Below are 55986 nucleotides of genomic sequence, written 5' to 3' on the forward strand. Positions count from 1 at the left end.
TTTTTCATGACTTCCCCTTTCGATAGTGGCTGACAGATTCGCCAAATTCGTTTAGACCACGCTGACTTACAAATGTCGCGTCACCGTAGGTCTCGGGACGGGGAAGTCCCTTTCATTCATTCGGACAAGGCCTGAGCAGTGCTGCATTTACCAGCCAGGAGCGTTGGTATTGTTCAGGCCGTGTCCGAATGCCAGACCTGACACCGGCTGGTAGACAGAAATGTAATCCACATCAAGGAATTTCCAGAACGCAAACCTTAGCATTCTGTTGACGGCTGCCTTTCGCAACGTCCAACAGAAAAAGAAAAGGTCTTATCATGCGCTCGCTTCCTCTCCGCCTCGCCGGCACCTGCCTCGCCACCGCTTCCGCCCTCCTCTCGCTGCACGCCCAGGCCGCCGAGCCGGCGCTGCCGGTCATTCATCAGGAACTGCTCGCGCCGCCCGCGCTGCCGCCGCAAATCACGCGCAAGACGCCGGCGCGCGTGGTCGTCAACCTGACCGTCGAGGAAATCGAGCGCGAGATCGCACCTGGCACGCGCTACACCTTCTGGACCTTTGGCGGCACCGTCCCCGGCAAGATGATCCGCGTGCGCGAAGGCGACACGGTCGAACTGAACCTGCAAAACCTGGCCGGTAACAAGCTGCCCCACAATATCGACCTGCACGCGGTTACCGGCCCCGGTGGCGGCGCCGGGCAAACCCTGATCGCACCGGGCAATCAAGCCAGCTTCACCTTCAAGGCGCTGGCCCCCGGCCTGTACGTATACCACTGCGCCACCGCGCCCGTCGGCATGCACGTCGCTAACGGCATGTACGGCATGATCCTGGTCGAACCCAAAGAAGGCATGTCCAAGGTCGACAAGGAATACTACGTCATGCAGGGCGATTTCTACACCACCGGCGCCTACCGCGCTCCCGGCCTGCAGGGCTTCGACATGCAGAAAGCGGTCGACGAGCGGCCAACCTATGTGCTGTTCAACGGCGCCGACGGCGCACTGACCGGCCAGGGCGCGCTGACCGCCAAGGCGGGCGACAAGGTGCGCATGTTCTTCGGCGTGGGCGGACCAAATATCGTTTCGAGCTTCCACGTCATCGGCGCCATTTTCGACAAGGTCTACACCGAAGGCGGTTCCCGCTTCCAGGAAAACGTCCAGACCACGCTGGTGCCGGCGGGCGGCTCGACCATCGTCGAATTCGTGCCGCGCGTCCCGGGCAACCTGACCCTGGTCGACCACTCGCTAACGCGCGCCTTCAACAAGGGCGCGGTCGGCCTGATGGCGGTCAGCGGACCCGAACGGCCCGACATCTACGGCAAGGGCATCAAGACCGCGCTGAAAGGGGCCAAGGCGCCGGCAGTTGCGGCCACCACCCCACCGCTACCCGCCTCCACCAACGCGCAGCGCGTGCGCGGCAAGGCGGTCTACGACAACACCTGCGCATCCTGCCATCTGCCCGACGGCAAAGGCGTCCCGGGCGTGTTCCCGCCGCTCGCCAATTCCGATTTCTTCCAGGAGCGGCCTTACGAGATGGCGCACATCGTGCTGCATGGCCGCAGCGGAGAGCTGGTCGTCAACGGCGAGCATTACAACTCGGTCATGCCGCCGCAGGACCTCGATGACGACGATGTCGCCGCCGTCATCAACTACGTCAGCACCGACATGAACGCCGGCAAACCCGTCATCACGCCGGCCCAGGTCAAGCAGATGCGCCAGGTCAAAACCAATTGACCGCGCGATGAAACGTCAACTGACAATCGCCACCTGCGCGGCGGTGCTGCTGGTGCTGTCCCGCGCCGCCGCGGCCGGCGAGTACGTGGCGCTGCCCGGCGGCGAGCTGCGCTCGGTGATGCCGGCCGACGGCAAGGAGGCGCCGGCCATCGTGGCGGCGTTTTCGATGCGCAGCGCGCCGGTCAGCAACGCCGAATTTCGCCAGTTCGTGCTCGCGCATCCGCAATGGCAGCGCGGCCAGGCGCCGGCGGTGCTGGCTGCGCCCACCTACCTGGCGGCGTGGCGCGGCGCCGCCGACCATGGCGCGCTGGCGCCGGATGCACCGGTCACCAACGTCAGCTGGCACGCGGCGAATGCCTTCTGCGCCAGCGAAGGCGCGCGCCTGCCGCGCTGGCACGAGTGGGAATACGCCGCCGCGGCCGACGCCACCCGTGCCGACGCCCGCGACGATCCCCAATGGCTGGAGCACATCCTGAACTGGTACGCCCATCCGGCCAGCACGCCGCCGTCGCGCATGCGTGCCAATGCGCCGAATTTTTACGGCCTGTACGACATGCATGGCCTGGTGTGGGAATGGGTCGAGGATTACAGCGCGCTGTTCGTCAGTGCCGACAGCCGCACCCAGGACCCGCGCAAACAGCTCGACTACTGCGGCGGCGCGGCGCTCTCGCTGGGCGACCGCCGCAATTACGCGGTGTTGATGCGCATCGCTCTGCTGGCGGCGATGGAAGGCGCGCAGGACGGCGGCTACCTGGGCTTTCGCTGCGCGCGCGACGCAGCCACCGATACATCCAAACTGAAAGACTCACCATGAACACCTTCAATCCCGTGCGCCGCGCGCTCTTGCGCGCGAGCGTCCTTGCCGCCAGCTTCGTCGCGGCCCCGCTGGCGCACGCCGATGCGCTGCCGGCCGATTCGCTGTACCGCCTCTCGGTCCCGCTCAAGGACAGCCAGGGGCGCCAGTTCGACTGGCGCGCGCTGGCCGGCCGCCCGTTGCTGGTAACGATGTTCTACGGCGACTGCAACGCAGCCTGCCCGATCATCATCGAAAACCTGCGCCGCACGGTCGACGCGGTCAAGCCCGCGCCGGGCCGGCTGACGGTGCTGATGGTCAGCCTCGACCCGCTGTACGACACGCCCGGCTCGCTGGCCGACCTGGCCAAATCGCACAAGCTCGATCCCGCCATCTTCCGCCTGGCGGTGGCCGCCAACGAAACCCATACGCGCGCCATGGCCGGCGCCTTGCAGGTCAAGTACCGCGCCGTCACCAACGGCGAAATCAACCACACCACGCGCGTGTGCCTGCTCGACGCCGGCGGCAAACTGCTAGCAAGCAGCACGCAACTGAGTCCCCTGCCCGATCCCGCGTTTGTCGCCCGGATCCGGCTCGCTGTCAAATAGCCGGCGGCGAAAACCAATCTGGATCAAGGATTTTGCAAACGCGCTAAAACTCCGTTGACCACACTATATATAGTCACTAACCTCTCTCCATGCACTACATCTTGTGCCTCATGGAGAGCAAATGATCAATCCACCGCTTCACTTACCCACCCACATCCGCAAGCGCGACGGCGCCGTCAAGCCGTTCGACACGACCCGCATCGAGTCGGCCATGCAGCGCGCCGCTCAGGCCAGCGGCGAGTTCGATGCCGGCACCGCGCACAGCCTGACCCGGAACGCGGTGCTGCCCGCGCTGTCCGCACTGGCCACCGCCACGCCCGGTGTCGAACAAGTCCAGGACGCGGTCGAAACCGCCCTGTTCGAGGCCGGCCACCGCGCGACCCTGCGCGCTTTTGTCGTGTATCGCGAGCAGCACCACGGCCTGCGGCGCGACCGCAAAAGCCTGATCGACGTCGAAGCGTCGATGAACGAGTACCTGGAGCAGCGCGACTGGCGCGTCAACGCCAACGCCAACCAGGGCTATTCGCTGGGCGGACTGATTCTGAATGTATCGGGCAAGGTGATCGCCAATTACTGGCTCGATCACGTTTATCCGCCCGCCGTGGGTAGCGCCCACCGCAACGCCGACCTGCACATCCACGACCTCGACATGCTGGCCGGCTACTGCGCCGGCTGGTCGTTGCGCACACTGCTGCACGAAGGCTTGAACGGCGTGCCGGGCAAGATCGAATCGGCGCCGCCGAAACACATGTCGAGCGCCATCGGCCAGATCGTCAACTTCCTCGGCACGCTGCAGAACGAATGGGCGGGCGCCCAGGCGTTCAGCTCTTTCGACACCTACATGGCGCCATACGTGCGCGTCGACTCGCTCAGCTACGAGAGCGTCAAGCAGTATATCCAGGAGCTGATCTACAACCTGAACGTGCCGTCGCGCTGGGGCACGCAGACGCCGTTCACCAACCTCACCTTCGACTGGGTGTGCCCGGAAGACCTGCGCGAGCAGGTGCCGCACATCGCCGGCGCCGATATGCCGTTCACCTACGGCGACTTGCAGGTCGAGATGGACATGATCAACCGCGCCTACATCGAGATCATGATGACGGGCGACGCCAAGGGACGCGTGTTCACTTTCCCGATCCCGACCTACAACATCACCGAGGACTTTGCGTGGAATAGCCCGAATGCGGAACTGCTGTTCGAAATGACGGCGCGCTACGGCCTGCCCTACTTCCAGAACTTCCTCAACTCGGAACTCAAGCCGAACATGATCCGTTCGATGTGCTGCCGCCTCCAGCTCGACCTGCGCGAACTGCTCAAGCGCGGCAATGGCCTGTTCGGATCGGCCGAACAAACCGGCTCGCTCGGTGTGGTGACGATCAACTGCGCGCGCCTGGGCTACCTGCATGCGGACGACGAGGAAGGCCTGTTCGAGGCACTCGACCGCCTGCTCGACCTGGGCCGCGACAGCCTGGAGATCAAGCGCAAGGTCATCCAGCGCCACATGGACAATGGCCTGTTCCCGTACACGAAGCGCTACCTGGGCACCCTGCGCAATCACTTTTCGACCCTGGGCGTGAACGGCGTCAATGAGATGATCCGCAATTTCACGTGGGGCGAGCACGATATTTCGAGCGACTGGGGCCACGCCTTCGCCCTGCGCCTGCTGGACCACGTGCGCGCGCGCATGCTCGAATTCCAGGACCAGACCGGCCATATGTACAACCTCGAAGCGACGCCCGCCGAAGGCACCACCTACCGTTTCGCGCGCGAAGACCGCAAGCGCCATCCCGACATCCTGCAGGCCGGCACCGACGCCATGCCCTACTACACCAACTCGTCGCAGCTGCCGGTCGGCTTCACCGACGATCCGTTCGAGGCGCTGGAACGGCAGGATCCGCTACAGCGCAAATACACCGGCGGCACCGTGCTGCACCTGTACATGAGCGAACCGCTGTCGACGGCCGACGCCTGCCGCTCGCTGGTCAAGCGCGCCCTTGGCCGCTTCGGCCTGCCCTACATCACCGTCACGCCGACGTTTTCGATCTGCCCCAAGCACGGTTATCTGGGGGGCAGCCATCCGTTTTGTCCCAAATGCGATCTTGACCTGATCGCGCGCAAGCAACGCGAAGTTGCGTAACCAACCAAGGAGTTATCCATGTCAGACCTGAGCCAAGCTGTATTTTTCGCACCCCAAACCATCACCCTCACCGACGCCGAGCGCCAGCCCTGCGAAGTCTGGACCCGCGTGATGGGTTATCACCGCCCCGTGTCGTCCTTCAACACCGGCAAGAAGGGCGAGTTCCACGAGCGCACCTGGTTTACCGAGCGCGCCATTGCGGCGCGCAGCTAGCGTGGGCGCCGGCGCGCTGCGGGTGGGCGGGGTCACCGCCTTTACCGCGACCGATTTTCCCGGCAAGCTGGCGGCCGCGGTGTTCATCCAGGGATGCCCGTGGCGCTGCGGCTACTGCCACAATCCGCACCTGCAACCGCGCCAGCGCGGGCCGCACTCCTGGGCCGACGTGATGGCGCTGCTGGTGCGGCGCGCCGGCTTGCTCGATGGCGTGGTGTTCAGCGGCGGCGAGCCGACCATGGACCCCGCGCTGCCGTTTGCGATGGCGGCGGTACGCCAGATGGGCCTTGCGGTCGGACTGCACACGGCGTGCATCTACCCGCGCCAGCTGAAGGAGGTGCTGCCGCTGGTCGATTGGGTGGGGTTCGATATCAAGGCCCCATTCGAGGCCTACCAGCGCGTGACGGGCGTGGCCGGCAGCGGCGAGCCGGCGCGGGCCTGCCTGCAGATGATCGTCGAGAGCGGCGTGGCGCACGAGTGCAGGACCACGCTGCATCCGGCACTGTTGTCGGAAGCCGAGGTGGAGGGCCTGGCGATGACGCTGGCCGATGCCGGCGTGCGCAATTACGCCATCCAGACCTTCCGCGCGCAGGGCTGCGCGGATGCCGGCCTGAACGCGACGGCGGGTCCTGTCATGAACGCAGCGGCGCTGCAACGCATTGGCGCGCGCTTCGACACCTTCGTAATGCGGCCCGCGTGAAACAGACAGCCAGCAAGTTCCAACTACCTACGAGCCGTCTTCCCCGCGCAGGCGGGGACCCATAGCACGTCTGAGCAGAGGTGGTATGGGTCCCCGCCTGCGCGGGGAAGACGGTGGTTTAGCGCAGCACACCGATATCGGTGCGCAACTGCGCTGCCAGTTCTTCCGCCTGCGCCTTGTCAAAATCCGCATGCATCTTCTTGCGCACTCCAAGTTCACTGAGCAGCACATGCCGGTCCGGCACCACGCCGTGCCGCGCCAGGCACTGGCGCGCGCAGGCCAGCGGACAGCCGTCGATCGCCAGCACAGGGCGGCCCGAGCGCGCCAGCTTGACCAGCGGCGCCACGCCGCCGCCAACGCCGGCGATGCACGACATTTCGGCCGCGCCGCTGCGATCGAGCGACAGCGCCAGGTAATTCGCCATCTGCGCCGCGCTCGAACATCCCGAACACGAATACACCAGCGGCAGCGCCGCCCTGTCGGTACCCATCATCAACCTCCCTTACATGGCAGAGCCCCGGCGCCAGCGCGCCGGCAGCAAACGCTCCGGATCGAACAGCGCAACGTCAATCGCGTCGAGCGTGTTTTTCACCAGCAGCCCCAGTTCGGTGTCGCCCTCCATCGTCAGGCGACGTGCGAAAAACAGCGTGTCCGGATCTTCGCGGCGCTGCGCCAGCAGCAAAAAATCGCGCGCACTGGCGCCGATCGACAGATCCGGTTTCTCCTGCGCCGCAATGGCCACGAAGCGCGATCCGTGCCAGCTCACATCGAAGCGCAGGCCGGCATCGATGACGACGATGCCAATCGAGCGCTTGTCCATCGCCGCGCGCACGTCGCCGGGCAGGTGCGGCCCGAGCACGCGGCTCAAGCCGGCGGCAAACAGCAGCGAACCCGGAAAGCGCGGCAGGCGCCCAAGCACACCGGCCAGCGGCTTGGGCAACAGCGGATACGCGTGCGGCTTCATGCTGCCTCCCGCTTGTCGAACGCCATGCCCGGCTTGCCGTGCCAGTAGCCGTCACAGGCCGCCGCCGGCATCAGCGGCGCCAGAGCGGCCTGCGCCTGCGCCGTCTCCAGCTCGCGCCGGCGCGCGCGGTCGAACAGCGCCACCACGGCGTCGGTATGCTGCGCCTGTGGACTGATGCGCAGCACGTCCACGCCCATCGACGCCATCACCGCCATTTCGCCCAGCAGGTTGTACACCAGGTGCGACTGGATCTGGGTGCCGTTCAGGATCAGGAAGGTATCGGCGTCGCGCGTGCGCAGTTCCAGTCCGTCCGGGTGCGCCATGCAGCTGAACTGGCAATCGTCCTTGCCCAGGTTGCGGTGGCGCGCCGTGAAGCAGCGTGCGGAGAACGCCAGCGGCATGCGGCCATACGCGAACACCTCGGTTTCCAGCCCCGTCGGCCGGCTTTGCTGCATCGTTGCCAGTGCGGCGCGGCCCATCTCCAACGGCATCACCCAGCGCCGCGCGCCCAGTTGCGCCATCAGCGCCACGCTGTCTTCGTTGTACAGGTTCAGGTGCGGACCGGCCACGAACGGCAAGCTGCCGTCCAGGCAGTGCACGGCGCCGATATCGTTCGCTTCGACCGCAAAGCGTCCGTTGCAGGTGAGCTTGCGCAGATTGGTCAGGTCGCTGCCCGATTCCAGCAGGGCCTGGGTCGACAGCACCACCTCCTTGCCGGCGTCGGCCAGCATGGCCGCCAGCGCCAGCCAGTCGGGCAAGCGCAGCTCGTGGCGGCGCGAGCACACCGTTTCGCCAAGGTAGACGATATCGACCGGGCTTGCCGCCACCGCGTCGTAGAACGCCATCATCGTATCGCGCGGCCAGTAGTACAACACCGGTCCGAGGGCCAGTTTCATCATTGTGCCTCCCCTATTTCCATGAGCGGTGGTAGGCGCCCAGCGTGTGCTGCTGCCCCTCTGCCACCTTGTTCAGATCGGCCATCCACGCCTGTTTGGCCGAAAACCGCATCGGACTGGCGCGGTACTGGTCGATCGCTTCGCGCCATACGCGCGTTACCTGCGCCACGTAGGCGGGACTGCGCTGGCGCCCTTCGATCTTGATCGCGCTCACGCCCAGTTCAATCAGCTGCGGCAGCAGTTCCAGGGTATTCAGGCTGGCCGGTTCCTCGATCGCGTAAAACTGTTCGCCGGCGACGTCGAAGCGGCCCTTGCACAGGGTTGGATAGTTGGCCTGCTCGCCGTCGGCGTAGCGATCGATCAGCACCTCGTTCAGGCGCGACTCCAGCCCGGCCGGGGTCTGCTGCCAGCGCACCGCCTTGGCCGGCGAGCACACGCCATGCGTGTTGGGCGACTCGCCCGTTGCATACGACGACAGCGCGCAGCGCCCCTCGACCATTACGCACAGGCTGCCGAAGCCGAAGACTTCGATCTCGACCGGGGTATTGCGCACCACTTGCTCGACCTGCGCCACCGACAGCACCCGCGGCAGTACCGCGCGCGCAATGCCGAAGTGGCGGTGGAAGAAATTGATGGCCTCGTAGTTGGTGGCCGAGCCCTGCACCGACAGGTGCAGCCGCAGCGCCGGATAGCGTTCGGCGGCGTAGCGCATCAGGCCCGGGTCGGCCAGGATGATGGCGTCGATGCCGGCGCCGGCGGCGCGGTCGATGGCGCGCCGCCACAGGGCGCCGGCGGCGGGCTGCGGATAGGTGTTCAGCGCCAGCAGCACCTTGCGCCCGCGCGCGTGGCTGTAGGCGATGCCCTGTTCGATCGCGGCCTCGTCGAAGTTCAGGCCCGCGAAGTTGCGGGCGTTGGTCGCGTCGCGAAAACCGAGGTAGACGCAGTCGGCGCCATTGTCCACGGCCGCCTTGAGGGCCGGCAGGCTACCGGCCGGGCACACCAGTTCGAACGGCGTGGCGCCGTTGGAAGAATTTGACATCGTGTTCATTCGTCGTAAGGTGGGGACTGCACTGTAGCCCGACGGCATGCCGAAAATCTTTGACCTGCATCAAGGATTTTCGGACTGCGATGCGGCGACAATGATGTCATGCAAAAACAGCAGGAGACCACGATGGACACAATCGGAAGCTATCTCGAAGCCGACCATGTGCGCTGCGACGCGCTGTTCGCGGATGCGCGGCGCGCCGTGCGCAAAGGCCTGTGGCGCGAGGCGGGACACGCCTTCGCCACCTTCTGCCACGCGCTCGAACGGCATCTGCTGATGGAGGAGCGAATCGTCTTTCCGGCCTTCGAGAACTCCATCGGCGCCGCCAGCGCCCCCACCGCGTCGATGCGCAGCGAGCACCTGCGCATTCGCGGCGTGGTGCAGCGCTTATCGAACGCGCTGCGCGAACGCGACACCGAAGCCTTCCTCGATCACGCCGATACGCTCGGCATCGTGCTGTACCAGCACAGCGAAAAGGAAGAAGGCGTGCTCTATCCGATGATCGAACGGGTGCTCGCGCCCAGCTGCCACAAGCTGGTGGCGGCCATGCAGGCCTTCGGCGCGCTGGACCAACTGGCCAGCGCGGCATGAACGCCGCCGTCCCGCACACCGCGCAAACCCACCACATCGACGTGCGCGGCCTGGAGCCGCCCGAACCCCTGGAACGCGTGCTCGATGCGCTCGATCGCCTGCCCGACGGCGACCATCTGTGCATGCTGATCGAACGCGAACCGCGCCCGCTGTACCGCATCCTGGCGCAAAACGGCTACGGTCACGCCACCAGCGCGCTGCCCGACTACCTGTACGAAGTGCGCATCTGGCGCCGCATTCCGGCCGCCTGACGCATGCAGCGCACCCTCTCGCTCGAACAGTCGCCGCCGCTCGGCGCGGTGCTGCGCTACTTCTTCGCCACGCCGCTGTTCGCACTGCTGGCCGCCGCGCTGCTGCTGTGGCAAGGCGCGCCGGCGCTGGCCTCGCGCTGGTCGCCAGCCACGCTGGCGCTGACCCATCTGCTCACCCTCGGCACCCTGGGCATGACCATGGCCGGCGCGCTGATCCAGATCCTGCCCGTGGTGGCCGGGGTGTCGCTGCCGCGTGCGCGCATCCTGGCGCCCGGCGTGCATGCGCTGCTGGCCGGCGGCACGGCGGCCTTGTGCTGCGCCTTCCTGTTCACCCAGCCCTGGCTGTTTCAACTCGCGCTGGCCCTGCTGCTGCCCGGCTTCGCGTGGCTGATCGGCGCACTCACGGTCGCCCTGTGGCAGATGCCGCCGCCCGGCGCGATCCCGATGACGGCCACCGTCCGGCTGGCGCTCGGCAGCCTGGTCGTGACGGTGTGCCTGGGCGCGCTGATGGCATGGGCCTTCGCCCGGCCCGGATCGCACGCACCGCTGCCGCTGATGCTGGCCACCGACCTGCATGCGCTGTGGGGTGTGTTCGGGTGGGGCGGACTGCTGCTGGCCGGCGTGTCGTTCCAGGTGGTGCCGATGTTCCAGGTCACGCCGCTGTACGGCAAACCGCTGCCGCAGGTGCTGGGCGTGGCGATCTTTTTGCTGCTGGTGCTGTGGACCGTGAGCGCCACCGCGCTGCGCGCGCGCCTGCCCTGGATCGACACCCTGGCCAGCGCGCTGCTGCTGGCCGCCTACGCCGTCTTCGCGCTGGCCACCCTGCGCCTGCTGGCGCGCCGCAAGCGCCCGCAGGCCGACGCCATGACCCTGTTCTGGCGCCTGGCCATGGCCAGCATGCTCGCCTGCGCGGCGCTGTGGGCGCTGCCGGCCGGCGTGGCGGGCGAAGGCCGCACCCTGGCGATGGGCGTGCTGATGCTGGTGGGTTTTTTGTACTCGACGATTAACGGCATGCTGTACAAGATTGTGCCGTTCCTGGTCTGGCGCGAGCTGCAGGAGCGCGCGGCCGAAGGCCAGCGCGCACCTGCCATCAAGACGCTCATTACCGACCAGGTGGCGCAGCGCCAGTTCTGGCTGCATGCCGCGGCCCTGGCCCTGCTGCTGGCGGCCTGCTGGTGGCCGGCGCTGCTGGCGCGGCCGGCGGCGGTGGCGATGGGCCTGTCGGCCGCATTCCTGCTGGTGAACCTGTCGATGGCGCTCAGGCGCGGCTACAGCGCGATGAGCACCAGGGTGTCGAGCACCGCCCCGGGCGGAAAGCCAATGGTGCGGTAGCGCGGCGGATAGCTGGCGTCGAGCAGCTTCAGGGACCCGGTCTTGTTCATCAGTTCATCCCAGGCCACCGCGATCGGCTCGACCGGCTCCCCGTCGGCGACCACGCGGTTCAGCACCACCATCGAGGTTTTCGGCAGCAAGGTCGCCACGCCCTCGGTCCAGACGCTCATGGTGACCACGCTGCCATCGGCTGCCTGCATCAACTGACAGCTGGCGACGTAGATATCGATGCCTTTGCGTTCATGGAATCTGTCGAGCAGCTGTTTCTGGCCGCCGTAGTCGGACGCCAGCGACTGCAACTGAAGCGCCTTGAGCCTGGCCGCCACCGGCTCTTCGGGGATATGCTGCACGGCGCGGCCCTTGTGGAAGCGGTACATCAGCGCCGATATCTGGCGTCCCTCCTCGTCCACGTAGCGCTGCGCCAGTTCGGTCATGGCCAGCATGCCCGCAAGGTTGACGCCGGACGTGGCGATCATGCGTCCGCGCGTGGGGATCATCATCACCGGGTCGGCGCCCAAATTCAGCTGGTGCACGATATCCGGGAACAGCAGGCGCGAGGTGTCGTACGAGTCGTTCCAGGCACTGACAAAGACGCCCGGCACCACCTCGTCGAACCTGGACACCGTGCGCTCGCGCAGATTGTCCAGCGCGACGGCCAGGCATTCCTCGATACTGACGCCCCAGCCTTTCAACATGGACGCGGTGATCGGCTGGACCGCATGTTCGGTATCGTAGGCGAGCATCAGCACGGCGTCTTCGCTGAACGGCAGCGTGGCCTGCGCATCGTGCCCGACGTCGTTGGTGCACGCTTGCGTCAGGCGCAGCAGGTCCGGCGTCGCGCGGTTACGCAGGATCGGCAGCAAGGCTTGCCTGGCTGCGGCAAACGTGGCCGGCATGGACCGCGGCACAAACGCGGCGGCGTAAGCGGCAATGACCCCGGCGCGCTCGTCGTTGCCGGCCCGGCAGTACTCGTTGTACGCATTGTGCAGATTGAGCACGCGGCTGGTATCGGCCCCGATCGCCAGGCTGAAGGCGTCCGCATCGTAGCGGATGGTTTCGGTAATCCCGAGCCGGCGGGCGGCGTCGGTCATCAGGGTGGCAAATTTTGCCGGCGTCAGCTTCGAGCCGAACAGATCGAGGATTCCCACGGACGGTCTCCCATTATCTAGTTGATATAGGGAAATTGTACCTGCTTGCGGCACCGATCTGGCGGCGGCGGCTTAAGTTACGCTGAATACAGAGCTGTACGGCAACACGACAGATATGAAATGTACTATCTTGGCGTCTGGCGCCGAGCTTCCTTTGCGCCGCTCAACCTCGTGGTACCCATGCTCGATCAAAATTTGCCTGTCGCCGCCCCCGGCGCCCATCCGGACATCCTGTACGGGCCGGCCGAACCCGCCCTGCTGAAACACGAAATTCTGGCCGACCTGCTCGAAGCGAGCGCCCGCCGCATGCCCGGCCAGCTTGCGCTGATCTATCGCGAGCGCAGCCTGAGCTATGCCGAGCTGGACCGGCTGGCCGACCTGGGCGCCTCGCGCCTGATCGGCCTGGGCGTGCGTCCCGGCCAGATTGTCGGCCTGTGGATGATGCGCGGCATCGAGTTGCTGCTTGCGCAGGCCGCCATCGCCAAGGCCGGCGCCGCCTGGCTGCCGGTCGACCAGGATACCCCGGTCGAGCGCCTCGCCGTCTGCGTGGACGACGCCAGCGCCGTCGGCGTGGTCACCAGCGCCGCGCTGGCCGGCCAGCTGGCCGGCAACGCCACCGCCGTCTGGTGCGCCGAGGACTTGCTGGCCCCGCTGGCGGACGGCGAATCGGTGCAGCGCCGCGGCGAGGTCTCGCCCGACCAGCCCGCCTACGTCATCTATACCTCCGGCTCGACCGGCAAGCCGAAAGGCATCTTGATTACCCAGCGCAGCATTTGCCACTTCCTGCGCAGCGAAAACGCGGTGCTCGGCGTGCGCGCGGACGACCGCGTGTACCAGGGCTTTTCGGTCGCCTTCGACATGTCGTTCGAGGAAATCTGGATTTCCTGGCTGGTCGGCGCCACCCTCTGGATCGGCCCCAAGGACATTGCCGGCGACCCGGAAACGCTGCCGCGCATGCTTGCCGCCAACCATGTGACCGTGCTGCACGCCGTGCCGACCCTGCTGGCCCTGTTCGCCGACGATGTGCCCGGCTTGCGCCTGATCAATTTAGGCGGTGAAATGTGCCCCGACGCCGTGGTCGAGCGCTGGTCCGCTCCCGGGCGCCAGATGTTCAATACCTATGGCCCGACCGAGGCCACCGTCTCGTGCAGCCTGGCGCGCCTGGAACGGGGGCGCGCGATCACCATCGGCACGCCCTTGCCCAACTACGGCCTGCTGGTGATCGGCACCGACGGCCCGGGCCTGGCCTTGCAGCCGCGCGGCACCACGGGCGAACTGTGCATTACCGGACCGGGCCTGGCCGCCGGCTACCTTGGGCGGCCCGATCTGACGGATGAAAAATTCCTGGCCAACCCCTGGTCCAGCGGCCCGCACGACGAGCGCCTGTACCGCACCGGCGACCTGGCGCGCATCGACGCCGACGGCGAAGTGCAGTGCCTCGGCCGCACCGACGACCAGGTCAAAATTCGCGGTTTCCGCGTGGAATTGGGCGAAATCGAAGCCGTGCTGGCCCAGCAGGCGGGCGTGGGCACGGTGGCCGTGCTGCTGCGCAAGGACGATGGCATCGACCGGCTGGTCGCCTACCTGGTGCCCGCCGCCGGCGCCAGCGACGAGGCCGTGTCCGGCCCCACGCTGCGGCGCGCCCTGGCCGAACAGTTGCCGGCCTATATGGTCCCGAGCCGCTACCAAGCCTTGCCGCTGATGCCGCGCCTAACCTCCGGCAAGATCGACCGCAAGGCGCTCAAGGCCATGCCGCTGGCCGCGCTGGCCGCCGCCGATGGTTCTGACCAGCCCGAAACCCCGGCCGAAGAAGCCCTGTTCGCGGCCCTGGCCGGCTTGTTCCCGGGACTGCCGATCCGGCGCGACGCCGACTTTTTTGCCGACCTGGGCGGACATTCCCTGCTGGCGGCACGGCTGGCCTCGGCCTTGCGCGCCGATCCGGCGTTTGCCCACGTTACCGTGCGCGATATCTATCAGCAGCGCCAGATCGGCAAGATCGCCATCGCCCTGATGGATGCGCCCGCCGCCGGCGCGCTTGAACCAGACTGGACGGCGCCGTCCGCCACCCGGCGCTGGCTGTGCGCGGCCGGCCAGGCGCTGGCCATTCCGCCGCTGGTCACCCTGCGCATGGCGCAGTGGCTGGCACCGTTCTTTACCTATCACTTTTTCACCGGCGAACCGGGCGACTCGGTTGCGCGCGCCGTAGCCGCCTCGATCGGCGTGTTTTTGTTTGCCACGGCGATGGAATTCGTCATCGCGATTGCCGGCAAATGGCTGATCGCCGGACGCCTCAAGGCCGGGTCCTACCCGCTGTGGGGCTGGACCTACTACCGCTGGTGGCTGGCCGACCGCCTGGTCGAGTCGGCCCCGGTCTACCTGCTGAGCGGCTCCTCGCTGTACGTGTGGTGGCTGCGCGCCCTCGGCGCCAAGATCGGCAGCGAGGTGCTGGTTGGCTCGATCACCCTGCGCGCGCCGGACTTGCTCGACATCGCCGATGGCGTTAGCATCGGCAACGCCGTCAACCTCGAAAACGCCCGGGTCGATCGCGGACGCCTGCTGCTGGGCACCATTTCGCTGGGCGAGAACGCGGCGGTGTCGTCCTACGCCGTCCTGGAAGGCAATACCTCGGTGGGCGCGCTCGGCCACCTTGAAGGCCAGGCCGCACTGGCCGATGGCGCCAGCGTGCCGGCCGCGCGCGTGTGGGGCGGTTCGCCCGCGCGCGACCAGGGCCCGTTCGTCTCCAGCCTGCCGCCCCGGCCCAAAGTCAGTGCTGCGCGCCTGGCGGGCGAAGCCGTGTTTTTCGTGCTCGGCATCTTGCTGGTGACGACGGTGTTCTTCATGCCGGTGTTTCCGAGTTTTGTGCTGATCGACTGGTTGGATGAGATGGAGGTCATGCCCTGGCTGCAAGGCAAGCAGGTCATGACCCAGCTGGTGCGCTACTTCCTGCTGGCGTTTCCGGCCAGCGCCGTGCTGATCGTGCTGACCGCGCTGGTCTCGGCCGCGATCCGCTGGGGCGGCCTGCCGCGCCTGAAACCGGGCCGCTCGGCCGTCCACAGCAATATCTATTGTGCCAAGTGGCTGGTGAGCCATATCCAGGAATCCAGCCTGAACGTGCTGCATGGCATTTACGCGACCGTATTCGCCCCCTTCTGGTACCGCCTGCTGGGCGCCAGGGTCGGGCGCGATGCCGAGATTTCGACCGCGCTCGGCGTGGTGCCCGACATGCTGACCCTGGGCGACGACACCTTTATCGCCGACGCCGTCATGCTCGGCGACGAACACATCGACGGCGGCTGGATGACCATGCAGGCAACGGTGGTATCGCACCGCAGCTTTGTCGGTAATGGCAGCTATATTCCCGACGGCACAATCCTGCCGGAACGGGTACTGGTCGGCGTGCACACCCATGCGCCGGACAACGCGCGCATGGCCAGCGGCGACACCTGGCTCGGTTCGCCGGCGATCCACCTGCCCGCGCGCGAGCAGGTCGGCGGCTATCCGGAATGGCTGACCTACCGGCCATCGGCGCTGCGCCGCATCGGGCGCACGCTGGTGGAAACCTTCCGCATCGTGGCACCGCACGCGCTGGTGATCGCCGTCGGCTACACGGTCGTGCTGGACGTCATGCCGGCCGCGGCCGCAGGGCTGTGGGGCGAGGTGAGCGCCGACCTGGCGCTGGCCGGGCTGGTGTACGGCATCGGCAACTTCGTGTTCGTGCTCACGCTCAAGTGGCTGCTGCTGGGCCGCTACCGCAAGCGCTCGGCGCCGATGTGGACCCCGTTCGTGTGGCTGTCGGAAGGCGTGACCAATCTGTACGAGGGCATCGCCGTGCCCAACTTCATGCGCTATCTGCGCGGCACGCCCTGGCTGCCGGTGGCGCTTCGGCTGCTGGGGTGCAAAATGGGGCGGGGGATCTATCTGGATACCACCGATATCACCGAGTTCGACTGCGTCTCGATCGGCGACTACAGCGAGCTCAACGCCTTGGCTTGCCCGCAGACCCACCTGTTCGAAGACCGCGTGATGAAGATCGACCATATCGAGATCGGCAGCAAGGTCACGATGGGGCCGCGCAGCTCCGTGCTCTACAGCGCCAAAGTCGGCGACAATGCCCGCCTCGGCCCGCTGACCCTGGTGATGAAGGGCGAGCATATTCCGGCAGGCACCAGCTGGGCGGGTTGCCCGGCGGCGCCGACCGTCATTGCCAGTCCAACCTCGATAAAATAGACTGGCGCATTCATCCCTTTCAAATAGAAAGCCATCCATGGCGAACCGCGCACTGCTACTGAATACATCCGTCCTGACCAGCAACCCATTTGCCCTGGCCCGCGACGCCGACAAGCCGGGAAACAGCTACGCTGAGGTTGCCGAAGCTGACTACGCGATTCCCGTGCCCTGGTTTTTCTGTTTCAAGGCGGACGATATCCAGCTGGTCACGGTCGAGTTTGATGAAGACGAAGACGAGGACGAGGAAGCAATCGAAGTCGGATTGCCGTGTACCACCGTTGCCAAAGCCATCGACAACATGGCGCAGGCATTGCCGCACTTCGAGGCGATCGCCGGCGACCAGGCTTTGGGCAGGGCTTACTGGCAAACCGCCATGGATGCTTTGACGGCACTGCCGCTGCCGTATTTGACCATCAATCCGCTTGAAATCATGTTCATGGGCGACCCGCTCGAGTACGCCGACGAGATGGCGCAGGCATTTGCTGGCGATGCGGCGGCAATCGCGCAGATCAAGAACCTTGCTGGCTACACGGATGGCATTGCGCCATACCAGCCCGAGCTTGCGGCCGGTGGAGGCGCGCCAGGCATGGACAATGCCCGCCTCGCCAATGCGGTCGCGCTGCATGGTGGCTTCCATAACAGCATGTAAGGTCGGCCGGGTTTCGCGCAGATCGAACTGACATCAGAAAGCCATCCATGCCCAATCGCTCAGTACTATTGAACACATCGGTCCTGACCAGCAACCCGTTTGCACTGGCCCGCGATCGGCACAAACCGGGAAACAGCTATGCGGAAGTGGCCGAGAGTAACTTCAGCATCCCCATCCCCTGGTTTTTCTGCTTCAAGCCGGAAGATTTTCACCTGGTGACGGTGCAGTACGATGACGACGAGGCCGACGGCGACTACGCCGAGGACGAAGCGCCCTTTGTCATCGCCTTGCCCTGCACGAGCGTGGCCCAGGCGCTGGACAACATGGCGCGGGCATTCTGGCACTTCGAGGCCATTGCCGGCGACAAGGTCATCGGCAAGGCTTATTGGCAAAAAGCGATGGACTCGCTGGCGGCACTGCCGCTGCCCTTCCTGGCCATGAATCCGCTTGAGTTCATGTGGCTGGGCAAGCCGCTGGAGTATGCGGCGTTGATCAAGGAAGCCTTTGGCGGCGGACCAACGGCCATGGCGCAGATCAAACACCTGTCTTGCTACAAGGATGGCGTCGTGCCGTACCCACCCGAGATGCTCACGCGTGAAAAGTGGGGGGACGAGCGCCTCGCCAATGCGGTCGCGCTCGACGGGGGTTTCCGCTGATGGCGGCATGCCAACGCTTGAGAACCTGAATCTTCAGCAACCCAGACGCCGGTGTTTGATATTGGTCAAGGGCCAAAGACAGTTTTGCGACGGCGCCTTCGATGGCACTGGTAGCCTCCTCCGTACCGACGTATGAATCCTGCCTTAATGCATCTCCGACAACAAATTTCCTCACGGCAGTTCAAGTAGAATAGCTTCTTTACCCCACGGCCGGCAGGAATGACTTCTCACGACACCGATATCGCTCTCCTGCCACCGTATGAACGACTGTTCGGTCCGGTTACTCAGGCACGCATCATGCGCCTGTTGCTGATATATCTGATCATGCTCGGCGCAGGTTCGGCCTTGCTGCTCCTGTCGCGCCATGACCAGCTGCACATCCTGGGCCTGGGCCTGATCCTGCCCGGCGGCGGCTTTTTGGCCCATGCCGACATCTGCAGCGCCGCCGGCATCAGCCACCTGCTGGCCGCGGCCGCCGGCATGGCCGCTTTCGGCGTCTCGCTGCTGATCTGGTTCGGCACCGGCAATATCCTGGCGCCGCCCGTCGCCTGGCTCGGCATGGCCGTCGGCGCGGCCACCATGCGCCATGGCGCCGTGCGTGCCGCCACCATCGACTTGGTCTTCACCGGCGTGGGCATCGTTCTCCTGGCGCTGGCCATCGCCATGGCCGCCCGTTTCGCCCTGGCGCGCCGCCAAAGGAAGATCGACAACGCCTACCTCGCCAGTCAAACCGGCCGCTTGAGCCACATCTTCGACGCCGCCCCGGATGCCGGCCGCGCGCCCGAGATGTCGCTCGAGCACCTGCGCCGTCTGCGCTTCGCCCTCGACCGGGCCCTGCAACCGCTCGGCCAGTTCAACGGCTTCGAAAAAATCGACCAGTTCCAGACTGCCGCCACGCGCTACCAGTTGAACTTCCTCGCGTATGGCGTGGCGCTCACGCAGGCGCGCTACACGCCGGCGTTTCGCGGCTACATGCACGAGGCCCAGATCGCACTGCTCGACAAACAGGCGCAGCACCAGGTCTGGTCGTACTGGAAGCTGGAGAACCTGTGGGGTAACCTGCAAGCCGACCCGGACCCGGTCGCGCGCGAGAACATCATGTACACCGGCTTCGTGGCGCTGCAAATGGCGCTGTTCAGTGCCAGCACCGGGCGCCGCGATTTTTCCGAAGCCGGCCGCTTCACGCTCGTCCATCCGTCGGGCCGGCGCTACCCGCACGATGCCGGCTCGCTGATCCGGCGTCTCGAACACGAATACACGACCTCGCCCTACTACCTGATCGCCTGCGAGCCGAACTGGGTCTACCCGCTGTGTAACACCATCGGCGCCAGCGCGATCATGGCCTTCGACGCGCAGCATGGAGAGCAGCGCTGGGCCGGCCGCGCGCACGACTTCCGCCACAACCTGGACGCCGAATTCCTCGATGGCCGCGGGCGCTTCATTCCCTGCAAGTCGGCGCGCACGGGCCTGGCCCTGCCGGCCATCGGCGGCGCGATGCCGCTGGCGATGCCGTGCTTCTTCCTGAACGTGGTCGCTCCCGATCTGGCGCGCCGCCAGTGGCTGCTGCTGCGGCGCCAGTTGTTCACGCCCGATGGCGCCTTCCGCCGCCGCGCCTTCTGGCCTGTCGACACCGGCAATTATGGTTTCTCGCGCGCCAGCGCCTACAGCGCCACCGCGCTGGCTGCGGCCGAATTGGGCGACAGCGCCGTCTACCACGCCTGCATGGAGGCGCTGGAAGCGGAGTGCCCGAGTGTGCTCAAGGATGGCGTGATCCACCGCGTGCGCGCCTCGGTCTGGGCGCACGGCGTCGAGCTGATGGCGCGCGCCGGCACGCGCAATGGCTTCCGCCAGGTGATTAGTGAGCCGCGTGCAGTGGCGGGGCCGCAGCTCGATGCCCTGGCCTACCCCGACATCCTGGTCGCCAGCGCCCACGCGGGCGAGCAGGGCTTGCGCGCGGTGCTGTACGCCGACGGCATCCACACGATCGGCCTCGTCGGCCTGCAGGCGCACGGTGTGTACCTCGCTAACGATGTTACCGTGACAGCCGATGCGAACGGCAAGGCAAGCTTGCGCATGCCGTTCGCCGGACGCACAAACCTGCACGTTCAAGCCCGGGGAGGCAGATAATGGCTTGCTGCGTCCTGCTGGCCGCTGTGCTGGGCGGCGTCGCCGGCATCACATCGTGGCTGACCATATCGGCCCGCCGTCCCGGCGCAGCGCAGGACTGGCGCTTGATCAAACCTACGGATACACCATGAACGAAACCAAGAACGTCGGCACGCCGCAGCGCTTTTCGCTGGCGGCCCGCTCCAAGAGCTTCGGCTACGCCATCGCGGGCATTGTCTTCATGCTCAAGACCCAGCACAACGCCTGGCTGCACCTGGCCGCCAGCGTGATCGTGGTCGGCCTCGGGCTGTACTTCAATGTCAGCAGCGCCGACTGGCGCTGGCTGGTGGCCGCCATGGTGGCGGTGTGGGTGGCCGAAACCATCAACACCGCCGTCGAATACGTGTGCGACGTGGTCTCGCCGGGCTACGCGATCGCCGTCAAGCACGCCAAGGACATCGGCGCCGGCGGCGTGCTCATTGCCGCCGCCGGCGCGGTGCTGATCGGCGCCCTGACCTTCTGGCCATATCTTTAGACCGGGCGCTGGGCGGCATCCCGTTGGGCGGCATCCCGTTGGGCGGCATCCCGTTGGGCGGCATCCCGTCGTTCGCTGTAGCGTTCCACCAGATAATCGCTGCGCTCGCGCAGCAGCAAGGTGAACTTGAACAGCTCTTCCATCACATCGACCACGCGGTCGTAAAACGGCGACGGCTTCATGCGCCCCGCTTCGTCGAACTGCTCGTAGGCCTTGGGCACCGACGACTGGTTCGGTATCGTCACCATGCGCATCCAGCGCCCCAGCAGGCGCAGGGTGTTGACGGTATTGAACGACTGCGAGCCGCCCGACACCTGCATCACCGCCAGGGTGCGTCCCTGGGTCGGGCGCGTGGAGCCGACTTCCAGCGGAATCCAGTCGATCTGGTTTTTCATCACCGAGGTGATCGCGCCATGCCGCTCGGGGCTGCACCACACCTGCCCTTCCGACCAGAGCGACAAGGCGCGCAGCTCCGCCACCTTGGGATGGGTGACCGCTTCGCTGTCGGTCATGGGCAAGCCGTGCGGATCGAAAATCCGGACCTCGGCACCCATGTGCGCCAGGATGCGCGCCGCTTCTTGAGTCAGGAAGCGGCTGAACGAGCGCTCGCGCAGGGAGCCGTACAGCAGCAGGATGCGCGGCGGATGATCGAAGCGCGCGGGCGGCGCCAGTTGCTCCAGCGTCGGCAGGTCGAACTGCGCTTCGGCCAGGTTCGGCAGGCTCATGTCGTTCAGGTCCATTCAGGCGTCCTTCGGCGGCAGGATATCAAGTACCAGGTCGCCCGGACGGCACAGGCGCACGCCGAGCGGCGTGACCACGAACGGGCGGTTGATCAGGGTCGGATGGGCCACCATGGCATCGAGCAGGGCATCGTCGGCGGCATCGGCCAGGCCAAGATCGGCGTATTCCTGTTCCTTGGTGCGCATGGCGGCGCGCACGGACAGGCCGGCGCGGCCAATCAGGCCTGCCAGCACGGCGCGCGTGGGCGGTTCGGCGAGGTAGTCGATGATGTGCGGATCAAAGCCGCTGGCGAGGATGAGTTCAAGGGCGCGCCGCGAGTTGCTGCAGCGCGCGTTGTGATAGATCGTGATGGTCATGGCGGATTCGCGCGCGATGCGGGCTCGTTTTGATGTTTCAATAATAGTCGAAATGACCCATCAAAACAAGCCGTTGTCCTTCCTCAGGCCATGGCGGCGAGCAGGAACACCCCTGTCGCCGCCATGGCGGCACCGGCCATGCGCGTCAACCGGGCACCGCCCGCCGCATATCCCGCCGCCAGCAGCAGCGCGAATCCGGCCACCAGCGCCGCCGGCACGCTCGCGGCCAGCCCCGCTTCGACCTGCATGCCCACCTGCGCGACCGCGCCGAGCGCCATCATCACCACGAAGGCAGGCAACAGCGTGCCCCTGCCCTGCTGGCGGCTCCACAAGCCCACACCCAGCATGGCCAGCAGATGATCGATCCCGGTCAAGGGGTGCGCGAAGCCCGCCGCGAATCCGGCCGCGGCCTCGTGACCGGGATGGGCGGCGGCGGGCAGCGCGAGCAGGCACAGTGCGATGGCGAGTGTCTTTTTCATGCTGTGTTCTCTCTCAGAGCCTATCCCAGTAGATCGGGGAGAGCGGACGGCGACATGCGCGTAGGCGACATGCGCGACGGAGCTCGCATCATGCGGTAGCGGCGAAGGTTCCGTTAAACGGTCCAGCACTGGCAGATGGTGATGCTCGCGTTTCATGGCGATCATCGGCACGATCCCAGCGTCTTCACAGACGGCGATATTGGCGGCGCTGAAATAGCCGGTGTCGGCCAGGACTTGGCTTATCTGCCCCAACTGCTTCTGGCGCTCGGTCAGCACTGCCAGCATGGGTTCAATCTACTGGTTGTCGTTGCCCGCTTGTGTAACGAAGCCGCCCACGATCAGCATGCTGTCTGTATCGAGCGCCGCCTGAGCGTTGTAGCATTGATCGAAACCGCCGCCCACTTTCATGATGCGTGATTCTTCATCGGTCAGGTTAATCTGATCCTTGTCCTGCGGCCCCGCTGGTGGGCGGCTCAGGAACTTTGCCGCCGGGCTGACGACCGGCTTCGCGCTTGGCACGTCGCTTGGACATCTTGGACGCGTACTCGGTTTGTGCTTGTGCGTCGCGTTCCCGCGCACGTTCTTCCAGCTTGCGCCTGGCCTCGTCCAACGCGGCCAGGCGCTCTTGGCGCCGCGCGATTTCCTGTGGCACGTCCATGCCGTCCGGCACTTGTTTGCGGTCCTCGCTTTCCGCCAGCGCCATCAACTGCTTGACCTCCTGCTGCAATTGCGTCTCGATCTTCTTGATGTGACCCCACGACAGCGCGCTGTGACGGCTGGCGTTGGCTTTGACCTTGCTGCCGTCAACAGCAATCTTGCCCAGCTTGAGCATGCCTGTCTCGCGCGCCAGCATCAGCACTTGCACGAACAGCTGCTCGAACTGGGCACCACAGCGGCGGCGGAACGCGGCCAAGGTAGCTTGCAACAGCTCGGTTGGCCAGACTTGGCGCAAGGCAGCGCACCGTTGCAACAGCAGTGAACCAACAGGGTGGCCGGCATGAGCCGGCCGCCACCTCTGCTTATTCGCCCGACACGGCGCTGTAAGCGCGCTTGCGGGTGTTGCCAACCACCGGATCGAGCGGCTGGGTGCCGTACGGCGCGCTGGTGGCTGGCGTGCCCGATACACTGCTGGCGCCTTTTTGCGCCGCGCCGATGATCACGGTACGGCGCTTACCGTCGACTTTGACGCCGAGCGCCACCACCGGCGTCGGTGGCAAGCCGCCACCGACGAACCCGGTACGGCGCGCGCCGCCGCAGGTGCCCTTGACCCCGATCGCGCCGGAACCGTTGAACAGGTTGACCCAGTAGCCGGCCGCTTCGCCCAAGGTGCTCGAGCAGGTGCCTTCGAGCGCCGGCGTGGCCCGGTTAGTGCTGAAGGTCACCATGCCGCCGGCAATCAGCGCGCTGGTGACCACTTGTTCACCCTTGTACGGCAGGCTCATGAACCAGCCCACCATCGACGAGCCGGGCAGCACACCTTCCTTTTTGCAATCGGTGTTGCCGGTGTAGTCGGCCAGCGCGGTGTCGAGGTTGTGCGCCGCAGCGCGCGTGCCCAGCGCCAGGTCGTCGCGCAGCGCCAGGTCGTCGCGGTACACGTAGAAGCGGTTGACGACGCCGCCATACGGATAGTGCGTCTCGAGCGGATGCTCGCGGTCGCCCGAACCGATCGCCACATACGCCTTGGTACCGACAGCCACCACCGCCGGCGCGAACAGGAATTTGCGTCCGGCACCGGCGGTGTAGGCCACCTTGCGGCTGCGCCAGTCGTCTTTCGCCAGCGCGCTCAGGCTGGACGGATCGTTGACGAAATCGATGCGGTACAGGCTGCCGCCGATATCGGCCGCGAAGGCATAATCGGCCATGCCGTCATTATTGATGTCGACCGTGGCAAGGTCGGCCGCCACGCCGCGATCTGTGCTGAACGAGCGCACCACGCTACCGGTGTCGGCATCGAGCAGGTACACCTTGCCGCCCTTGGTAGCGCCGCAGTCGGGCTCGATCTTGTTGGCGTCCTCACACTTGTCGTAGCCGCCGCCGACGATGACCAGCGGACGCGGTCCGGTAGCGTCCTTGTACCCCTTGACCTTGATCACGCGTGGCATCGACCAGCTCTGGCCCATGTCGGTCATGCCGGTGGTGCAGGTGCTGTCGGCGTCCGTCTCGCAGCCGGCTTTCCACTTGAACGCCGGTGCCGTCGGCGAGCTCACGTCCAGGGCATAGATCATGCGGCCGCCACGGCGCATGGTCGGGTAGATCCATACCTTGCTGTCGGTCACATTCTGATACAGGCCAATCGAACCATCGAAGAAGTAATCCTTGGCCGTCGGTGCCGGCGTTGGCGCCACGACCGTCAGGCCGGGGTAGGAGATCTGTGGACTGTTGCTCTTCAGGCGGCCCAGCTTGGTGAAGAATTCTGGCGCCACGAACGACCATTGCTCGACGCCGGTCGAGGCATCGATGGCGTGCAGGGCACCGCCATTGCCACCGTAAAACACGGTGACGCCCTTGTTCGGCAGCGCGGCGGTGCCGTAATTGACCGGCATTGGCCGCGAGTGGATCACGTCGCCGTGGATCGAGGGCCGCGCCGAGCCGGTGGTCTCGAGATTCTTCTTCTCGTTGTTGACATCCTCGCCGCGGATGAAGTTGACCACATCCTCGTCGAGCGTGGAATTGACGGCGGTGAACGGGACCAGGGTGCCGGCCGACAAGGTCAGCATGTTGCGCTTGAGCGTGGCGGAATTGCTGCCCCCGGTGGCAACGTTGCCCTGACGCAGAACCTGCGCCGCGGCCCCTTTTTCCACGAACGGCCCGTCGGGCGCGTCGGAAAACGGACTCACGCCCACCCCCAGGGTCGGACAGGTACTGATCGGCGCCGGATCCAGACCCAGGCCGCTCCAATAGGCGCCGCTGTCCTTGGTCCAGTTACTGTTGGCGCAGGCGGTGACGAAACCGGTGTTCGGATTGAGCGCGGGCACGCCGCTGGCGTCGGCCAGGTCGATGCCGATGCCGTCGGCATTGCCGATCAGCTGGTAGCGTTTCAGGTTACCGAACCAGCGCGGCGCGGCGTCTGGATCGGGACGGAACATGCCGATGAACAGCTGGTTCTCGTTTTGCGAGCGGTTGGTGGCGTTCACCGGCAGGCTGGTCGAGGCGAATGCCGTATTCACCGCCTGGATCTCGGTCATGATGACTTTCAGGGCCGCCTTGATCTCGTTCTCGTTGGTGGCCTTGAAGTACTTGCCGCCGCCGGCTTTCGCCATGCTCAGCAGCAAAGAGGTGGTTTCCGCGTTCGGCTGGGCGTTATGGACGTCAATGGTATAGGTGGTCACGGACGGGCGGATATCCGAATTGTCGACCGGAATGCCATTGTCATGCATGAAGCGGACCCACTCGTCGGCGTTGGCCGGGCCGGTGTCGGTCGTGGTCGTGCCGGTCGGCACGTTGGTGATGAATATGTTCTTGCCCAGGATCTCGTACACGCTCTTGCCGGCTTCGCACACCTTGTCCGGCTTGGTGGTCGCGCCGCCGACCACGCAGCCGTTGGTAAATGTGCTGCACGCACTGGCGAACTCGGTCACGCTGGCCACCGCCAGCGTTTCGTTGGCATAGCAGGTGCTGGTCACGCCCACCGGGCTGGTCTCGGTCACGCTGGTCGAGGTGTGCTTCGGCAGCGGCAGCTGGGTCACAGGCAGCACGTTGCCGTCCTTATCTTGATTGTTGGAAAGCACTTTGAGCGCGTTGGAATTGGCGGTGCTGTCGGCGGTCGGCCCGGACGAGCTTGGGTTGCTGATGAAGATGACGAAGTTCTTGCCGCAGGTATTGGCACTCGTGATGGGCGCCTGGAAGCGGGTATAGGTGGACTTGTGCCCTTCCGCATAGCCGCGCTCGTCGGCAATGTCCAGGGTGGCCGGGCCCGATGTGGCGCCGACCCCGGCTAAATAATTGTAGACGTCGTGCATGAGGGCGCCATACGGCGCGTTCGAACCGATGATTTCGCTCGTCTTGCTGTAGTTCGCTTCGATCGTGTCGAGATGGTTGGTGAACTCCAGTTTATTACTGGCATCCATCGGCAACACGTGCGAGCGCACGAAGCCGCCCTCGTACTTGCCGCCGCCAGTGACAAATTCCATCAGGCCGACGTTGATTTGGTCATTCATGCCGGCGATCGTGCTGCGGATTGCCCTCACTTCCGACAAGCCCTGCTTATCGCCCGAGGGCCAGTGCTGTTTCGCGGTTGACCAGTTGGCAGTGTTGTCGAGCACGATGAGCACACGTGGATTGATCGCCTTGCCGCCGGATCTTCCCGTGAAGATGTCGATATCCTCGGCCAGGGTCATGACAGGTGAAGTGCCCAGGGCGGCGCAGATGGCGAGCCGCATGACGTGGTTGTTTCGGACTGTTTTCATGGCATCCTCTCATCTTAGATCGGGCAATTGTCTTCAACGTCATTCAAGGGCACCCGCACTTTGATTCCTTGAACGAGTTCTACGGTCGACTGGGCCACCGCGTCGGTGGCGACGGCGCGCACTTCCCACACCGTGTTGGCACACAGCGAGTCGCCGCTGGTCGCGTCGGGCGATGAAATCATGCAGTTGCGCTCTTCCTCGTCGTTCAGATCGAGGTCGGAATTTTTCATCACCTGTACTTTTTTGCAGCTCGGCGCCGGGGTGATGGCCACCGTCACATCGGCGACCTCGTCGCCATTCACATCGATACAGCGCTGATTGGCCAGCTCGCATGGATTGTCGAGCGTGTTGGCGCTGTCGCTGGCAAAGCGCTTGTTGCTGATGACCTCTTCGATCACCCCGCGCGCCGCCGCAATCGCCCCGTCGCGTTGCTGCATATTGCCGACCACGATCAGGTTCGATTTGCCGAGATTAAAACTGGTCAGGGCCAGCATGGTCAGCACCACGAGCATGATCAAGGACGTGATCAGGGCCATACCCTGTTGATTGCGCTTAGTCATTTGACTCTCCTACCGGCAAGGTTGGGCATGGCTACAAGGGATTGAAAGACATTGCGTTTATATCTGTCATTAGCGGCGGCCACTGTGTTGGGCCGGCCGCTGGCCAGGTTACCCAGTACATAGCTATTGCTGTCGACGTAGCCTATCGAGGGCGCGATATTGCGTGCCAACAAATTCAGCTTGACCGCGACCACGCTGCGCCAGTTGGCTACCGCGCACAGTTCGTCGCCACAATCGTTGGCCGTGGCGGGGTTGCTGTTGTACAGGTCGGCGGTACCGTCGGCGAACAGCGGGGCGGCCGGGCCGACAGTGGCGGCAATAGCCGGGTCGTCGCGGTCCAGGCCGTACTCAAGTTGCAGGTTTTCGATGCCTTCCACCAGCGGCTGGATCGTGAAGGCCAGGTCGCCGCCTGCATTGGTGCCGAGGACCGCGCGTTTCAAGGTTGGAATGCCATCGTTGTCGTTGTCGTTGTTGGCCACGAAGTAGATGTGGGTCAGGTAGCGCCGCACCGGCACCAGGGTTCCGGCGTTGGTGGCGCTGCAGTCGCGCCCGTGGCGGGTCAGGCCGCTTTCCCTGGTATCGAGGTCGAACGATTTGAGCGGGTCGGCCGAGGCCAGCTCGTCCGGATTATCGAAGCACAGCGAGGCCTGGAAAAAGGCGCCGCCCTCGCTCACCGGATCGCAGCTGAGCTCGCCTGGCAAGCAGGTTTCGACGCGGCGGATCACCAGCACGTCGGTGCCCACCTTCAGGTCGCTGATGCACGAGAGCTGGGTCGCCGTGGCATTGTCCAAGCCCTGCACCGGCACCGGCAGGGCGGCGCGCACCAGGGTCAGATCGGTGGCGCACGGGTCGGGCATGGTCACAGGACTGATCAGGCGGCCCGGATCGAATTCGCCGAAATAGCCGGCATTGCGGATATCGCCGGCCAGCGTCTGCACGCCATAGCGCCCATTTTCGATCTTGCGGTTGGACGCCTCAATTTCGATCTGGGTGCGGCTGTTCTGGACGAACAGGCTGGCCATGCCGGCCAGCAGTATCAGACTGATGGTCATGGCGACCATCAGTTCAATCAGCGTGAAACCGCGGCTGTGCAGTATTGGGGTGCGGTTCATGATGGCCACCTCAGTTCACGGGTGTAGGGTTGCACAAAGGCAGGCCAACCGTGACCTGCACCGCGATGGCGCGGCGGTGGGTGTCGGCGCCATACAGGTCCTTGCCGCACGCCAGGCTAGGGGTCTTGATCGGATGTAAACCCTGCCACGCCACGCTGACCATATAGATGCCCGGGCTGCACACGCCGCGCACGTTGTTCATCGCCTGGACCTCGGTCACGCAACCGCGCGCGCCGGTCATGGCGCCGATATTCGACGAGCCGCTTGAACCCGTCTTGACCTCGGCCGCGCCCTTAAGCGCACGGCTCCACTCGCAGCGGTCGCGGTTCGCGCCCACCGCCTCCAAGCTGCAATCGACATCGGCCGCGAAGTCGTCGCCGGTGCCAAGCGGGGTGGTGGTGACGAACAGCGGCACGTCGGCTAAGGTGCTGCCGTGCATGCGCCCCTGGATGTCTTCCAGCAGCACCACGGCCTGGGCGCGGTGGTATGCTTCGATCGAGCCGACCTGGGCTTTCGTTTGAAAGGCGCCCAGGCCGAGCAGGCCAAAGGCCAGCATGAGCAAGGTGACCAGCACTTCGATGAGGGTAGTGCCGCTCTGGCGGCGCGGGGAGGAGGTGGTGTTCATGATGTGCAGGCGGTTTTTTTCTGGACCGGGCGGCCGCTCAGGTCGAGCTGCAGGCACAGGCGCGTGGCAACCCCGTTGGCCGAAAATTCGAAGCTCGGCCTCTGGCCGGGGCGCAGACGGCCGTTGGCCTTGAAGGTCACGCTGGCCGGTCCGCTGATGGTGGCGTTCACCACCGGGCTGTACGATTCGATCAGGCCGCCCGGGTTGCTCGGATCGGAAATCGACCAGCCGCTGTGCCAGGCGCCTTCGGTCGTGGCGCGTACCGTCACATCGACCCGGCGGTCGATCGCCTCGCTGCGCGCACGCAGCATGGCGGTTAACAAGTCGGAGCTGGCACTGCGCAAACGGCTCTTGCCCAGCATTTCGCTGAAGCCGGGCGCGGCTATCGCACCAAGTACCGCAAGTACGGATATCACGGCCATTAACTCGAGCACAGTAAAGCCGCCTTGGCGCGGCTGCGCCCGGGCTACCATTTGTCGTTCGGCGTTTTGGCGCCGCTGCTGGTGAGGGTTAAGACCACGTCGTTCGCCTGCGTACCGCCGACCTTGGGGGTGGCGGTGATGGTATAGCCTGGCGGCGGGCCATCGGTCAGGGTCACGCTCAGGGTGTAGCGCGTGGCCACGGCCGGCGGTACCTCCACCAGTGCTGTGATCTCGGCCAATGTGCCGAAGGTTCTGCTGGAGGCGAGGTAATCGGTCTGTTTGGCGGCCATCTGCAGCAGATGGGTCTGGGCCGCGCTGCGCTGGGCGGCCACCACGTGCCGCGTGTACGAAGGATAGGCGATGGCGGACAGGATGCCGATCACCACCACGCAAATCATCAGTTCAATCAGGGTAAACCCGCCGCTGCTGCGTTTCCCAGGCTTGCTTGGTGAGGTCATTTTCGGCTCCTCTGAAGTGAATAATCACTCTGATGTTGCCGAGTATAGACCTTGATTCTCTTCCATTGAAGAAATATTAGCTGACAGTTTGCTGACAATCGCACAGATGAAGGTTGCTTTTAATGCAATTAGATTTTGGCTAATTTTTCCATTGATTTAACAATTCAGACTCATGCGCGCGGCCCCGAAGGCACTGAAAAGGGGGTGGCGCCGCGGGCGTCGGTGGCCGGTGCCCCGGGGTGCCGGCCGCGCCGCTGAACGCGGGCGTCTTGCGCAGCTGGTTGACCGCGATATGCAGCCATGAGCCAGCGCCGACTCGCACGCTGTCGGGCCAGTGCAGCAGAGGGTCGCGCACGAGCGGACGCAAGCGGCATGTGTGGTCGAGCCAGTCGATGCCGCTCTCGTTCAGATTGGTAAAGAAATGGTTGCAGGCGCACCCCGCGCGGTGCCCTCGCTGGCCACGGCGCTTCACGCAGCAGCGCCGTGGCCAGCGCGAGCCATTCATGGCGCCGTAATGAAGTGTGTCGCCGCTTTTCTTGACAGGGTTAGCGGATTGAGGCCGGTGCTGGTCGGCTTGCTGTGGGAATGTGTGAGTATTCCATCGGCCCGCATGCGCGCCTCCGGCTCGGCCTGCAGCGACGGTTGGCCGCTGAAGAGGCGCACCTTGCCGCTGTCGATATGCACCGACAGATTCGTGGCGGAGGCCACATCGGCCAGGTAAACCCTGCCGCGCTCGGCGTCGACCACCAGGTCTGGCACAACGCTGCCCTTGGGCACTGGCGACTATCCTGAGCAGTCCCGATCGGACTGTCTGTCGATGCGCCGTGTCGCTGGAACTTGCAAGCGCCCAATGGAAGATCGCCCTGAACGATGGCAGGCGCGACAAGCGGCCGTGAACACCGTGAGCGGCATCGCTCCAGGGCTGCGGCTGCAACACGTTGTCGACAAGATCTTAGAGCCACCCCTTTCAAGGTCCTCATACGATCAGGCCCTGCTTCAGAACCCGTGCAGTAGAGACGTGTTTGCGCGCTTCGGCGCCAGACACGTAGCCCGGCTTTTCCCGCGCCTTCGGACCGCGTTTGTGTTTGCGCCGTCTTTTCGGGTCGACATGTGCCGCCGCTTGCAGCATCAAGTCCGCCAACTGGCATGCATCGAGGTTGTCGTATGCACGCCACTCACCGTTGGGTAAGGCAATCATCATGCATTCATAAGCGGCTTTTACCCCCAGCGCCAGATAAAAGACCGATAGTTCGATCTCGCCGCCCGCCTCCAGTTGGTGGCGGATCATGATGACGCGTTCGATCACTGCGAGCACGTTATGCGCCAGCACGGCACGCCAAATGCAAGCAAGGCGGCATGCGGGTGACCCAGCGTTGTCATCTCACTGTTCAAGGCAGATTCGAGGCGCTGGAACATATTTTCGATACGCCAGCGCCTACGGTAGAGAGTGGCGATATCTTCGGCGCTGAAGGTCGACGTTGGCAGATTGCTCAGCAGCCGGATCACCGTATCGCCGTCATCAGTTGGTTTATCGAGTTGCAGTTCAATGCGGCGCAACGGTACTTGTCCTTCCTCCTTGGTGTTCATACTGACGGATTGTTCGTAGACAAGCCCGGTGTCGACCCGTCCGCAGACATGCGGCGTGCCTCCAGCGGTGGGGTTGGGCGTGCGCCTATGCTCGCGTACGATGAAGGCACTACCTCGCCGATGCCAGCCCGCGGGAACGGACTTGGTGCTGAAATTACGATCGGCGATCCACAGTTCGCCCGGCTGTGCGCGTTCAAGCAGCGGCGCCATGCAGGCACGCTCCTGTGCGTGCGCATCCTCGCAAGGCAAGATATCGATCACCAGCCCGCAATCGGGGTCATACACCACCAGCGAATGTCCCGGCAAGGCCGCGCCGCGGAACTGGCGCAGCGGCTTGAGCCGTTTCTCGCTGGCCGGAAGATGGTTGCCGTCCACGATGCACAGGCGATAGCCTTCCACGCTCGCCGCTTGGGTCGGCTGCATCGCATGCATGACCGGACCAAGGCGGTATTGACTGCCTTGGATCAATGCCCTGATTACGTTGATATCCGCATGATTAATCTTGTCATACAGAGCAGTGACCGATACTGGCAGATTCGCATAGGCTTTGGCCGCTGCGTGCAATGAAGGACGCAAGCCCATTCATGGTATTACTCCTGAACATGTCTCAAAACACCTTGAACATGTCAGACTGAAGTTAGTGCCGGATACACCTTGAAAGGGGTGGCTCTTAGCTGGCATCGAGCAGGCCCTGTTCGCGGATGAAGGCCACCACGGCCTGCACGCCTTCGCCGCTGCGCAGGTTGGTGAAAATGAAGGGACGCTCGCCGCGCTGGCGCCTGGCATCGTGCGCCATGATGTCGAGATTGGCCCCCACATGCGGCGCCAGGTCGGTTTTGTTGATGATCAGCAGATCCGAGCGGGTGATGCCCGGACCACCCTTGCGCGGGATCTTCTCGCCGCCGGCCACGTCGATCACGTACAGGGTCAGGTCCGACAGTTCGGGGCTGAAGGTGGCCGCCAGGTTGTCGCCGCCGGACTCGATCAGGATCAGGTCCAGGTCGGGAAAATCGGCCTGCATGCGCGCGATGGCTTCCAGGTTGATCGAGGCATCCTCGCGGATTGCCGTGTGCGGGCAGCCGCCGGTTTCCACGCCCATCAGGCGCTCGGCCGGCAGCGCACCGGCGCGCAGCAGGATCTCCATGTCTTCGCGGGTGTAGATGTCATTCGTGATGACCGCCATGTCGTACTGATCGCGCATGCTTTTGCAAAGCATTTCGCACAGCGCCGTCTTGCCGGAACCAACCGGGCCGCCAATGCCGACCCGCAGGGGATTCGATGTCATTTCCTGTCTCTCTTCCTTGATTATCATGATCGGTACAACCTGCCGTGCTGCACCTCGTGCCGCATCGACAGCATGGACAGGCCGGGCGACCAGTTCGACATTGCCTCGTCGCCCAGCGTTTGCGCGCGCCGCGCCGCCTGCTCGATGTCGGCGCGCAGCGACAGCAGCATGCGCTGGCCCGCCACCTGCCCCAGCGGCACCGACTTGACGCACACCAGCACCTGGTTTTCGATCCACGAGAACAGCATGGCCAGCAGCGCTTCCTCGTGCGGTATGCCAAGGGCGTCGACCGCGCAGGCAAAAGCGGTCGGCAGCGCCACCTCGGGGCCGAGCGAGGTCACGTCGGCCACGCCCAGCTCCGCGATCAGGCGCGTGAGCGAGTAGCCCATCTGGATGGTCTCGCCGCGGAACTCCGCACTGTCGCGCGAGGCCAGGAAACGCTCGCTCCACAAGGCCACCGAGGCATCGTCATGCGCCTCGAAGGCCTTGAGCAGGCGCCAGAACAGCGGCGCATCCCACTGCGCCACGACCTCGCCGAGGTGGCGCGCGATCCACGCGCGGGCGCTGTCGGCGTCCGTGACCAGGCCCGCCTCGAGCGCCGCTTCCAGTCCTTGCGAATAGCTGTAGCCGCCGATCGGCAGCGCCGGGCTGGCGAACTGCAGCAGGTGCAGCAGCGCGGCCGCGTTCATGCCGGTGCCGGATCGCTCGGACGGTGGATCTTCTGGCGCAGCGGCACCGGCGCCAGCGGATGGCGATCGTGGCCGTGACCGTGGCTGTGCCCCGCGCCCGCGTACGCTCCCGCCTCCGGCTCGAACGGCGCGTTCTCCTGCTCGACGCGCGCGCCCAGGCCCTCCACCATCTCCCTGAGCACCGGATCGACCCGGATGCGCAGGAAGCCCGCGCCGATCTGCGCCTGCGTGTGCCGGTTACCCAGGTGGAAAGCGCAGCGCGCCATGGTCAAGGGCGTGTCGCAATGGACGACGTAGGTCGGTTCGCTGGCGGCGACAATGCGCACCACGCGACCGTCGGCTCCCGTCAGCAGCTCGCCGTCGCGCAGCACCGTGCCGCGCACCATGAACAGCGCCACGTCGTCGCCCGACACCAGGCGCGCGCGCAGGCGGCATTTTTCGCGCTGGTCGTAGGCCAGCACCAGTTCATCGTCGATGCGGTCGGCGTCGGCCAGCTTGGTATGCAATGTCATCATCACAGGGTTCTCTCAGAACAGGAAATAGCGCTGCGCCATCGGCAGCACGACGGCGGCTTCGCAGACCAGCAACTGGCCGTCGGCGCGCACTTCGTAGGTTTCGGGATCGACTTCCATGCAGGGCGTGGCGCCGTTGTGGATCATGTCGCGCTTGCGCAGGTGGCGCATGCCGTGCACGGGAATGAGCGTCTTGTTCAAGCCCAGTTGCCGGCCGATGCCGGCATCGTAGGCCGCTTGCGAGACGAAGGTGAACGACTTTTTGAGCCCGCCGCCGAAGGCGCCGAACATCATGCGGTAGTGCACCGGCTGCGGCGTGGGTATCGAGGCGTTCGGATCGCCCATCTGCGCCGCCGCGATCATGCCGCCCTTGAGAATGAGCGACGGCTTGACGCCGAAAAACGCCGGTTTCCACAGCACGATATCGGCGATCTTGCCCACTTCCAGCGAGCCGACCGCGTGCGACACGCCGTGCGTGATGGCCGGATTGATGGTGTACTTGGCGATATAGCGCTTGACGCGGAAGTTGTCGTTGCGCGCCGTGTCGGGCGCCAGCGCACCGCGCTGCTGCTTCATCTTGTGGGCGGTCTGCCAGGTGCGCATGATCACCTCGCCCACGCGCCCCATGGCTTGCGAGTCGGACGACATCATCGAGATCGCGCCCAGGTCGTGCAGGATATCCTCGGCGGCGATGGTCTCGCGCCGGATGCGCGACTCGGCGAACGCCACGTCTTCGGCAATGGCCGGGTCGAGGTGGTGGCACACCATCAGCATGTCGAGATGCTCGTCGAGCGTGTTGACGGTGAAGGGCCGGGTCGGATTGGTCGACGACGGCAGCACGTTCTCCTGGCCGACGGCGGCGATGATGTCCGGCGCATGGCCGCCGCCCGCGCCTTCGGTATGGAAGGTGTGGATGGTGCGGTCCTTGAAGGCGTCCAGCGTGGTCTCCAAAAAGCCGCCTTCGTTGAGCGTATCCGAATGCAGCGCCACCTGTACGTCCATGCGCTCGGCCACCGCCAGGCAGTTGTCGATGGCGGCCGGGGTGCTGCCCCAGTCTTCGTGCAGTTTCAGGCCAATTGCGCCTGCCAGCACCTGCTCCTCCAGCGGCCCTGGCAGGCTCACGTTCCCCTTGCCCATGAAGCCCAGGTTCATCGGAAAGGCGTCGGCCGCCGCCAGCATCGCGTGCAGATGCCACGGCCCCGGCGTGCAGGTGGTGGCCGCGGTGCCGGTCGCAGGCCCGGTGCCGCCGCCGATCATGGTGGTGATGCCGCTCATGAGCGCTTCTTCGATCTGCTGCGGGCAGATGAAATGGATGTGCGTATCGACCCCGCCGGCGGTGACGATCATGCCCTCGCCGGCGATGATTTCGGTGGCGCCGCCGATGGCCATGGTGACGCCTGGCTGCACATCCGGGTTGCCGGCCTTGCCGATGGCCGCGATCAGGCCATTCTTGAGGCCGATATCGGCCTTGACGATGCCCCAGTGGTCGACGATGACGGCGTTAGTGATCACGGTGTCCATCACCTCGGCGTGCAGCCGTTGCGACTGGCCCATGCCGTCGCGGATGGTTTTACCGCCGCCGAACTTGACTTCTTCGCCATGGATGGCGAAGTCGCGTTCGATCTCGATGAACAGGTCGGTGTCGGCCAGGCGGATGCGGTCTCCCGTGGTGGGGCCGAACATGTCGGCATAGGCGCGGCGGCTGATGGACGGCATCTCAGTCGCTCCCTTGCGGCGGCAGTTCGCCCATCACCAGGCCGTTAAAGCCGAACACCATCCGGTCGCCACCGAGCGCAACCAGTTCCACGGTGCGCTGCTGGCCCGGTTCGAAGCGCACGGCGGTGCCGGAGGCGATATTGAGCCGCATGCCGATCGCCGCGCTGCGCGCGAAGCGCAGCGCGGTATTGACTTCGAAGAAGTGAAAGTGCGAGCCGACCTGGATCGGCCGGTCGCCGCTGTTGGCCACGACCACGGTGCGGGTGGCGCGGCCGGCGTTGAGTTCAATGTCGCCGTCGGCCAGCAGGTATTCGCCAGGTATCATGCTCGTCTCGCTCTCAGGGAATCGGGTTGTGGACGGTCACCAGCTTGCTGCCGTCCGGGAAAGTCGCCTCGACCTGGATGTCGGGGATCATCTCGGCGATGCCGTCCATGACGTCGGCGCGCGTCAAGATGGCGGCGCCGTCGGACATCAGCTGCGCGACCGTCCTGCCGTCGCGCGCGCCCTCCATGATGGCGGCGCTGATCAAGGCCACCGCTTCCGGATAATTGAGTTTGAGGCCGCGCGCCATGCGCCGTTCGGCCAGCAAGGCGGCGGTGAAGATCAGCAGCTTGTCTTTTTCGCGCGGGGTCAGGTCCATGGATCGTCTCCTCTTTTCTAGGTGTTCCAGATGCGCGGCAGCGGCGCGGCGCACCCGAGCAAATGGGGGCGCAGCATTTGCCACACGCCGAACATGACGCGGCGCGCGCTTTCGCTGTCGTCGCCCAGGTAGCGCGCGACGAACACCGATTTGATCTGGGTGACGCCGAGGCCCGGGTCGAGTGCGCGCATGGCGTCGATCAGCGCGGCGCCGGCCGGCTTGCCCACCCCGACCAGGGTGGCGCACACGCTCGCGCGATTCAGTCCCAGGGGGCTGTGCATGGCCGCGCTGCCGCCGCGCAGCGCGCCCTGCTCCCACCACAGCAGCTTGCCGCCACGGCGGATCTGGGTGTGCTGGGTGATTGAGCCGCTGTCGAAGGTCTCGCCGGAGGCGCGCCGGCCCAGGCACAGGATGTCGCAGCCGATGTAGCTGGCATCGAACGCCAGCTCGACCCGTTGTTCGAGCGCCACATGGGCGCCGTTGAAGAAAATGGCTTCCTGCGGCATCCACTCGACGGCCGCGCCGGCGCCGGCGTCGATCGTCACGTCCTGGCGCGAGACCTTGCCGTTGGCCCGGTACCACTTGGTGGCGCCGGGCGAGGTCAGGAAAGCGTGCGCGGATGCGCCGGCCGATACGTTCACCGACAGCCGGTCGCCACCCACCACGCCACCGGGTGGATGGACGATGATCGCGTGGCAGATGCGCGCGCCTTCCGGATACAGCGGCTTTTGCACCCGCAGCGGCCCGCTGTGGACACGCTCCATCAGCCGCGTGGTGCCGGCATCGTCGGCGAAACGCAGCCGCAAGCTGGCTTGCCATGCACTGTGGGTCGGTTCGGTCGGGTGGCAATCTCGCATACCGTTGAAATAGCAGGATGCGTGCCAGCGTGCGGGGCACGTTCACGGTGCGGCGCGCCCGCCGCCGGTGATCGGGCGCACCGCCGCGGCGCGCACGCACCGCCGTGGTGCATTAGAACTTGACGCCCATCGACACCGCCACCACGTCGCGGTCCACCTGCGTGTTGTAGACGCCGCCCCATACCGGCACATACACGACTTCGGCGACGTAGCGCTTCAGGTATTCCATGCGCACGCCCATGTTCGCGGTGCGCCGCCCTTCGTTGAGCATGAAGTCGTACGACCAGCCCTTCACATCGTGCTGGAGCTGCGCCCATGCGTGCAGATTCAGCCCCGCCCTTGCGTGGGCCACGCGCGCATCCACCCGTATGCGATACGAATACGCGCTCGGCGTGACATATCCATCGCTGCTGCACTGGCGGGCGGCGTCGATGGAAGTGACGATGCAAGTCCCGTTGACCGGGCCATTGCCGTACTGGTCGACCCGTCCGTAGCGCCGCACGGACGGATCGGGTAGCCCGGCGACATGCTTGACCACGACTTCGCCAAGGGCGCTCAGGGCGACGCCGCCGACGCGCGGCCAGCCCCGCTGCGCGCCCGCCTGAAGCTGGACGGTGCGGTAGCGGTCATAGGTGTGATACAGCGCGCCAGGCGACACCGCATCGACCTCCTTGCGCAGCAGCGATGGAAAGGTGGGATTGAGCAGTGCCGGCAAGGTGTCGCCGGGCGGCAGCTGCAAGGGCTGGTTGGCGCGCCATGCCAGCTCTCCGAACACGCTCCCGTGCGCGCGCCGGCGCATCACAGTCAGCGCCGTCATGGCAATGTCGCCCGCGTACTCGGTGAAGTAGCGCATGTTCCTGCCATCCGGATCGCCTGCGATCAGGCCCAAGCCGGGCCGCTGCGCCTTGCGCACGCCAGGCAAGGGGGTGCTGCCGGTGTAGCGCGCGTGATACAAGCCCACATCCATCGCCAGCGGCAGCGACTTCCACGTCAGCGCCGCTCCGTACTGGCGGTCGTCGGACGGTGCCGGATTGTCCATGCGTTCGACATAGGCGCGGCCAGCCAGGCGAGTCCGGTCGCTCGCCGTCATCGGACCTGCGAAAGCCAGGTTGCAGCCTTGCGCCATGTAGTCGGTGCCGGACCAGAAGGTGCCGCACAGGTCCGGCACCGACGGCCGGAAGCTGAACTGGTAAAAGCCTTCGACGCCCAAGCCGCTACCCGCCTCCAGCCGCGCGAACAGCATGGGGGCCGGCACCAGGGTTTCCTGCGGCACGGCGTCGGCACGCCGACGCGCCGGGAAGTCGGCCGGGTTGAGCGCAGCGAGGCCACCGGCAAAGCCGCTGCGCTCACCCCACGCCAGCGACTGCCGCCCGAGGCGGGTCAGGGCCCGCACGTCCCCGATGTGCGCACTATGCTGGAGAAAGGCATCGCCCAGCGCCACGCCCGAAAAGCGCGACAGCCGCGCGCCGCCGGCGTCGCCCAGCGGCTGGCCGGCGGCGTAGCCGTTGATGCTGTTGCCCCACGCGCGCGCATGGTCGCTCAGGGCGAAGTCGTGCCATGCCTTGACGCGCACCAGCGCGCTGAAGTTGCCTTCGGCAGCGGCCAGGTCCACATAGCCCTTGAGCGCACGCGTGACGGCGTCGCCACGCCGGAAATTCAGGTTGGCGTCATCGCTGTTCTGGCCCGCGCTGGCAAGGCCGGACAGTCCGAGCGCCTGCGCGTTGTATGCAACGAGCATATGCGCAGCCGGATCCTCGGTGCGGAAGCTGGCGCCAAAACTGAGCCGCCCGCTCACTTGCGTCTCGAGCGCGTACGCGGGCAGCGCGCTCGCCAAAACGGCGGCCGTGAATGCGGCGTGAACGTGCCGGCGCGCGGTGCTATGCATGTATGACCTGTGGTAGGTTGCGGTAAGCCGACATTTGCCGGCGCTTACTTTTGGTTACAATAAAATTTACCACGCGTTACAATGGCTTGTCACGCGTACTTACACACCCCACACATCGGCCTCGGTGAAGCCCAGTTCCGCGAAATCCTGCGCCCGGTCTTCGGCTTCGCCACGGCTGTAGAATTCATCGAGCTGCGGCGGCTCGACGGCGGTCCCGGCGAGCATGGCGTGGACCTGTCCACGGTGGTGGATCTGGTGCTGGAACAGATGCGCCAGCAGGCGTGCGGGCGTATCGAGCATGAGCCCGTGCTCGCGCAAGATGCCGACGTCGCGCGCGAGCGTGGCTTGGTCGAGCTGGCGGCAGTAAGCGATCAGGCGCTGGTCGCTCAGCTTTTGCGCCGCCCACACCTCGGCGCAGGTGGCGAACGGCTCTTCCGGCTCGAAAAAGGCGGCGCAGTAGTCGGGATGCGGCGCGTCGCCGCGCGCGGCCCGTTCGATGGCGTCGATGTAGAACCAGTCAACGGTCAGGTTGTGATTCAACGTGCTTTTGATCGACGGGAAAAAGCTGGTGCGCGTCGCCAGCGCGAATTCGTCCTGGGACAGCGTGGCGCAGGCGCGCAATAAACGGTGATTGGCCCAGGCGTTGTTGTAGGCCTGGGCGATCAGGTAGCGCAGAAATTGGTTCATGATGTCGGTAGGTGAAGTGGAGGCCGATCAGGCCGGTGGTCCATACAGCGCCTCGGCGCGCTGGAACAGGATCCACGACGTGGCGATGTATTTGTCGCCGCTGCGCGCCACATGGCCCTTGTGCGAATGGGTGAAGCCGGCCGGCGCGATGATCAGGCGGCCCTGGCGCGCTTCGACTTTGCGCCGCTGGTAGTAGAACTCCGTTTCGCCGCCCTCGTCCACGTCGTTCAGGTAGAACTGGAACAGCAGCGCGCGGTGCAGGCTTTCGCAGCTGGCGTTTTGCGGATAGATCTCGGAATGCCAGTGATGATAGCCGCCGCTGGCCTGCACGTACTTTTGCACGTTGATCTGGCCGGCGCGGTACATCATGCGCATCAGTTCATCGATGTGGGCGGTGCCGCACTCGTCGAAATTCTCCGGCGACAGCGTCACCGGCTCGCCGGTGCTTGGGTGGATCACCTGCGGCGACAGCGCGCCGATGAGCATCATGCGGTATTTGTCCAGGTAGGCGCACAGATGCTCGCGCACGGCCTGCATCATCATCGCTGAAACGTCCTGCCATTCCTCGTGGGCCGAGATGGTCAGGTCGTAGCTGTCTTTCTTGCTCGTGTCGACGCCGTTACCGGTCTTGCCGCGCACGACCTTCTCGCTGGCGTCGAAGCGCGCCAGGATGGCGGCGCACTGCTCGCTGGTCAGCGCATTGTCGTAAATCTCGATAAAGTCGTCCATCGTCGGTCTTTCGGATCTGGTTTTTCTGATACCGGCATAGTACACAAGGCGCGCTGCGGGGTCACTAGCCGGCTGACAGCGCGACGTTCCATGCAAGCCCGTACGGAAGCACGCACGGCCCGAACACAAAATGCAGCACGCGGCGCCGGCCCTGCCCGAGCGCCTTGGACGAGGCATGCAGCAGCAGCGGGCGCATCAACAGTGCGCCGCCGATGCCGGCAAGGCACGCCACCGGCGGCGTGGCATCGCGCGCGGCGGCGGCACCGGGCTGCGCAAGCACGCCGGCGCGGTGCGATCCCGGCACCACCAGCAGCGGACCGTCGTCAATGCCGCACGGGTCCAGGTGAACGCGCACGGCCACCAGTTGGTCGAGCACCGCTAGCGGCGCCTGCACGAACAGCGTGCCTTCCTTGAGCGACCAGCCGCGCAGCCCGGGCGCATCGACCCGCGCCGCCACCGGAATGCTCAGGTCCTGGTGCAGCGGCACCAGCCAGTTGCGGCCGGCCGATTTTTCGAAGTAGGTGCACTGCACCGCGACCGAATCCGGTTCAAACAAGGATGCCAGCACGGGATCGGCGCGCAGGCGCACGGCCAGCGCGGCGCACCACGGTTGCGCCAGCAGGCAGCGCGTACCGCCCGAGGCCGCGCCGGCCGGCTGCACCAGTTCTGCAAGTTGCGCGCAGTCGGCCGCCGGCAGCACGTCAGGCACGAGCGCGTAGCCCAGTTGCGCGAACTGCGCCTTCATTTGACCGCCAGCGCGTCCGACGCCATGGCCGCGCTCAAGAAAATCCGGCCGTTGATGGTGCCGAGCAGGTCGCTCGCTTTCAGGCGGTCCATCACCGGCCCCTTGACCTCGGCCAGGTGCAGGCCGATGCCGCGCTGGCGCAGCGCCAGATTGAGTTCGCCCAGCCCGAACAGGGCCGAGGTATCGATCGAGCTGACCGCCGTCATCACCAGCACCAGGTGGCGGGCCGCCGGATGCAGCGCCAGTTCGTCCTCGATGCGCGCATTGACCGCTTCCACGTTGCCGAAAAAGAGATTGGCGTCGATGCGCAGCATCAGCACATCGGGCACGGTACCGGCGGGGTAGCGTTCGATATTCCTGAAATGCTCGGTGCCGGCGATCCGCCCCAGCACCGCGATATGCGGACGGCTGGCGCGCCATATCAGGGTGCCGAGCGAGAGCAGCACGCCGAGAACGACGCCCACATCGACGCCCAGCGCAATCACGCCGCCAGCGGTTGCCAGCAGGGCCAGCGCGTCGCCGCGGTCGTAGCGCCAGGAGGTGCGCAGGGTGTCCAGTTCCAGCATGCCCAGCACCGCCACGATGATGGTCGCCGCCAGCGCGGGTAGCGGCAGCAGTGCCAGCCAGCCGGTGGGCGCGACCAGCGCCAGTGCCAGCAGCACGCCGGTGATGATGCTCGCCAGCGGGGTGTTGGCGCCGGCCGCGAAGTTCACGCCCGAGCGCGACAGGCTGCCGGTGACCGGCAAGCCGCCCGTGAGCGCGCTGCCGATGTTGGCCACGCCCAGGCCGACCAGCTCCATATTACTTTGCAGTTTTTCCTGGCGCTTGAGCGCGAGCGTCTGGGCGGCCGACATCCCCAGCAAGAAGATCATGAAGCCGATCAGCAGCGCCGGCTGCAGCAGCGCGCGCCAGTGGGTGCTGGAGGTGGCCAGGTTCAGGCCAGGCAGGCCGGCGGGAACCTCGCCGGTGCTTTGCACGCCCAGCCCCGGCAAGTCCAGCAGGCTTGAGAGCAGCATGGCGCCGAGTACCACCAGCATGGGTGCGAGGCGCGCGCCGATGTCGGCCGCGCTGTCTGAAACGCCGGCACGGCGCAGCAGCCGCGCCAGGTAGCGTTTGGCCAGCAGCAGCACGGCGATGGCGCCGCCGCCGAGGATTGCGCTGGGTATGTGCACCTGCGCCAGCGTGCCGCCGGCCAGCACTTTCACCTGGCCGAGGGCGATGACGATGGCCGCGCCAATGGTGAAGCCGCTCATGACGGGACGCGAGAAGAAATTGGCCACGTAGCCGAGCCGCAGCAGGCCGCACAACAGCAGCACGGCGCCGGAAGCGAGGGCCAGCTGGGCGGCCAGCACGATGTACAGGCCGGAGCCGGGAGCGGCGAGCGGCGCCAGCGCGGCGGCCGTCATGAGCGAGATGATCGCCATCGGGCCGACCGACTGGGTCATGCTCGATCCGAAAATCGCATACAGAATCGGCGGGAGGATGCTGGCGTAGATGCCGGCCACCGGCGGCAGGCCAGCCACCAGGGCGTAGGCCATCCCTTGCGGGATCATCATGAGGGCGACGACGATGCCGGCGCTGATATCACCGGTCAGCGACGCGCGCCGGTAGTTTCTTAACCACTGCAGCATGCCCACTTGATCTGTTTATCCTTTTGCCGGTGATGGCGGATTATACAGCAGCGTAACCGTCGCTCCCGCGCAGGCAGGAGCGACGGCAAGGGCCGGAATCCCAATGCTGATGGCTGCGCCGAGCTTACGACATCGCCAATTCCACGCAATTGCGTCCCGCGCGCTTGGCGCGGCTCAGGGCCGCGTCGACCCGCAGCATCAGCGAGTCCGCGCTTTCCTGGTCGGCCAGCTGCGCCACGCCCAGCGAAATGGTCAGCCTGTCGCAGCCCGCAATGTCGGACTGCGCCACCGCCACCCGGATCTTCTCGGCGATCTTGAGCGCGTCGATCGCGCTGGTATGCGGCACGATAATCAAAAACTCCTCGCCGCCCGAGCGGATCAGCACATCGCTGGTGCGCAGCGTGGACTGCACCACATCGGCCACCGTGCGCAGCGCCGCGTCGCCCACCGGATGGCCGAACTGGTCGTTGATGGCCTTGAAGCGGTCGATATCGAAGCCGATCAGCGCGGCCGGCACCCTGTACCTGCGGGCGCGCTTGATTTCCAGTTCGAGCAAGTGCTCGCCGTGGCGCCGGTTGGCCACGCCCGTGAGCGCGTCGACCGTGGCCAGTTGCGTCACGCGCCCGAGCAAGGCTTCGTTCTCGCGGCTGACCGCCGCCATGCGCAAACCAAAACCGGCCAGCTGCGCCAGCGCCACGAAGGAATCGAGTTCCGCGGCGCTGAACTGGCGCGCGCGGCCGAACATGAGGCACAGCGAGCCGGCCAGCGCACTCCCCGGCGCGGAACCGAGCGGCAGCCCGATCACCATTTCGACGCCCTTGTCGACCAGCGACAGCGCCAGTTCCGGCTCGCCCGCCTTGGCCGGCGCATCGAGCAGGCACATTTCGTTGCTGCACGCGGCCACCAGACCGGGGAAAGCATGCCGCAGCGGCGACTGCAGCAGCCTGTCGCTGCGGTGAAGCACGCGCGTCAGGTTCAGGCCCGCGGGCGAATACTGCGCTTCAAGCTGCAGGTCGCCCGGCACGTCCATGCGAAACAGCGAGGCGTGCACGGCGCCGGCGGCGTCGCACAGCGCCACGCAAATCTGTTCCGCCACGCTGGTCAGGTCGTCGACATCGACCAGCGCCTGCTGCAGGCGCGTGCGCAGTGCCAGCAGCGCGCGCAGGTCGTCCGCATGCGTGACGCTGGCCTCGGGTGCGTCAAGCTGCGTCTCGATGGCGGCGCGCAGGTCGCCCTCTTCGAGCGGCGTGATGGCGTAGGCGAGCGGGCCGAACGCCATCAGCGCGGGCAGCCACCCGGCGCTGATGAACGGGCACAGGACCAGCACCGGCGCACCGGCGCGGCGCGCGATCAGTTCACCGAGCGCCTCCAGGTCGAAACTGCGGTCGAACCGCTCAAGATCGATAATCAGCAGGTCGATGCGCTCCTGGCCCAGTAGCAGGGTGGCCTGCTCGCTGCCGTCGGCAATGAACAGGCGCGCGAACAGGTCGGCATACATGCCCTGGAAATCGACCCGACGCTGTCCTACGGGATTGAGAAAAAGTCCAATCTGCTGCGCCATCAAATCTCCCTTGAGCACTAAAGTATGCGGCATAAATACGCAGTGGCAACATCCCTCGCGTCCGCCCGTCTCACAGTTTGCCATAAAGCACCAAGCCAGCAAACACGAACGCGCGCGTAGTGTGCGCGGGCGCACCGTCAACACAGTAGCACGGTCCGATACTGCCTGTTCTGACGGAGGAAGCACCATGGCAAATACAGATGAGAACTCAATGAGTTCGCAGGTCGAAGCGGTCGCCGACAAACAGCGCGCGATCCAGAGCCGGCAGGATCAGAAAGACGCCGCGGGCGGCAAGGAAGACAGCAAGGAAGCGGTGCAAACCGGCGGGCCGGTGCAGCCGGCACCGCCGCTGCCGTCGCAGCACCTGGTCAAACCGGGCATCGAAGCGTCGATGGCATTGAAGCCCCGCTTCATGGCCGAAGGCTACAAGGGCAGCGCCAAGCTGCAAGGGCAAACGGCCATCATCACCGGCGGCGACTCGGGCATCGGGCGCGCCGTGGCGGTGCTGTTCGCGCGCGAAGGCGCCGACGTGGCCATCTTTTACCTGAACGAACACGAAGACGCCGAAGAAACCAAGCGCTGCGTCGAGGCCGAGGGCCAGCGTTGCATCACCGTGGCGGGCGACGTCAAGGACATGGCCTTTTGCCAGCAAGCGGTGGACCAGGTGGTGGCCCAATTCGGGCGCCTCGATGTGCTGGTCAATAACGCCGCCTTCCAGGAGCACGCCGAATCGCTGCTCGACCTGACCGAAGAGCGCTTCGACGAAACCATGCGCACCAATATCTACGGCTACTTCCACATGGCCAAAGCCGCCCTGCCCCACCTCAAGCGCGGCGCGGCGATTATCAACACCGGATCGGTGACCGGGCTGCAGGGCTCGGGCAAGCTGCTCGACTACTCGGCCACCAAGGGCGCGATCCATGCGTTCACGATGTCGCTGGCGTCGAACCTGCTGGACCAGGGCATCCGCGTGAACGCGATTGCGCCAGGACCGGTATGGACGCCGCTCAACCCGGCCGACCAGGCGCCCGACAAGATCGCCAAGTTCGGGCAAAGCACCGACATGCGCCGTCCGGCCCAGCCGGAAGAGCTCTCGCCGGCGTATGTATTCCTGGCCTCGGCGGTATGTTCGAGCTACATCACCGGCATCGTGCTGCCGGTCACCGGCAGCGTGGGCGGATAAGAAAGGACCGGCATATGGGACGCAGTCTATGGAAAGGCGCAATCAGCTTCGGGTTGGTGCATATTCCGGTCGAGATGCATCCGGCCGTGCGCGACAACGCGCTCGACCTGACCATGCTCGACCGCCGCGACTTCTCGCCGGTCGGATTCAAGCGCTATAACAAGGGCAACAACAAGGAAGTGGTCTGGGACGACATCGTCAAGGGCTACGAGTACGCCGACGACGAGTACGTGGTGCTGTCCGAGGAAGACCTGCGCCGCGCCAACCCCGAGGCCACCGGCACCATCGACATCCTGGCCTTTGTCGATGCCGACACGGTGCCGCTGCTGTACTACGAACAGCCCTACTATCTGGCGCCCGGCAAGGGCGGCGACAAGGTCTACGCACTGCTGCGCGAAACCTTGAAAAAGGTCGGCAAGATCGGCATCGCCACGGTGGTCATTCGCGTCAAGCAGCATCTGGCGGCGCTGGTGTGCGAAGGCGACACCATCGTGCTCAATACGCTGCGCTACAGCGACGAGATCCGTCCCACCGATGAACTCAAGATCCCGTCCGCCAGGTCGAAGAGCGCCGCCATCTCCGACAAGGAGCTGAAAATGGCGATGGCGCTGGTCGAGGGCATGAGCGAGGACTGGGAGCCGGAGCAGTACCACGACACCTATCGCGAAGACATCCTGGCGCTGGTCGAGAAGAAGGTCAAGGCCAGGCAAACCAAGACCATCACCATGCCGGAGAAGGAAAAAGCGCCGGCCAGCAAAGGCAACGTCATCGACCTGGTGGCGCTGTTGCAGCAAAGTCTGGGCAAGAAGCCCGGCAAGGCCAGTGCGCCCGCCGAGGACAGCGAGGACGAGAGCGAGGAGGAAGACGAGGTAAAAGCGCCGGCCGCCAAACCGCGCAAGGCTGCGTCCAAAACCCCGGCGCGCGCGACGACGCCCGCGAAAGCAGCGGCCAAAGCCGCCGCGAAACCGGCGGCCAAAGCCAAGGCAGCGCCGGCCCGGCGCAAAGCCGCGTGACGGACCAGGAGCCGCATGGACGATATTTTTGCTTTACTCGAGTGGCCGGCGATGGCGATCAGCCTGGCGGCGGCGTGGTGGATGGGCTCGAAAAAGGCCGGCAAGCGCATCGTCGCCTTCTGCATGCTCATCGTCGGCAACCTGATGTGGATCGCGTGGGGCTGGGGCGAAGCCGCCTGGGCGCTCATTGCCCTCAACGTCGGACTGCTGGCCCTGAACGTGCGCGGCATCCGCAAGAACGAGGATGATGCCTGACGAGGACCGGCCACCGGCGAACATGCAATCATGGCGCGCATTCCGCAGCAGAAGCTGCCAATTTTTACCGGACGTTTGCATGAAATCTGCGTTTTCGGCTGTCGTCCCTGACGCCGGCGCATCGCGCCACGGCGATCGCCACCAGGAGAGCGCATGAGCGGCGACAAGGTCGTGCGCCATATCGCGGCCACGATGGTGTTCTCCCTGTTCCTGATGACGGTGGTCCTCGTGGTCGGTCTGCTCGACCCTTACGCGCTGGTCCCGCTGATCTTCTTCTTCCCGGTGGGGCTGATTGCCGCCTGGCTTGTCTGGGCACTGACTTTTTCCGATATGCCCTTGCCAAGCAAGATAATCCGCTTCGGCCTGTACGTGCTGCTATGCATCCTGACCGTCGCGATGGCGCACGTCAAAGATAGCGATCTCATGGGCACCGTTTTCATCACGATGATCTTGCCGGCGCTGGGCATGCTCATTTTTCACTGGTTTTTCCCCGCGCCCACCAGCGCCGATGTAGCAGAAGGACCGGACGAAGCCTGAGTGTGCGCGGGGGCCTTGGCGTATGAAAGCCCGAAATCCATGTGATAATGTCAACATCTACTTGACAGGACATCACCATGAAATTCGCCACCCTGGCAGCCGCCGCCCTGATCGCACTGAGCACCGGCGCCGCCCGTGCCGAGGTCACCGAGCAGGACGCCATTCAAGCGCAAGTCGCCGGTGCCATGGCTTCGGGCGACTACGCCACCGCCAAGTGCCCCAACCTGACCGTCGACAAGGAGCGCCTGGCCGAACAGATCAAAAAATCCGGCAAAACGGCGGAACAACTGCGCGCCAGCGAAGACTACGCCGAACAGCGCGATGTCATCAAGACCATCGCGGCCACCGACAAGGCCCTCATGATCTGCGTCCTGCTGCCACAGGCGCACGGCGGATATGGCCGCGGCATCGTGGTCGAGAAAGAGTAGAAACGCGCGTGGCCAAAAGTCATCCGATGCGTCACGCCGAAGGAGCCGCAGCCAGTGTGCTGTTCCTGTTGTCGCTGCTCTTCGTCGGCGTGATCGTCGGCGAATATGCCCTGATCGCGCTCTACCTTTTATGGCCGGCTGGCCTCATCGCCGCAGCGCTGGTCTGGTATCTGACCTTGTCCCACATGCCCCTGCCGAGCAAGATCCTGCGCCTTGGCCTGTACCTGTTTTTCTGCGTCCTGACAGCTGTCGCCACCTTCCTGACCGCTACCAAGGATATGGACGTCACTCTCAAGACCGCCGCCTTCCCGGTCCTGGGCATGCTGATCTTCGCCGCTCTATTCCCGGCGCCCAAGAAATAGAATTGATAAAAACTATCGCTTGCATATATTTAATTGTCTTTGACTAATTTATGAGCTCAAATACACTGTTTGCATCGATTCATCACTGAGGAGTTGCAAGCATGAGCCAAGACCAACAGATCACCACCGCTTCCGGCATCCCGGTCGCCGACAACCAGAACTCGATCAGCGCGGGTCCGCGCGGTCCCTTGCTGCTGCAGGACTTCCACCTGATCGAAAAGCTCCAGCACTTCAACCGCGAGCGCATTCCCGAGCGCGTGGTGCACGCCAAAGGCTCGGGCGCATACGGCACCTTTACCGTCACGCACGACATCAGCCACCTCACCAAGGCCAGGCTGTTCAGCGCCGTCGGCAAGAAGACCGACACCTTCGCCCGCTTCTCCACCGTGGGCGGTGAACGCGGCAGCGCCGATACCGAACGCGATCCACGCGGCTTCGCCCTGCGCTTCTACACGGAAGAAGGCAACTGGGACCTGGTCGGCAACAACACGCCGATGTTCTTCATCAAGGACCCGATCAAATTCCCCGACTTCATCCACACCCAAAAGCGCTGCCCGCGCAGCAATCTCAAGTCGCCGACCATGATGTTCGACTTCTGGAGCCGCGCCCCCGAAAGCCTGCACCAGGTGACGATGCTGTTCTCGGACCGCGGCACGCCGGACGGCTACCGCCACATGGACGGTTTCGGCAGCCACACGTATAGCCTGATCAACGCCGCCGGCGAACGCGTGTACGTCAAATGGCACTTCAAGACGCGCCAGGGCATCAAGAACCTCAGTGCCGCCGAGGCCGCGCGCATCGCCGGCGAAGACCCGGACTACGCCCAGCGCGACCTGTTCGGCGCCATCGAACGCGGCCAATTCCCGCAGTGGGAAGTGCGCCTGCAAGTGGCAACCGAGCAGCAGCTGGAAGACTGGGAAGCGCGCACCGGCTGGAATCCGTTCGACCTGACCAAAGTCTGGCCGCACCGCGACTTCCCGCTGCACCCGGTCGGCATCTTCGAGCTCAATCGCAATCCCGACAACTACCACGCCGAAGTCGAGCAGGTGGCGTTTTCGCCAGCGAACGCGGTACCGGGCATGGGCTACTCGCCGGACAAGATGCTGCAAGGCCGCCTGTTCGCCTACCACGACGCCCAGTTGTACCGGGTCGGCACCAACCACCAGCACCTGCCGGTGAATGCGCCGCGCTGCCCGTTCCACAACCAGCAGCGCGATGGCACGATGGCCGTCAACAACGGCGGCGCGGCGCAGAACTACGCCACCGTCAACGCGGTCGGCAGCGCCCCGCGCGGCATGGGCCACGGCGAACCTGAACTGGCCCTGCGCGGCGGTGCCGGCCGCTTCGACGGACGCGGCGTGGAAGACGACTACACCCAGGCCGGCAACCTGTTCCGCCTCCTGACGGCGCAGGAGAAGCTGAGCCTGTGCGCCAACCTGGCCGGGCCGCTGAGCCAGGTCAGCGACGAGATCCTGCAGCGCCAGCTGGCCCACTTCGACAAGGCCGACAGCGCCTACGGTAATGGCGTGCGGGCCGCGCTGAACATGAAGTAAGCGCAGCAGCCGGCGCGGGCTTCAACGGCCCGCGCCCTATTCCTTCTTGAAGCCCAGCTTTTTCATGGCCGCCGTCAGCGTTTTGGCGGCTTTCGCATAACCGTCCCACGGCGCGTTGCCGAGATCGAGGCGTGTGTGCGCGTTCGCCACCGTCCACTGGGCGCCCGACTTGAGCGCGGCCAGTTCATCCCACCCCACCGGCACCGAAATCCCCAGCCCCGGCCGCACCCGCGCCGACCATGCGCAGGCCGTGGTGGCGCCACGCCCGTTGCGCAGGTAATCGATGAAGATCTTGCCGACCCGGTTTTTCGGGCCGCTCTTGAACGCAAACCGGTCCGGCAGGGTCAGCGCCATATGGCGCACCACCTCCTGCGAAAAGTCCTTTACCGTATCCCAATCGAGGCCGCCCTTGAGCGGCACCACCACGTGCAAGCCCTTGCCGCCGCTGGTTTTGAGAAAACAAGGCAGGCCCAGTTCGTCCAGGAAGGCGTGCATCAGCTGCGCCGCCTCCTGTATCGCGGCCCAGTCGACGCCCTCGCCCGGGTCCAGGTCGAACACCATGCGGTTGGGCGCTTCGTAGTTCTTGCCGACCGCGTTCTGGGTGTGGAACTCCACCACGTTCCACTGCGCCGCCGACAGAATGCCGCCCACGCTGCCCACTTCCAGCATCGGCGGATGCTCCGGATCGAGCGCCTGGTCCATCCGCTTCACGCCAGGCAGCTTGTCGACTTCCGCGTGCTTCTGGAAAAACAGCTCGCCGCCCACGCCGCTGGGCGCGCGCACCAGCGACACCGGCCGGCCTTTCAGGTGCTCCATCATGAGCGAGCCGACCAGCGCGTAATAGCGAATCAGTTCGATCTTGGTGGTGCCGCTTTGCGCGTCGATCACGCGCTCGCCGTTGGTCACTTTCAGGGTAGCGGGCAGCTTGCCTTCGGGTGCGACAAGTTCGGCCTTTTTTGTTGCGGTCTTCGCTTTGGTCTTGCTCTGCGTCGGCATCGACTCCTCCATGTGTTTGGCGACTTCACGCCCGATCGCCTTGGCCGGCTTGTCGCTGCGCAGGCCCTGGAACACGGCGTGGCGGATTGCCCCGGCGCTGGTCCACTCGGCAAAGCTGACTTCCGCGACCAGCGTCGGTTCGACCCAATGATGCTTGCGGCCCGCCACCGCACCGGGCGGAAACGGGCTGGCGTCCGTATCGAGGGCGCTTAACTTGTCTTTCAGGTCGCGCAGCACGGCCTGGGTAAAGCCGCTGCCGACGTTCCCGGCGTATTGCAGCACGCCGTCCTTGTCGTGGGTTCCGAGCAGCAGCGCGCCGATACCTGTGCGCGAGCCCTGCGGATCGGTATAGCCGCCGATGACGAACTCCTGGCGCTGACCGCATTTGAGCTTGATCCAGTCGGGCGAGCGGCGCGTGACATAGCGCGAATCGCGCCGCTTGCCGATCACGCCTTCCAGTCCCAGCTTGCAGGCGGCAACGACCAGTTCCTCCGGATCGCTCCCGAATTCGCCCGAAAAACGCACCGTGTCGGACCTAGCCTTGTCGAGTACCGCGCCAAGCAGCGCGCGCCGGGCTTCGAGCGGCACCTCGCGCAGGTCGTGGCCCTTGAAATACGGCGCGTCGAACAGGAAGTACACGATGTCGGCCGTGTTCGAGCCGTCGAAGGCCAGTTGCAGCAGGCCGAAACTGGGCCGTCCGTTCTCGTCATGGACCACGATTTCGCCGTCGTACCAGCCGTCCGGCAGCTTGAGTTTGACCAGTTCCTTTTCAAGGGGTTCGAGCTTGTGGGTCCAGTCATGGCCGTTGCGGGTGATTAGTTGCACCTGTTTGCCCTCGATCCGGGCCAGCAGCCGGTAGCCGTCGAACTTGACCTCGAAGATCCACTCGGCCGGGTCGACCGGGGGCTGGTCGACCAGGGTCGCCAGTTCGGGCGAGAGCGATGCCGGCAGCGCCGCCTTGAGCGCCTGCTCTGGCAGGCCGCGGGCAGTGCTGCCCTTGGATCTGGCCTTGGCCTTGACCGCCCTGGCGCCCGGCATCGGCAGCTTGCTGACACTGTCCGGCATCTCGTCGACCACTGAGAACTCGGCGGCCGGCTTGGCGTAATCGTCCTTTTCCTTGATCAGCAGCCAGGGCTCCTGTTTTTCGCCCTTCCCCTTCATCCGCACCAGCACCCATTTGCCGCGCATTTTATGGCCGTGGATCTCGAACTTGAGGTTTCCGCCTTCGTAGCCCTTGTGCGGATCGCCCTGCGGCCGCCAGGTGCCCTTGTCCCAGATGATCACCTTGCCGGCCCCGTACTGCTTTTCCGGGATCGTGCCCTCGAAGCTCGAATACGAGATCGGATGGTCCTCCACATGCACCGCCATCCGCTTGTCTTTGGTATCGTAACTCGGTCCCTTGGGCACGGCCCAGCTTTTCATGGTGCCGTCCAGTTCCAGCCGAAAGTCGTAATGCAGGCGGCTGGCCCAGTGCTTCTGGATGACGAAGGTGAGCGCATCGGGAGCCGCCTCGCCGCCCTCGGCCGGTTCGGAGGTAATCGAAAAATCGCGTTTGGACTTATACACCTTCAATGCATCCGGCATGGCGGCAACCTCTTCATGATGGTTTTTGCCGATTCTGGGGCCAGGCGGACCGGACGACTGTTCGCCAGCTAACCAAAAGATTGTCCGGACTGATTGTAAGTAGTTGTAAATCGCGTCAACTGGGTTATTGGCAGCCGCGTTAGTGACTCTGTAGCACCCAAGAACTGCTCCACCATATAACCATACTGAGGAAACACCATGAAAAAAGTTATCGCATCGCTGATCGCCGGTCTGTTCGCCACCTCGGTTTTCGCCCAGGCTCCTGCCGCTCCAGTCGCTAAAGCCGAAGCAAAAGAAGCGAAAGAAGTCGTCAAAGCAGATACCAAGGCTGCAAAAGCCGATGCCAAAGCCGATGCAAAAGTAGAAAAAGCAGCCGCTGAAGCCAAGTCGGACGTCGCCGAAGCCCACGCCGACGCGACCAAATCGAAAGCCAAGGCCCATTCCAAAACCAAAAAAGCCAAAGCAGAAGCCAAAAAAGACGCAGCTGTCGACACCGCAGAAGCCAAAAAAGACGCAGCAATGAAGTAAGTTGTCCCCGCATTGAGAAGAAAGAGGCAGGCCCCCCTGTCTTTTTTTTCGTCCTCGTTTTCGTTTCCCCGGATCAATGTGCATTTTTCGACAAAAATGTGCGTCGATGTCACCCTGCTTCAACCCCTTTTTGCGCGCCGCTCCGTTTCACAGTCAATGCCGGCACCAGCGCCGGCCAACCGGAGCTTCCCCATGTTCAACCGAATCTTGCCCCTGGCGCTGCTATTTTCCGCCACATCCCTCGCGCATGCGCACACGCCGCGCCTGATCCAGCGTCCGCCGCCGTTAATGCAGACGGCCGCCGACGCCCGGCCGATCGAGCTGCAATCGCTGTCGATCAGCGCCGACATCAGCGGCGGCATGGCGCAAACCACGGTGCGCATGGAGTTCTACAACCCCAACGCGCGCCAGTTAGAGGGCAACCTGCAGTTTCCGCTGCCCGATGGCCAGCAGGTCAATGCCTTCGCCCTCGATATCGACGGCAAAATGCGCCCCGCCGTGCCGGTCGAAAAAGAGCGCGGCCGCGCCGTGTTCGAAGAAATTGTCCGAGGCCGCGTCGACCCCGCCCTGCTCGAAGTCACCCAGGGTAACAACTTCAAGCTGCGCGTCTACCCCATCCTGCCGGGCAAGACCCGCACCGTCGAACTGACCTACGCCGGCCCGTTGACGCGCAGCGCCGCCAATTGGCTCTATCAGCTGCCGCTGGCCTTCGGCGAGGTACGCAATTTCGACCTGGCCGTGCGCGTCAACGACGCCGCCGAGGCGCCGCGGGTACTCGCCAACGGCCACGAGCTGCGTTTCGAGCGGACCGGCGGCGCCTATGAAGCGCGCCTGCAGCGCCGCAACTACAAGGCCGAGCGCGAGATCGGCATCCAGACCGTGGCCGGCAAGGAAGCGCGCATCTATCGCGAAACGCGCCTCGGCCAATCCTGGTTCCTGGCCGAGATTCCGGTAGCGCAGGCACAGGTGGCGCGCCCCCGTCCGCGCGTCATCGGCCTGCTGTGGGACAGCTCGGGCTCGGGCGAGCAGCGCAACGTCCAGCAGGAACTGGCCGCGCTCGATGCCTATTTCCGAGCGCTTGGTTCGGTGCAGGTCCGCCTGACGCGCCTGCGCGACCGTCCCGAAGCGCAGCAGGTATTCGACATCCGGGGCGGCGACTGGAGCACCCTGCGGCGTGTGCTGGAGGCCACCCGCTACGACGGCGCCAGCGCCCTCAATGACTGGAAGCCGGAAGCGAGCGTCGACCAGTACCTGCTGTTTTCCGACGGCCTGGCCAACTATGGCCCGGCGCGCGCGCCGGTACTGGCGCAGCACCAGGCGCTGTTTGCGCTGGTCTCGTCCGCGTCGTCCGACACCAGCCGCCTGGCCGCACTGGCCGAACGCAATCGCGGCCAGATCATCCGCATCGACCCGGCCGCACCTGGCCGCGCCAGCGAAGCCCTGCTGTCGGCGCAGCCACGCATCGAACAGGTATCGGCCACCGGTGCCACCGACATCGAAGCCGGCAGCGGACTGGTTGAAGGCGGCATGCTGCGCATCGCGGGCCGCCTGCTGGCCGACGACGCCACCCTGAATGTCACGCTGGCCACCGGCGCCAACAAGGAAACCGTGAACTTGCAGATTCGCCCCGACAGTCCGCAGCATCCGCTGGCCGCGTCGACCTGGGCGGCACTGCGCCTGCGCGCGCTGGAAGCGGACCCGGAACTGCACCGCTCCGAAATCGGGCGCATCGGTCGCCGCTTCGGCGTCCCGACGCGAGAAACCTCGCTGATCGTGCTCGACCGGCTGGAAGACTATGTGCGCTATGAGATCGAGCCGCCGCAGGACTACCTCGACGCTTGGCGCAAGCTCAGGGACCTGCGCGGCGGCGAGCGCAGCACGGCGCGCGTCAAGCATCTGGAGCAGGTGGTACGAAATTTCGAGCGCCGCACCGCATGGTGGAACACGGCCTTCCCGCGCGTTCCCGCCAAACCCGCATACGAGCACGCCCAACCGTTCGACAATATGAGGGCGGCACCTCCCGCGCCCGCGCCGATGGCTGCGCCTGCACCGGTGGCATCGGCAGCGCCGCCGCGCGTCGAGATAACGGGAAGTTCGATACGACGCCCCGAGGCGGCATCGATGATTGCGCCGCAAATGGTATCGGCCAAGGAAAAAAGCGTTATCGAACACGCTCCATCGATCGGCATGGGCCTGAAAAAATGGGTGCCGAACGCGCCCTACGTCAAGCGCTTGCGCGATGCCGACGCCGCCAGCGTCTACGCCATTTACCTCGACCAGAAACCGGACTACGCCAACAGCAGCGCCTTCTATCTGGACGCCGCCGACATCCTGCTCGAAAAGCGCCAGCGCGACCTGGCTTTGCGCGTCCTGTCCAACCTGGCCGAAATGGACCTGGAAAACCGCGCGGTGCTGCGCATCCTCGGCTACCGCTTGTTGCAGGCCGGTGCGCCGCAGCTGGCGGTGCCGGTATTCGAAAAAGTGCTGCGCCTGGCCGGTGAAGAACCGCAATCGTACCGCGACCTTGGCCTGGCGCTGGCCGCCAGCGGCCGCGCGCAGGAAGCGATCGACACGCTGTACGAGGTGGTCGAACGGCCGTGGGACGGCCGCTTTCCGGACATCGAAACCATTGTGCTGGCCGAAATCAACGCCATCGTCGCCGCCTCGTCCAAACCGCTCGATGTGCGCCGCATCGACCCGCGCCTGCGCGCCAACCTGCCGCTCGACTTGCGTGTGGTGCTGACCTGGGACGCCGACAACAGCGACATGGACTTGTGGGTAACGGCGCCCGATGGCGAAAAATCGAGCTATCAGCACCGCTTGTCCAGCCAGGGGGCGCGCATGACAAACGACTTCACCGGCGGCTATGGTCCGGAAGAGTTTTCAGTGCGCCGCGCGGCGCCGGGCAAGTACAAGATCGAGGCCAACTACTATGGCAACCGCCAGCAGGTGGTGGCCGGCGCGACCACCTTGCAGGTCAAGCTGTTCACCGCGTTCGGCACGCCGCGCCAGAAAGAACAGGCGATCACCCTGCGCCTGAAGGACCGCAGCGAAACGGTGTTTGTGGGCGAGTTCGACATCAAGCCCTGACGCCGCCAATTCAGGCTCCGTCATTGGCGGAAATGACTTCCCGCGCAGGCGCGAATGACGGAGCTTGGTTTTGGGGCGAAAAGAGCGTAACTTGGCGACTTGACGATCAAGCCCTGAACATCGTCACGGCTTGATCGCTGCGATCCGGTCGCGCGTTGCGGCCGGTACCGGATAATCGGGATAGGCGGCGCGGAA

The 55986-nt window shown here is 65.2% G+C and carries 54 protein-coding genes and 1 pseudogene (1 of these 55 only partly in view); 22 read left to right on the top strand and 33 right to left on the bottom strand.

The features are described from left to right. Positions 1-317: 317 nt before the first annotated feature. The 5 genes and pseudogenes from nirK (at position 318) to F2P45_RS22145 (ending at position 6178) form a co-directional block, all read left to right on the top strand. Positions 318-1727: a copper-containing nitrite reductase gene (gene nirK, locus F2P45_RS22120; protein ID WP_166880007.1), complete on the top strand. Its 1410-nt coding sequence runs from the start codon at positions 318-320 to the stop codon at positions 1725-1727. A gap of 7 nt (positions 1728-1734) precedes the next feature. Further along, positions 1735-2541 carry a formylglycine-generating enzyme family protein gene (locus F2P45_RS22125; RefSeq protein WP_166880009.1) on the top strand — a complete coding sequence of 269 codons (807 nt, stop codon included), beginning with the start codon at positions 1735-1737 and terminating at the stop codon, positions 2539-2541. Further along, a complete protein-coding gene (locus F2P45_RS22130; protein ID WP_166880011.1) occupies positions 2538-3128 on the top strand; it encodes an SCO family protein in 591 nt (196 codons plus the stop codon). Before F2P45_RS22125 ends, F2P45_RS22130 begins: the two co-directional genes overlap by 4 nt. A gap of 121 nt (positions 3129-3249) precedes the next feature. Beyond that, positions 3250-5478: pseudogene (locus F2P45_RS22135) on the top strand (ribonucleoside triphosphate reductase). Next, positions 5462-6178, top strand: coding sequence for an anaerobic ribonucleoside-triphosphate reductase activating protein (locus F2P45_RS22145; protein WP_223164806.1), 717 nt, complete (start codon positions 5462-5464; stop codon positions 6176-6178). Before F2P45_RS22135 ends, F2P45_RS22145 begins: the two are co-directional and overlap by 17 nt. A gap of 118 nt (positions 6179-6296) precedes the next feature. On the opposite strand, the gene F2P45_RS22150 is transcribed toward F2P45_RS22145, so the two are convergent. Genes F2P45_RS22150 through ubiU form a run of 4 tightly spaced genes read right to left on the bottom strand, consistent with a single transcriptional unit; the run spans position 6297 to position 9086 of the window. Next, on the bottom strand, positions 6297-6668 hold the full coding sequence (locus F2P45_RS22150; protein WP_166880103.1) for a putative zinc-binding protein: 372 nt from the start codon (positions 6666-6668) through the stop codon (positions 6297-6299). 12 nt (positions 6669-6680) lie between these two features. Beyond that, entirely contained in the window at positions 6681-7142 is a 462-nt protein-coding gene (gene ubiT / locus F2P45_RS22155) for a ubiquinone anaerobic biosynthesis accessory factor UbiT (RefSeq protein WP_166880017.1), read from the bottom strand. Continuing rightward, entirely contained in the window at positions 7139-8038 is a 900-nt protein-coding gene (gene ubiV / locus F2P45_RS22160) for a ubiquinone anaerobic biosynthesis protein UbiV (protein ID WP_166880105.1), read from the bottom strand. The genes ubiT and ubiV overlap by 4 nt, the downstream gene beginning before the upstream one ends. Before the next feature lie 13 nt (positions 8039-8051). After that, positions 8052-9086: a ubiquinone anaerobic biosynthesis protein UbiU gene (gene ubiU / locus F2P45_RS22165; RefSeq protein ID WP_166880019.1), complete on the bottom strand. Its 1035-nt coding sequence runs from the start codon at positions 9084-9086 to the stop codon at positions 8052-8054. A 123-nt stretch (positions 9087-9209) separates the two neighbouring features. On the opposite strand from ubiU, the gene F2P45_RS22170 reads away from it, so the two are divergent. From F2P45_RS22170 to F2P45_RS22180, 3 genes are read left to right on the top strand one after another with little or no spacing between them, the layout of a single operon-like run. Then, the gene (locus tag F2P45_RS22170) at positions 9210-9674 is read left to right on the top strand and encodes a hemerythrin domain-containing protein (RefSeq protein ID WP_166880021.1); all 465 of its coding nucleotides are present in this window, start codon (positions 9210-9212) and stop codon (positions 9672-9674) included. Then, positions 9671-9925, top strand: coding sequence for a DUF2249 domain-containing protein (locus F2P45_RS22175; protein WP_166880023.1), 255 nt, complete (start codon positions 9671-9673; stop codon positions 9923-9925). Before F2P45_RS22170 ends, F2P45_RS22175 begins: the two co-directional genes overlap by 4 nt. A gap of 3 nt (positions 9926-9928) precedes the next feature. After that, positions 9929-11257 (top strand): permease, encoded by a 1329-nt coding sequence (locus tag F2P45_RS22180; RefSeq protein ID WP_187367210.1) that lies wholly within the window; start codon positions 9929-9931, stop codon positions 11255-11257. On the opposite strand, the gene F2P45_RS22185 is transcribed toward F2P45_RS22180, so the two are convergent. Further along, positions 11194-12405 (bottom strand): DUF1444 domain-containing protein, encoded by a 1212-nt coding sequence (locus F2P45_RS22185; protein ID WP_166880025.1) that lies wholly within the window; start codon positions 12403-12405, stop codon positions 11194-11196. The two genes, F2P45_RS22180 and F2P45_RS22185, sit on opposite strands and share 64 nt — an antisense overlap. Positions 12406-12585: 180 nt before the next feature. Between F2P45_RS22185 and F2P45_RS22190 the strand changes: the two genes are divergently transcribed. The 5 genes from F2P45_RS22190 to F2P45_RS22210 all read left to right on the top strand — a co-directional run bounded on the left by F2P45_RS22190 (position 12586) and on the right by F2P45_RS22210 (position 20578). Next, positions 12586-16632, top strand: a complete 4047-nt coding sequence (locus tag F2P45_RS22190) for a Pls/PosA family non-ribosomal peptide synthetase (RefSeq protein ID WP_166880026.1) — start codon at positions 12586-12588, stop codon at positions 16630-16632. A 37-nt stretch (positions 16633-16669) separates the two neighbouring features. Further along, entirely contained in the window at positions 16670-17281 is a 612-nt protein-coding gene (locus tag F2P45_RS22195) for a hypothetical protein (protein WP_166880028.1), read from the top strand. Positions 17282-17328: 47 nt separating this feature from the next. Next, positions 17329-17937, top strand: coding sequence for a hypothetical protein (locus F2P45_RS22200; RefSeq protein WP_166880030.1), 609 nt, complete (start codon positions 17329-17331; stop codon positions 17935-17937). A 297-nt stretch (positions 17938-18234) separates the two neighbouring features. After that, positions 18235-20064, top strand: a complete 1830-nt coding sequence (locus F2P45_RS22205) for a linalool dehydratase/isomerase domain-containing protein (protein ID WP_166880032.1) — start codon at positions 18235-18237, stop codon at positions 20062-20064. 127 nt (positions 20065-20191) lie between these two features. Further along, positions 20192-20578, top strand: coding sequence for a diacylglycerol kinase family protein (locus F2P45_RS22210; protein ID WP_166880033.1), 387 nt, complete (start codon positions 20192-20194; stop codon positions 20576-20578). Here the strand turns inward: F2P45_RS22210 and arsH are convergent. The 26 genes from arsH to F2P45_RS22335 all read right to left on the bottom strand — a co-directional run bounded on the left by arsH (position 20575) and on the right by F2P45_RS22335 (position 44262). After that, on the bottom strand, positions 20575-21303 hold the full coding sequence (gene arsH / locus F2P45_RS22215; RefSeq protein ID WP_166880106.1) for an arsenical resistance protein ArsH: 729 nt from the start codon (positions 21301-21303) through the stop codon (positions 20575-20577). The genes F2P45_RS22210 and arsH overlap by 4 nt on opposite strands. 15 nt (positions 21304-21318) lie before the next feature. After that, complete coding sequence (gene arsC, locus F2P45_RS22220; RefSeq protein ID WP_166880035.1) at positions 21319-21675, bottom strand: arsenate reductase (glutaredoxin); 357 nt, start codon at positions 21673-21675, stop codon at positions 21319-21321. Between the two features lie 83 nt (positions 21676-21758). After that, positions 21759-22439 carry a HupE/UreJ family protein gene (locus F2P45_RS36350; RefSeq protein WP_229505227.1) on the bottom strand — a complete coding sequence of 227 codons (681 nt, stop codon included), beginning with the start codon at positions 22437-22439 and terminating at the stop codon, positions 21759-21761. A gap of 148 nt (positions 22440-22587) precedes the next feature. After that, a complete protein-coding gene (locus F2P45_RS22230) occupies positions 22588-23106 on the bottom strand; it encodes a hypothetical protein (RefSeq protein WP_223164807.1) in 519 nt (172 codons plus the stop codon). A 67-nt stretch (positions 23107-23173) separates the two neighbouring features. Further along, complete coding sequence (locus tag F2P45_RS22235; RefSeq protein ID WP_166880039.1) at positions 23174-26560, bottom strand: pilus assembly protein; 3387 nt, start codon at positions 26558-26560, stop codon at positions 23174-23176. A gap of 14 nt (positions 26561-26574) precedes the next feature. Next, on the bottom strand, positions 26575-27120 hold the full coding sequence (locus F2P45_RS22240; RefSeq protein WP_166880041.1) for a pilus assembly PilX family protein: 546 nt from the start codon (positions 27118-27120) through the stop codon (positions 26575-26577). Beyond that, positions 27117-28232: a PilW family protein gene (locus tag F2P45_RS22245; RefSeq protein ID WP_166880109.1), complete on the bottom strand. Its 1116-nt coding sequence runs from the start codon at positions 28230-28232 to the stop codon at positions 27117-27119. The genes F2P45_RS22240 and F2P45_RS22245 overlap by 4 nt, the downstream gene beginning before the upstream one ends. Positions 28233-28242: 10 nt before the next feature. Beyond that, positions 28243-28857: a type IV pilus modification PilV family protein gene (locus F2P45_RS22250; RefSeq protein ID WP_166880043.1), complete on the bottom strand. Its 615-nt coding sequence runs from the start codon at positions 28855-28857 to the stop codon at positions 28243-28245. Further along, the gene (locus tag F2P45_RS22255; RefSeq protein WP_267877368.1) at positions 28854-29330 is read right to left on the bottom strand and encodes a GspH/FimT family pseudopilin; all 477 of its coding nucleotides are present in this window, start codon (positions 29328-29330) and stop codon (positions 28854-28856) included. Before F2P45_RS22255 ends, F2P45_RS22250 begins: the two co-directional genes overlap by 4 nt. Beyond that, positions 29324-29737 carry a type IV pilin protein gene (locus F2P45_RS22260; RefSeq protein WP_166880111.1) on the bottom strand — a complete coding sequence of 138 codons (414 nt, stop codon included), beginning with the start codon at positions 29735-29737 and terminating at the stop codon, positions 29324-29326. Before F2P45_RS22260 ends, F2P45_RS22255 begins: the two co-directional genes overlap by 7 nt. Before the next feature lie 501 nt (positions 29738-30238). After that, positions 30239-30514 carry a hypothetical protein gene (locus F2P45_RS22265; protein ID WP_166880046.1) on the bottom strand — a complete coding sequence of 92 codons (276 nt, stop codon included), beginning with the start codon at positions 30512-30514 and terminating at the stop codon, positions 30239-30241. Positions 30515-30713: 199 nt separating this feature from the next. Then, positions 30714-31052 (bottom strand): hypothetical protein, encoded by a 339-nt coding sequence (locus tag F2P45_RS35735; protein WP_223164808.1) that lies wholly within the window; start codon positions 31050-31052, stop codon positions 30714-30716. Continuing rightward, positions 31040-31906 carry a transposase gene (locus tag F2P45_RS22270; protein ID WP_223164809.1) on the bottom strand — a complete coding sequence of 289 codons (867 nt, stop codon included), beginning with the start codon at positions 31904-31906 and terminating at the stop codon, positions 31040-31042. Before F2P45_RS22270 ends, F2P45_RS35735 begins: the two co-directional genes overlap by 13 nt. 88 nt (positions 31907-31994) lie before the next feature. Further along, positions 31995-32609, bottom strand: a complete 615-nt coding sequence (ureG, locus tag F2P45_RS22275; protein ID WP_166880048.1) for an urease accessory protein UreG — start codon at positions 32607-32609, stop codon at positions 31995-31997. A 23-nt stretch (positions 32610-32632) separates the two neighbouring features. Then, positions 32633-33298, bottom strand: coding sequence for an urease accessory protein UreF (locus F2P45_RS22280; protein WP_166880050.1), 666 nt, complete (start codon positions 33296-33298; stop codon positions 32633-32635). Beyond that, entirely contained in the window at positions 33295-33813 is a 519-nt protein-coding gene (gene ureE, locus F2P45_RS22285; RefSeq protein WP_166880052.1) for an urease accessory protein UreE, read from the bottom strand. The genes F2P45_RS22280 and ureE overlap by 4 nt, the downstream gene beginning before the upstream one ends. Before the next feature lie 12 nt (positions 33814-33825). Further along, complete coding sequence (gene ureC, locus F2P45_RS22290; RefSeq protein ID WP_166880054.1) at positions 33826-35526, bottom strand: urease subunit alpha; 1701 nt, start codon at positions 35524-35526, stop codon at positions 33826-33828. A gap of 1 nt (position 35527) precedes the next feature. Continuing rightward, positions 35528-35851, bottom strand: coding sequence for an urease subunit beta (locus F2P45_RS22295; protein ID WP_166880056.1), 324 nt, complete (start codon positions 35849-35851; stop codon positions 35528-35530). Between the two features lie 13 nt (positions 35852-35864). Next, entirely contained in the window at positions 35865-36167 is a 303-nt protein-coding gene (locus tag F2P45_RS22300) for an urease subunit gamma (RefSeq protein ID WP_166880058.1), read from the bottom strand. Between the two features lie 17 nt (positions 36168-36184). Next, complete coding sequence (locus F2P45_RS22305; protein WP_229505229.1) at positions 36185-36973, bottom strand: urease accessory protein UreD; 789 nt, start codon at positions 36971-36973, stop codon at positions 36185-36187. 163 nt (positions 36974-37136) lie between these two features. After that, positions 37137-38909, bottom strand: a complete 1773-nt coding sequence (locus F2P45_RS22310) for a DUF1302 domain-containing protein (protein ID WP_166880061.1) — start codon at positions 38907-38909, stop codon at positions 37137-37139. A 99-nt stretch (positions 38910-39008) separates the two neighbouring features. Beyond that, a complete protein-coding gene (locus tag F2P45_RS22315) occupies positions 39009-39596 on the bottom strand; it encodes a DinB family protein (RefSeq protein WP_166880063.1) in 588 nt (195 codons plus the stop codon). Between the two features lie 27 nt (positions 39597-39623). Beyond that, on the bottom strand, positions 39624-40325 hold the full coding sequence (locus F2P45_RS22320; protein WP_166880065.1) for a 2OG-Fe(II) oxygenase: 702 nt from the start codon (positions 40323-40325) through the stop codon (positions 39624-39626). Between the two features lie 64 nt (positions 40326-40389). Then, complete coding sequence (locus F2P45_RS22325) at positions 40390-41070, bottom strand: phytanoyl-CoA dioxygenase family protein (protein ID WP_166880067.1); 681 nt, start codon at positions 41068-41070, stop codon at positions 40390-40392. Further along, positions 41067-42701, bottom strand: coding sequence for a SulP family inorganic anion transporter (locus tag F2P45_RS22330; RefSeq protein WP_166880113.1), 1635 nt, complete (start codon positions 42699-42701; stop codon positions 41067-41069). The genes F2P45_RS22325 and F2P45_RS22330 overlap by 4 nt, the downstream gene beginning before the upstream one ends. Before the next feature lie 124 nt (positions 42702-42825). Beyond that, positions 42826-44262: a GGDEF domain-containing protein gene (locus F2P45_RS22335; RefSeq protein ID WP_229505230.1), complete on the bottom strand. Its 1437-nt coding sequence runs from the start codon at positions 44260-44262 to the stop codon at positions 42826-42828. Between the two features lie 187 nt (positions 44263-44449). Between F2P45_RS22335 and F2P45_RS22340 the strand changes: the two genes are divergently transcribed. From F2P45_RS22340 to F2P45_RS22370, 7 genes are all read left to right on the top strand, one after another. Then, a complete protein-coding gene (locus tag F2P45_RS22340; protein WP_166880070.1) occupies positions 44450-45445 on the top strand; it encodes an SDR family oxidoreductase in 996 nt (331 codons plus the stop codon). Between the two features lie 14 nt (positions 45446-45459). Continuing rightward, positions 45460-46458 (top strand): non-homologous end joining protein Ku, encoded by a 999-nt coding sequence (gene ku, locus F2P45_RS22345; RefSeq protein ID WP_166880072.1) that lies wholly within the window; start codon positions 45460-45462, stop codon positions 46456-46458. A gap of 15 nt (positions 46459-46473) precedes the next feature. Further along, the gene (locus F2P45_RS22350) at positions 46474-46713 is read left to right on the top strand and encodes a hypothetical protein (RefSeq protein WP_166880074.1); all 240 of its coding nucleotides are present in this window, start codon (positions 46474-46476) and stop codon (positions 46711-46713) included. A 153-nt stretch (positions 46714-46866) separates the two neighbouring features. Next, positions 46867-47250: a hypothetical protein gene (locus F2P45_RS22355; protein ID WP_166880075.1), complete on the top strand. Its 384-nt coding sequence runs from the start codon at positions 46867-46869 to the stop codon at positions 47248-47250. A 77-nt stretch (positions 47251-47327) separates the two neighbouring features. Beyond that, positions 47328-47678 (top strand): hypothetical protein, encoded by a 351-nt coding sequence (locus tag F2P45_RS22360; protein WP_166880077.1) that lies wholly within the window; start codon positions 47328-47330, stop codon positions 47676-47678. 26 nt (positions 47679-47704) lie between these two features. Beyond that, on the top strand, positions 47705-48040 hold the full coding sequence (locus F2P45_RS22365; protein ID WP_166880079.1) for a hypothetical protein: 336 nt from the start codon (positions 47705-47707) through the stop codon (positions 48038-48040). 101 nt (positions 48041-48141) lie between these two features. Next, entirely contained in the window at positions 48142-49593 is a 1452-nt protein-coding gene (locus F2P45_RS22370; RefSeq protein ID WP_166880080.1) for a catalase, read from the top strand. Positions 49594-49629: 36 nt separating this feature from the next. Here F2P45_RS22370 and ligD read toward each other — a convergent pair whose 3' ends face one another. Further along, the gene (gene ligD / locus F2P45_RS22375) at positions 49630-52173 is read right to left on the bottom strand and encodes a DNA ligase D (RefSeq protein ID WP_166880082.1); all 2544 of its coding nucleotides are present in this window, start codon (positions 52171-52173) and stop codon (positions 49630-49632) included. A gap of 198 nt (positions 52174-52371) precedes the next feature. Between ligD and F2P45_RS22380 the strand changes: the two genes are divergently transcribed. Beyond that, positions 52372-52701, top strand: coding sequence for a hypothetical protein (locus F2P45_RS22380; RefSeq protein WP_166880084.1), 330 nt, complete (start codon positions 52372-52374; stop codon positions 52699-52701). A 192-nt stretch (positions 52702-52893) separates the two neighbouring features. Continuing rightward, the gene (locus F2P45_RS22385; protein WP_166880085.1) at positions 52894-55791 is read left to right on the top strand and encodes a DUF2135 domain-containing protein; all 2898 of its coding nucleotides are present in this window, start codon (positions 52894-52896) and stop codon (positions 55789-55791) included. A 123-nt stretch (positions 55792-55914) separates the two neighbouring features. Here F2P45_RS22385 and F2P45_RS22390 read toward each other — a convergent pair whose 3' ends face one another. Continuing rightward, positions 55915-55986: the 3' portion of a hypothetical protein gene (locus tag F2P45_RS22390; protein WP_166880087.1), read on the bottom strand. Its footprint extends 1059 nt past the window's final position; 72 of the gene's 1131 nt are visible here — the last part of the coding sequence; the start codon falls outside the window, past its right edge; its stop codon occupies positions 55915-55917.

Source organism: Massilia mucilaginosa (assembly GCF_011682145.1).
Classification (GTDB): Bacteria; Pseudomonadota; Gammaproteobacteria; order Burkholderiales; family Burkholderiaceae_D; genus Telluria_A; species Telluria_A mucilaginosa.

What these genes read in the sequence shown, in the direction of transcription:
- nirK (WP_166880007.1), top strand. Translation starts at nt 318, where the DNA reads ATGCGCTCGCTTCCTCTCCGCCTCGCCGGCACCTGCCTCGCCACCGCT.
- F2P45_RS22380 (WP_166880084.1), top strand. Translation starts at nt 52,372, where the DNA reads ATGAAAAAAGTTATCGCATCGCTGATCGCCGGTCTGTTCGCCACCTCG.
- F2P45_RS22310 (WP_166880061.1), bottom strand. Translation starts at nt 38,909, where the DNA reads ATGCATAGCACCGCGCGCCGGCACGTTCACGCCGCATTCACGGCCGCC.
- F2P45_RS22180 (WP_187367210.1), top strand. Translation starts at nt 9,929, where the DNA reads ATGCAGCGCACCCTCTCGCTCGAACAGTCGCCGCCGCTCGGCGCGGTG.
- ligD (WP_166880082.1), bottom strand. Translation starts at nt 52,173, where the DNA reads ATGCCGGATGCATTGAAGGTGTATAAGTCCAAACGCGATTTTTCGATT.
- ureG (WP_166880048.1), bottom strand. Translation starts at nt 32,609, where the DNA reads ATGACATCGAATCCCCTGCGGGTCGGCATTGGCGGCCCGGTTGGTTCC.
- F2P45_RS22280 (WP_166880050.1), bottom strand. Translation starts at nt 33,298, where the DNA reads ATGAACGCGGCCGCGCTGCTGCACCTGCTGCAGTTCGCCAGCCCGGCG.
- ureE (WP_166880052.1), bottom strand. Translation starts at nt 33,813, where the DNA reads ATGATGACATTGCATACCAAGCTGGCCGACGCCGACCGCATCGACGAT.
- arsH (WP_166880106.1), bottom strand. Translation starts at nt 21,303, where the DNA reads ATGAGCCTGCCGAACCTGGCCGAAGCGCAGTTCGACCTGCCGACGCTG.
- F2P45_RS22190 (WP_166880026.1), top strand. Translation starts at nt 12,586, where the DNA reads ATGCTCGATCAAAATTTGCCTGTCGCCGCCCCCGGCGCCCATCCGGAC.
- F2P45_RS22245 (WP_166880109.1), bottom strand. Translation starts at nt 28,232, where the DNA reads ATGAACCGCACCCCAATACTGCACAGCCGCGGTTTCACGCTGATTGAA.
- F2P45_RS22270 (WP_223164809.1), bottom strand. Translation starts at nt 31,906, where the DNA reads ATGGGCTTGCGTCCTTCATTGCACGCAGCGGCCAAAGCCTATGCGAAT.
- F2P45_RS22240 (WP_166880041.1), bottom strand. Translation starts at nt 27,120, where the DNA reads ATGACTAAGCGCAATCAACAGGGTATGGCCCTGATCACGTCCTTGATC.
- ubiT (WP_166880017.1), bottom strand. Translation starts at nt 7,142, where the DNA reads ATGAAGCCGCACGCGTATCCGCTGTTGCCCAAGCCGCTGGCCGGTGTG.
- F2P45_RS22250 (WP_166880043.1), bottom strand. Translation starts at nt 28,857, where the DNA reads ATGAACACCACCTCCTCCCCGCGCCGCCAGAGCGGCACTACCCTCATC.
- F2P45_RS22255 (WP_267877368.1), bottom strand. Translation starts at nt 29,330, where the DNA reads ATGGTAGCCCGGGCGCAGCCGCGCCAAGGCGGCTTTACTGTGCTCGAG.
- F2P45_RS22295 (WP_166880056.1), bottom strand. Translation starts at nt 35,851, where the DNA reads ATGATACCTGGCGAATACCTGCTGGCCGACGGCGACATTGAACTCAAC.
- F2P45_RS22175 (WP_166880023.1), top strand. Translation starts at nt 9,671, where the DNA reads ATGAACGCCGCCGTCCCGCACACCGCGCAAACCCACCACATCGACGTG.
- F2P45_RS22335 (WP_229505230.1), bottom strand. Translation starts at nt 44,262, where the DNA reads ATGGCGCAGCAGATTGGACTTTTTCTCAATCCCGTAGGACAGCGTCGG.
- F2P45_RS22150 (WP_166880103.1), bottom strand. Translation starts at nt 6,668, where the DNA reads ATGGGTACCGACAGGGCGGCGCTGCCGCTGGTGTATTCGTGTTCGGGA.
- F2P45_RS22320 (WP_166880065.1), bottom strand. Translation starts at nt 40,325, where the DNA reads ATGGACGACTTTATCGAGATTTACGACAATGCGCTGACCAGCGAGCAG.
- F2P45_RS22210 (WP_166880033.1), top strand. Translation starts at nt 20,192, where the DNA reads ATGAACGAAACCAAGAACGTCGGCACGCCGCAGCGCTTTTCGCTGGCG.
- ubiV (WP_166880105.1), bottom strand. Translation starts at nt 8,038, where the DNA reads ATGAAACTGGCCCTCGGACCGGTGTTGTACTACTGGCCGCGCGATACG.
- F2P45_RS22340 (WP_166880070.1), top strand. Translation starts at nt 44,450, where the DNA reads ATGGCAAATACAGATGAGAACTCAATGAGTTCGCAGGTCGAAGCGGTC.
- ubiU (WP_166880019.1), bottom strand. Translation starts at nt 9,086, where the DNA reads ATGAACACGATGTCAAATTCTTCCAACGGCGCCACGCCGTTCGAACTG.
- arsC (WP_166880035.1), bottom strand. Translation starts at nt 21,675, where the DNA reads ATGACCATCACGATCTATCACAACGCGCGCTGCAGCAACTCGCGGCGC.
- ureC (WP_166880054.1), bottom strand. Translation starts at nt 35,526, where the DNA reads ATGCCGTCCATCAGCCGCCGCGCCTATGCCGACATGTTCGGCCCCACC.
- F2P45_RS22325 (WP_166880067.1), bottom strand. Translation starts at nt 41,070, where the DNA reads ATGAAGGCGCAGTTCGCGCAACTGGGCTACGCGCTCGTGCCTGACGTG.
- F2P45_RS22205 (WP_166880032.1), top strand. Translation starts at nt 18,235, where the DNA reads ATGCGCCTGTTGCTGATATATCTGATCATGCTCGGCGCAGGTTCGGCC.
- F2P45_RS36350 (WP_229505227.1), bottom strand. Translation starts at nt 22,439, where the DNA reads ATGCTGGCAGTGCTGACCGAGCGCCAGAAGCAGTTGGGGCAGATAAGC.
- F2P45_RS22360 (WP_166880077.1), top strand. Translation starts at nt 47,328, where the DNA reads ATGAAATTCGCCACCCTGGCAGCCGCCGCCCTGATCGCACTGAGCACC.
- F2P45_RS22315 (WP_166880063.1), bottom strand. Translation starts at nt 39,596, where the DNA reads ATGAACCAATTTCTGCGCTACCTGATCGCCCAGGCCTACAACAACGCC.
- F2P45_RS22385 (WP_166880085.1), top strand. Translation starts at nt 52,894, where the DNA reads ATGTTCAACCGAATCTTGCCCCTGGCGCTGCTATTTTCCGCCACATCC.
- ku (WP_166880072.1), top strand. Translation starts at nt 45,460, where the DNA reads ATGGGACGCAGTCTATGGAAAGGCGCAATCAGCTTCGGGTTGGTGCAT.
- F2P45_RS22235 (WP_166880039.1), bottom strand. Translation starts at nt 26,560, where the DNA reads ATGAAAACAGTCCGAAACAACCACGTCATGCGGCTCGCCATCTGCGCC.
- F2P45_RS22170 (WP_166880021.1), top strand. Translation starts at nt 9,210, where the DNA reads ATGGACACAATCGGAAGCTATCTCGAAGCCGACCATGTGCGCTGCGAC.
- F2P45_RS22200 (WP_166880030.1), top strand. Translation starts at nt 17,329, where the DNA reads ATGCCCAATCGCTCAGTACTATTGAACACATCGGTCCTGACCAGCAAC.
- F2P45_RS22130 (WP_166880011.1), top strand. Translation starts at nt 2,538, where the DNA reads ATGAACACCTTCAATCCCGTGCGCCGCGCGCTCTTGCGCGCGAGCGTC.
- F2P45_RS22365 (WP_166880079.1), top strand. Translation starts at nt 47,705, where the DNA reads ATGCGTCACGCCGAAGGAGCCGCAGCCAGTGTGCTGTTCCTGTTGTCG.
- F2P45_RS22260 (WP_166880111.1), bottom strand. Translation starts at nt 29,737, where the DNA reads ATGACCTCACCAAGCAAGCCTGGGAAACGCAGCAGCGGCGGGTTTACC.
- F2P45_RS22355 (WP_166880075.1), top strand. Translation starts at nt 46,867, where the DNA reads ATGAGCGGCGACAAGGTCGTGCGCCATATCGCGGCCACGATGGTGTTC.
- F2P45_RS22195 (WP_166880028.1), top strand. Translation starts at nt 16,670, where the DNA reads ATGGCGAACCGCGCACTGCTACTGAATACATCCGTCCTGACCAGCAAC.
- F2P45_RS22330 (WP_166880113.1), bottom strand. Translation starts at nt 42,701, where the DNA reads ATGCTGCAGTGGTTAAGAAACTACCGGCGCGCGTCGCTGACCGGTGAT.
- F2P45_RS22370 (WP_166880080.1), top strand. Translation starts at nt 48,142, where the DNA reads ATGAGCCAAGACCAACAGATCACCACCGCTTCCGGCATCCCGGTCGCC.
- F2P45_RS22300 (WP_166880058.1), bottom strand. Translation starts at nt 36,167, where the DNA reads ATGGACCTGACCCCGCGCGAAAAAGACAAGCTGCTGATCTTCACCGCC.
- F2P45_RS22350 (WP_166880074.1), top strand. Translation starts at nt 46,474, where the DNA reads ATGGACGATATTTTTGCTTTACTCGAGTGGCCGGCGATGGCGATCAGC.
- F2P45_RS22125 (WP_166880009.1), top strand. Translation starts at nt 1,735, where the DNA reads ATGAAACGTCAACTGACAATCGCCACCTGCGCGGCGGTGCTGCTGGTG.